At 67.3% G+C, this 57,008-nt stretch carries 48 protein-coding genes (1 of these 48 running past the window's edge); 21 read left to right on the forward strand and 27 right to left on the reverse strand.

Annotated features, from left to right (window positions below; translation table 11 throughout):
- Positions 1–131 precede the first annotated feature (131 nt).
- Positions 132–1,013: a LysR substrate-binding domain-containing protein gene (locus AC27VL_RS15360; protein WP_191078128.1), complete on the reverse strand. Its 882-nt coding sequence runs from the start codon at positions 1,011–1,013 to the stop codon at positions 132–134.
- 94 nt (positions 1,014–1,107) lie between these two features.
- Here AC27VL_RS15360 and AC27VL_RS15365 point away from each other — a divergent pair, with 94 nt between their 5' ends.
- Both AC27VL_RS15365 and AC27VL_RS15370 read left to right on the forward strand, forming a co-directional pair.
- Positions 1,108–1,809: an ankyrin repeat domain-containing protein gene (locus AC27VL_RS15365; protein WP_488767212.1), complete on the forward strand. Its 702-nt coding sequence runs from the start codon at positions 1,108–1,110 to the stop codon at positions 1,807–1,809.
- A 49-nt stretch (positions 1,810–1,858) separates the two neighbouring features.
- A complete protein-coding gene (locus tag AC27VL_RS15370) occupies positions 1,859–3,307 on the forward strand; it encodes an amidohydrolase family protein (protein ID WP_100552776.1) in 1,449 nt (482 codons plus the stop codon).
- Between the two features lie 32 nt (positions 3,308–3,339).
- On the opposite strand, the gene AC27VL_RS15375 is transcribed toward AC27VL_RS15370, so the two are convergent.
- The gene (locus AC27VL_RS15375; RefSeq protein WP_100552775.1) at positions 3,340–4,269 is read right to left on the reverse strand and encodes a LysR family transcriptional regulator; all 930 of its coding nucleotides are present in this window, start codon (positions 4,267–4,269) and stop codon (positions 3,340–3,342) included.
- Positions 4,270–4,323: 54 nt separating this feature from the next.
- Between AC27VL_RS15375 and AC27VL_RS15380 the strand changes: the two genes are divergently transcribed.
- Positions 4,324–5,559 (forward strand): MFS transporter, encoded by a 1,236-nt coding sequence (locus AC27VL_RS15380; protein ID WP_488767263.1) that lies wholly within the window; start codon positions 4,324–4,326, stop codon positions 5,557–5,559.
- Between the two features lie 548 nt (positions 5,560–6,107).
- On the opposite strand, the gene AC27VL_RS15385 is transcribed toward AC27VL_RS15380, so the two are convergent.
- Entirely contained in the window at positions 6,108–6,761 is a 654-nt protein-coding gene (locus tag AC27VL_RS15385) for a response regulator (RefSeq protein WP_488767214.1), read from the reverse strand.
- Positions 6,754–9,786: a sensor histidine kinase gene (locus AC27VL_RS15390; RefSeq protein ID WP_488767216.1), complete on the reverse strand. Its 3,033-nt coding sequence runs from the start codon at positions 9,784–9,786 to the stop codon at positions 6,754–6,756. The genes AC27VL_RS15385 and AC27VL_RS15390 overlap by 8 nt, the downstream gene beginning before the upstream one ends.
- Positions 9,787–9,882: 96 nt before the next feature.
- Between AC27VL_RS15390 and AC27VL_RS15395 the strand changes: the two genes are divergently transcribed.
- From AC27VL_RS15395 to AC27VL_RS15425, 7 genes are all read left to right on the forward strand, one after another.
- Positions 9,883–10,215, forward strand: a complete 333-nt coding sequence (locus AC27VL_RS15395) for a hypothetical protein (RefSeq protein ID WP_488767218.1) — start codon at positions 9,883–9,885, stop codon at positions 10,213–10,215.
- Between the two features lie 78 nt (positions 10,216–10,293).
- The gene (locus AC27VL_RS15400; RefSeq protein WP_180167334.1) at positions 10,294–10,710 is read left to right on the forward strand and encodes a helix-turn-helix domain-containing protein; all 417 of its coding nucleotides are present in this window, start codon (positions 10,294–10,296) and stop codon (positions 10,708–10,710) included.
- Complete coding sequence (locus AC27VL_RS15405) at positions 10,707–11,363, forward strand: hydrolase (RefSeq protein ID WP_488767220.1); 657 nt, start codon at positions 10,707–10,709, stop codon at positions 11,361–11,363. Before AC27VL_RS15400 ends, AC27VL_RS15405 begins: the two co-directional genes overlap by 4 nt.
- Positions 11,364–11,365: 2 nt before the next feature.
- Entirely contained in the window at positions 11,366–11,791 is a 426-nt protein-coding gene (locus AC27VL_RS15410; RefSeq protein ID WP_346580107.1) for a DoxX family membrane protein, read from the forward strand.
- 119 nt (positions 11,792–11,910) lie between these two features.
- The gene (locus AC27VL_RS15415; protein WP_488767265.1) at positions 11,911–13,758 is read left to right on the forward strand and encodes an amidohydrolase; all 1,848 of its coding nucleotides are present in this window, start codon (positions 11,911–11,913) and stop codon (positions 13,756–13,758) included.
- Positions 13,737–15,020, forward strand: a complete 1,284-nt coding sequence (locus AC27VL_RS15420; protein ID WP_488767222.1) for an alginate export family protein — start codon at positions 13,737–13,739, stop codon at positions 15,018–15,020. The genes AC27VL_RS15415 and AC27VL_RS15420 overlap by 22 nt, the downstream gene beginning before the upstream one ends.
- The gene (locus AC27VL_RS15425; RefSeq protein WP_488767224.1) at positions 15,014–16,660 is read left to right on the forward strand and encodes an MFS transporter; all 1,647 of its coding nucleotides are present in this window, start codon (positions 15,014–15,016) and stop codon (positions 16,658–16,660) included. The genes AC27VL_RS15420 and AC27VL_RS15425 overlap by 7 nt, the downstream gene beginning before the upstream one ends.
- Before the next feature lie 122 nt (positions 16,661–16,782).
- Here AC27VL_RS15425 and AC27VL_RS15430 read toward each other — a convergent pair whose 3' ends face one another.
- A complete protein-coding gene (locus AC27VL_RS15430; RefSeq protein WP_191077894.1) occupies positions 16,783–17,607 on the reverse strand; it encodes an alpha/beta fold hydrolase in 825 nt (274 codons plus the stop codon).
- A 192-nt stretch (positions 17,608–17,799) separates the two neighbouring features.
- Between AC27VL_RS15430 and AC27VL_RS15435 the strand changes: the two genes are divergently transcribed.
- Positions 17,800–18,189, forward strand: coding sequence for a hypothetical protein (locus tag AC27VL_RS15435; protein WP_488767226.1), 390 nt, complete (start codon positions 17,800–17,802; stop codon positions 18,187–18,189).
- A gap of 55 nt (positions 18,190–18,244) precedes the next feature.
- Here the strand turns inward: AC27VL_RS15435 and AC27VL_RS15440 are convergent, their stop codons facing one another.
- The 13 genes from AC27VL_RS15440 to AC27VL_RS15500 all read right to left on the reverse strand — a co-directional run bounded on the left by AC27VL_RS15440 (position 18,245) and on the right by AC27VL_RS15500 (position 30,827).
- Positions 18,245–18,949 carry a DUF2968 domain-containing protein gene (locus AC27VL_RS15440; RefSeq protein WP_191077896.1) on the reverse strand — a complete coding sequence of 235 codons (705 nt, stop codon included), beginning with the start codon at positions 18,947–18,949 and terminating at the stop codon, positions 18,245–18,247.
- Between the two features lie 100 nt (positions 18,950–19,049).
- Positions 19,050–21,200, reverse strand: coding sequence for a TadG family pilus assembly protein (locus AC27VL_RS15445; protein ID WP_100552760.1), 2,151 nt, complete (start codon positions 21,198–21,200; stop codon positions 19,050–19,052).
- 8 nt (positions 21,201–21,208) lie between these two features.
- Positions 21,209–21,670 (reverse strand): DUF3613 domain-containing protein, encoded by a 462-nt coding sequence (locus AC27VL_RS15450; RefSeq protein ID WP_100552759.1) that lies wholly within the window; start codon positions 21,668–21,670, stop codon positions 21,209–21,211.
- The gene (locus tag AC27VL_RS15455; RefSeq protein WP_488767229.1) at positions 21,667–22,548 is read right to left on the reverse strand and encodes a tetratricopeptide repeat protein; all 882 of its coding nucleotides are present in this window, start codon (positions 22,546–22,548) and stop codon (positions 21,667–21,669) included. The genes AC27VL_RS15450 and AC27VL_RS15455 overlap by 4 nt, the downstream gene beginning before the upstream one ends.
- Positions 22,549–22,553: 5 nt before the next feature.
- Positions 22,554–23,483, reverse strand: a complete 930-nt coding sequence (locus tag AC27VL_RS15460) for a type II secretion system F family protein (protein ID WP_100465653.1) — start codon at positions 23,481–23,483, stop codon at positions 22,554–22,556.
- Between the two features lie 28 nt (positions 23,484–23,511).
- On the reverse strand, positions 23,512–24,456 hold the full coding sequence (locus AC27VL_RS15465; RefSeq protein ID WP_191077899.1) for a type II secretion system F family protein: 945 nt from the start codon (positions 24,454–24,456) through the stop codon (positions 23,512–23,514).
- Positions 24,457–24,458: 2 nt separating this feature from the next.
- A complete protein-coding gene (locus AC27VL_RS15470; RefSeq protein ID WP_089235920.1) occupies positions 24,459–25,808 on the reverse strand; it encodes a TadA family conjugal transfer-associated ATPase in 1,350 nt (449 codons plus the stop codon).
- Entirely contained in the window at positions 25,793–27,049 is a 1,257-nt protein-coding gene (locus AC27VL_RS15475; protein ID WP_089235919.1) for a CpaE/TadZ family protein, read from the reverse strand. Before AC27VL_RS15475 ends, AC27VL_RS15470 begins: the two co-directional genes overlap by 16 nt.
- A gap of 28 nt (positions 27,050–27,077) precedes the next feature.
- Complete coding sequence (locus AC27VL_RS15480; RefSeq protein WP_191077901.1) at positions 27,078–28,436, reverse strand: type II and III secretion system protein family protein; 1,359 nt, start codon at positions 28,434–28,436, stop codon at positions 27,078–27,080.
- 18 nt (positions 28,437–28,454) lie between these two features.
- The gene (gene cpaB, locus AC27VL_RS15485; protein ID WP_191077902.1) at positions 28,455–29,504 is read right to left on the reverse strand and encodes a Flp pilus assembly protein CpaB; all 1,050 of its coding nucleotides are present in this window, start codon (positions 29,502–29,504) and stop codon (positions 28,455–28,457) included.
- 24 nt (positions 29,505–29,528) lie between these two features.
- On the reverse strand, positions 29,529–30,002 hold the full coding sequence (locus tag AC27VL_RS15490; protein ID WP_089235916.1) for a TadE/TadG family type IV pilus assembly protein: 474 nt from the start codon (positions 30,000–30,002) through the stop codon (positions 29,529–29,531).
- Complete coding sequence (locus AC27VL_RS15495; RefSeq protein ID WP_089235915.1) at positions 29,999–30,544, reverse strand: A24 family peptidase; 546 nt, start codon at positions 30,542–30,544, stop codon at positions 29,999–30,001. Before AC27VL_RS15495 ends, AC27VL_RS15490 begins: the two co-directional genes overlap by 4 nt.
- Before the next feature lie 100 nt (positions 30,545–30,644).
- On the reverse strand, positions 30,645–30,827 hold the full coding sequence (locus tag AC27VL_RS15500; protein WP_025878547.1) for a Flp family type IVb pilin: 183 nt from the start codon (positions 30,825–30,827) through the stop codon (positions 30,645–30,647).
- A 691-nt stretch (positions 30,828–31,518) separates the two neighbouring features.
- On the opposite strand from AC27VL_RS15500, the gene AC27VL_RS15505 reads away from it, so the two are divergent.
- From AC27VL_RS15505 to AC27VL_RS15520, 4 genes are all read left to right on the forward strand, one after another.
- Positions 31,519–32,499, forward strand: a complete 981-nt coding sequence (locus AC27VL_RS15505) for an AraC family transcriptional regulator (protein ID WP_100552753.1) — start codon at positions 31,519–31,521, stop codon at positions 32,497–32,499.
- Positions 32,500–33,221: 722 nt separating this feature from the next.
- On the forward strand, positions 33,222–37,793 hold the full coding sequence (locus AC27VL_RS15510) for a YadA-like family protein (RefSeq protein ID WP_488767235.1): 4,572 nt from the start codon (positions 33,222–33,224) through the stop codon (positions 37,791–37,793).
- A gap of 61 nt (positions 37,794–37,854) precedes the next feature.
- On the forward strand, positions 37,855–38,691 hold the full coding sequence (locus tag AC27VL_RS15515; protein ID WP_488767237.1) for an outer membrane protein assembly factor BamE: 837 nt from the start codon (positions 37,855–37,857) through the stop codon (positions 38,689–38,691).
- A 121-nt stretch (positions 38,692–38,812) separates the two neighbouring features.
- Entirely contained in the window at positions 38,813–39,103 is a 291-nt protein-coding gene (locus AC27VL_RS15520; RefSeq protein ID WP_170929478.1) for a DUF6959 family protein, read from the forward strand.
- A gap of 84 nt (positions 39,104–39,187) precedes the next feature.
- On the opposite strand, the gene AC27VL_RS15525 is transcribed toward AC27VL_RS15520, so the two are convergent.
- The gene (locus tag AC27VL_RS15525) at positions 39,188–40,015 is read right to left on the reverse strand and encodes a class I SAM-dependent methyltransferase (protein WP_488767239.1); all 828 of its coding nucleotides are present in this window, start codon (positions 40,013–40,015) and stop codon (positions 39,188–39,190) included.
- A gap of 64 nt (positions 40,016–40,079) precedes the next feature.
- Here AC27VL_RS15525 and AC27VL_RS15530 point away from each other — a divergent pair, with 64 nt between their 5' ends.
- Positions 40,080–40,484, forward strand: a complete 405-nt coding sequence (locus tag AC27VL_RS15530; protein WP_488767241.1) for a MerR family transcriptional regulator — start codon at positions 40,080–40,082, stop codon at positions 40,482–40,484.
- Positions 40,485–40,527: 43 nt separating this feature from the next.
- On the opposite strand, the gene AC27VL_RS15535 is transcribed toward AC27VL_RS15530, so the two are convergent.
- From AC27VL_RS15535 to AC27VL_RS15545, 3 genes are all read right to left on the reverse strand, one after another.
- Positions 40,528–41,244, reverse strand: a complete 717-nt coding sequence (locus AC27VL_RS15535) for an MgtC/SapB family protein (protein WP_205404385.1) — start codon at positions 41,242–41,244, stop codon at positions 40,528–40,530.
- 293 nt (positions 41,245–41,537) lie between these two features.
- Positions 41,538–43,304, reverse strand: coding sequence for a chloride channel protein (locus tag AC27VL_RS15540; RefSeq protein WP_488767243.1), 1,767 nt, complete (start codon positions 43,302–43,304; stop codon positions 41,538–41,540).
- Between the two features lie 63 nt (positions 43,305–43,367).
- A complete protein-coding gene (locus tag AC27VL_RS15545) occupies positions 43,368–45,449 on the reverse strand; it encodes a TonB-dependent receptor family protein (RefSeq protein WP_488767245.1) in 2,082 nt (693 codons plus the stop codon).
- Positions 45,450–45,580: 131 nt separating this feature from the next.
- On the opposite strand from AC27VL_RS15545, the gene AC27VL_RS15550 reads away from it, so the two are divergent.
- Positions 45,581–46,501: a M14 family metallopeptidase gene (locus tag AC27VL_RS15550; protein ID WP_488767247.1), complete on the forward strand. Its 921-nt coding sequence runs from the start codon at positions 45,581–45,583 to the stop codon at positions 46,499–46,501.
- A 177-nt stretch (positions 46,502–46,678) separates the two neighbouring features.
- On the opposite strand, the gene AC27VL_RS15555 is transcribed toward AC27VL_RS15550, so the two are convergent.
- A complete protein-coding gene (locus AC27VL_RS15555; protein ID WP_033831329.1) occupies positions 46,679–47,530 on the reverse strand; it encodes a LysR family transcriptional regulator in 852 nt (283 codons plus the stop codon).
- A gap of 161 nt (positions 47,531–47,691) precedes the next feature.
- Here AC27VL_RS15555 and AC27VL_RS15560 point away from each other — a divergent pair, with 161 nt between their 5' ends.
- Positions 47,692–48,045: an SMR family transporter gene (locus AC27VL_RS15560; protein WP_488767249.1), complete on the forward strand. Its 354-nt coding sequence runs from the start codon at positions 47,692–47,694 to the stop codon at positions 48,043–48,045.
- Positions 48,045–48,368 carry a DMT family transporter gene (locus tag AC27VL_RS15565; protein WP_108268048.1) on the forward strand — a complete coding sequence of 108 codons (324 nt, stop codon included), beginning with the start codon at positions 48,045–48,047 and terminating at the stop codon, positions 48,366–48,368. Before AC27VL_RS15560 ends, AC27VL_RS15565 begins: the two co-directional genes overlap by 1 nt.
- 103 nt (positions 48,369–48,471) lie before the next feature.
- Here AC27VL_RS15565 and AC27VL_RS15570 read toward each other — a convergent pair whose 3' ends face one another.
- The 3 genes from AC27VL_RS15570 to AC27VL_RS15580 form a co-directional block, all read right to left on the reverse strand.
- A complete protein-coding gene (locus AC27VL_RS15570) occupies positions 48,472–51,432 on the reverse strand; it encodes a TonB-dependent receptor (protein WP_488767251.1) in 2,961 nt (986 codons plus the stop codon).
- Positions 51,433–51,498: 66 nt separating this feature from the next.
- Positions 51,499–52,446, reverse strand: a complete 948-nt coding sequence (locus AC27VL_RS15575; protein WP_488767252.1) for a FecR family protein — start codon at positions 52,444–52,446, stop codon at positions 51,499–51,501.
- A complete protein-coding gene (locus AC27VL_RS15580; protein WP_100552741.1) occupies positions 52,443–52,961 on the reverse strand; it encodes a sigma-70 family RNA polymerase sigma factor in 519 nt (172 codons plus the stop codon). The genes AC27VL_RS15575 and AC27VL_RS15580 overlap by 4 nt, the downstream gene beginning before the upstream one ends.
- Positions 52,962–53,097: 136 nt before the next feature.
- Here AC27VL_RS15580 and AC27VL_RS15585 point away from each other — a divergent pair, with 136 nt between their 5' ends.
- Positions 53,098–53,478 (forward strand): VOC family protein, encoded by a 381-nt coding sequence (locus AC27VL_RS15585; protein ID WP_100552740.1) that lies wholly within the window; start codon positions 53,098–53,100, stop codon positions 53,476–53,478.
- Between the two features lie 152 nt (positions 53,479–53,630).
- Complete coding sequence (gene betT, locus AC27VL_RS15590; protein WP_099818721.1) at positions 53,631–55,610, forward strand: choline BCCT transporter BetT; 1,980 nt, start codon at positions 53,631–53,633, stop codon at positions 55,608–55,610.
- Between the two features lie 101 nt (positions 55,611–55,711).
- Here the strand turns inward: betT and AC27VL_RS15595 are convergent, their stop codons facing one another.
- Positions 55,712–57,008 carry the 3' end of a TonB-dependent receptor gene (locus AC27VL_RS15595; RefSeq protein ID WP_488767255.1) on the reverse strand. The gene runs 1,325 nt beyond the window's last position, so 1,297 of the gene's 2,622 nt are visible here — the last part of the coding sequence; its start codon lies off the right edge, out of view; the stop codon is at positions 55,712–55,714.

The raw sequence follows: 57,008 nt of genomic DNA on the forward strand, positions 1-57,008 counted from the left end.
GCGGCCCCTGCCACCGGACCCACCCCGCCATCCCTCAGGAAGCCTGCTGTTGCTGTTGATGTTGCTTCGGCTGTTGAGGTTGCCGGCCAGCGGCCGGCACTACCAATGGGTGCAGGGCGTAGCCCTGCCGACTATTCCGGCTCGCGTTGCACCTGCCGCCAGAGTTCAGCGGCCAGTGCACGCACCGCGTCATCGGCATCGGCGCGATGCAGCAGGCCGATCTCGTAGTTGTCGACCACGGGCAGGTCGCGCTCGCCATCGATGATGCGGTGTTCGCGGTTGACCGCGCGACGTGGCAGCAGGCTGATGCCGATGCCGTCCGCCACCGCACCCTGGATGCCGCTCAACGAGGAACTGGTGAACGCGATGCGCCAGCGCAGGCCCAGCGCTTCGACGGCCTGGATCATCTCGTCGCGGTACAGCCCGCGTGGCGGGAAGGTGACCAGTGGCAGCGGGTCCTGCTGCAGGCTGCTGCTGCGCAGACTGTCGATCCAGTGCATCGGTTCGCGCCGGCAATGCACGGCCTGGCGGGTGTTGCGACGCTGCTTGACCAGCACCAGGTCCAGCTCGCCATGGTCGAAGCCGTGGGCCAGATCACGGCTGAGGCCGCTGCTGATTTCCAGCTTGACCTGCGGGTGGCGGCGGCTGAAGGCGGCGAGCATGCGCGTGGTCTGAGCGTTGACGAAGTCCTCCGGCACACCGATGCGCACCGCGGTCTCCACGGTGGCGCCGGCCAATGCCTGTGCCAGCTCCTCGTTCAGATCCAGCATCCGTCGGGCGTAACCCAGCAGGGTGTGCCCGGCATCGGTGGGGTGCACGTCGCGGTGGCCGCGCTCGAGCAGGCGATGCCCGGCCAGTTCCTCCAGCCGCCTCACCTTCTGGCTGACCGTGGACTGGGTCGAATGCAGGCGGGTGGCCGCGGTGGTGAAGCTGCCACAGTCGGCGACCATCACCAGGGCCCGCAGCAGGTCCAGTTCGAACACTGTTCTATTCGATTTGGCACTGTCTTGCATTTGAACATTTCACTTCTGGATACCCGTGCCGACTTCTACCATGCAGGGCAGGGGCCGGCAATGGCCGGCGCCATCGCGCATGAGGAGAGTCACGATGCACCACCCTCGCTCCCGGCAGCGTCGTTCGGCAGTGGCTCGCATGCTGTTGCTGTGCCTGCTGGCCATGGTGATCCCGGCGTGCACGGCGACTTCCCGAAGCGACGCCGATACGCAGCTGCGCGATGCCGCCAGCCGCGGCGATGTCGAGGCCGTGCGCGAGGCGCTGGACGCGGGTGCCGATCTGGAGGCGCGTGACGGCCAGGGCTGCACGGCCCTGCTGCTGGCCACCCACGGCAACAACGTGGACGCGGCGCGCGAGCTGATCGAGGCCGGCGCCGACGTCAATGCCAAGGACGCGATGCAGGACAGCGCGTACCTGTACGCTGGCGCACGCGGGCTGGACGAGATCCTGGCCCTGACCCTCGCGCACGGTGCAGACCTGCGCAGCACCAACCGCTATGGCGGTACCGCGCTGATTCCTGCTGCCGAACGCGGTCATGTCGCTACCGTGCGTACGCTGCTGCGCGCCGGCGTGGCCGTGGACCATGTCAATCGCCTGCACTGGACTGCACTGCTGGAGGCGATCCTGCTCGGCGATGGCGGCCCGCGCCACGTGCAGATCGTGCAACTGCTGCTGGACGCCGGTGCCAACCCCGAGCTTGCCGATGGCGACGGCGTAACGCCGCTGGCGCATGCCAGGCAACGCGGCTACACCAACATCGAAACCCTGCTGCGCCAGCACGGCGCGACGCGCTGACAACCGCCCCTTCCACCCGCACGCTGCCGTGCCCACCAGGATGCTCTCCATGTTGCGTTCCCGTCCGTTGTCCCTTGCAATCCTTCTTGCCGTTGCGCCGCTGTCGGCGTCTGCCGCCGAACGCGCCGATCTGCTGATCCGCAACGCCACGGTGGTCGATGTCGAGCACGCACGCAGCATGCCCGGGCAGAGCGTGGTCATCCGTGGCGAGGACATCGTCGCGGTCGGTCCCGATGCGCAGGTGCGCAGCCAGTGGAGTACCAGCCGCCAGATCGACGCCAAGGGCAAGTACCTGATTCCGGGCTTGTGGGACATGCACGTGCACTTCGGTGGCGGCCCGGCGCTGGTGGAAGAGAACAAGGCGCTGCTGCCGCTGTACATCGCCCACGGCATCACCACGATCCGTGACTGCTCCGGGGATCTTCCGCAGCAGGTACTGCAGTGGCGCGGTGAAATCGCCAACGGCACGCTGTTCGGCCCGCGCCTGCTGACGTCCGGTGCGAAGATCGAAGGCATCAAGCCGGTCTGGAAAGGCACGATCGAGGTGGGCAGCAAGGCCGACGCGGACAAGGCGATCGAGCGCCTGCAGCACGACAAGGTCGACTTCGTGAAGATCACCGACAGCACGCTGACCCCGGAACTGTTCCTGTACTCGGCCAGCGCCGCGCGCAAGGCGGGTTTCAAGGCCTCAGGCCATATTCCGATGGCGTTGACGGTGGAACAGGCAGTGGATGCAGGCCTGGCCTCGATCGAACACCTGGACTATGCCTTCAAGGCTGGCAGCAAGGATGAAGCGCAGATCGCCGCAGATTTCGGCGCCGGGCGCATCGACCGCGCCGAGGCCAACCGCCGGCTCGACGCCAGCTTCGATCGCGAAACCGCGCTGCATGCCTATCGTGATTTCGCCAAGCGCGGCGTATTCGTGACGCCCACGCTCAACGGCGGCCGTATCCTCGACTTCCTCGACCAGGACGACCACGCCAACGACCCATATCTGGCTTACATCGGCCCGGGCCTGCGTGCGACCTATACCTGGCGCGTGGGGCGCGCTGCAAAGGCGACGCCCGCGCAGATCGAAGCGCGCCATGCGCAGTACCACCAGGTGGCCGCAGTGCTGCCGCTGCTGCAGGAAGCGGGGGTGACGATCATCGCCGGTACCGATGCGGGCTTCCTCAACTCGTTCAACTATCCGGGTATCGGCCTGCACCAGGAGCTGCAGCTGTTCGTGAAGGAAGGTCTGAGTGCACCGCAGGCGCTGTCGGCCGCGACCCGCTCCGGCCCGGCCTGGTTTGGCCAGATGCAGCGCTATGGCGGTGTTGCCACGGGCAAAGCCGCCGATCTGGTACTGCTGACCGCCAATCCGTTGCAGGACATCGCCGCCACCGAAAAGATCGACAGCGTGATCCTGCGCGGCGATGTGTACGATCGCGCGGCGCTGGACAGGATGCTGGCCGACACCAAGGCCAAGGTCGCTGGCTGGAATGCCGCGGCGAAGTAGAACCACGCCCGCGGTGATGTGGCCGGCAGCGCCTAGCGCGGTGCCGGCCGCATGCCATGCAGTTGCGGCAGCGCGGCTTTCATCGCGTCGATGAAGGCGCGCAGGCGCAGGGGTTGCTGTCGCGCCGCAGGGAACACCAGGTGCACCGGCAGCGGCGGTGCCTGCCAGTCCGGCAGCAGCTGCACCAGCCGTCCTTCGGCCAGATCGTCGGCCACCAGCCAAGCCGAAACCACCGCCGCGCCCAAGCCAGCACGTGCAGCCTGCTGCACCACGAACAGGTTGTCGCTGAGCAGGCGTGGCGTGATCGACAGCGTGTGTGCGCGGCCTTGCGCGTCGTGCAGCAACAGACGTTCGCGGTAGTAGGTGACCAGCGAGATCCACGGCAATGCCTGCGCCTGTTCGGGCGTGGTGATCGAACCCGCGTCGGCCAGCGAGGGTGCGGCCACCACGATGCGCGGTACTTCGGCCAGCGGCAGGGCGACCATGCGTGGTTCGTCGACCGTGCCGACCCGCACCGCGCAGTCGATGCCTTCGGCGATGAAGTCCGGGCGGCGGTCCTCAAGGATCCACTCCAGGCTCAACTGCGGATGCTGGGCCAGGAAATCGAGCATGGTCGGCAGCAGCTGTGCCTGGCCGAATGCATGCGGCACCATCACCCGCAGGCGTCCGCTGAGCATCTGGGCCTGGCCGTGCAGCTCGGCCTGCAGCGCTTCCCATTCGTCCACCACCCGCTGCGCATGGCGTTGGCAGCGCTGGCCGTCCTCGGTCAGCAGCAGGCCGTGGGTGGACCGTTGCAGCAGGCGCAGACCCAGTTGCCGCTCCAGGGCTTGAAGCCGACGGCTGACGGTGGGCTGGGTGGTACCCAGTTGCAGGGCAGCAGCAGAAAGGCTGCCGCTGTCCACGATGCGCAGGAAAGTGCGCAGCAGGTCCAGGCGGTCACCACCCAAGGCAAGGTCGTTCATGCGCGTGACGTATGACAAGTATGTAGGTGAGCCTACTACAGACGTGCAGCGAATATAGGCACTCTACGCCCCACTTCTCTCCCGGATGCCCCCATGTCCACTCCCTCGCTCTCAACCATCACCGCTGCGCCCAGCGCTGCGCCCACCCCATCATTGGTGCTGGCCATGGCCGCCGGCGCGGGCTTCTCGGTGGCCTCGCTCTACTACAGCCAGCCGATGCTGGGCCTGATCGCCCAGGATCTGGGGGCCGGTGAGCGCGCCGTGGGCCTGGTGCCGACCCTGACCCAGCTGGGCTATGCGCTGGGCATCCTGCTGCTGGCTCCGCTGGGCGACCGCTTCGACCGGCGCAACCTGATCCTGCTGAAGTCGGTGCTGCTGGCGTTGGCGCTGGGGGCGGCGGCCTTGGCCGGCCAGTTGCCTGGGCTGCTTGTTGCCAGCCTGCTGGTGGGGCTGATGGCCACGCTGGCGCAGGACATCGTGCCGGCCGCTGCGGTGCTGGCGCCGGATGCGCAGCGTGGGCAGGTGGTGGGCAGGGTAATGACCGGCCTGCTGCTGGGCATCCTGCTGTCGCGCGTGGTCAGCGGCGTGGTGGCCGAAGCCTGGGGCTGGCGCGTGCAGTTCGGCCTGGCGGCGCTCTCGGTGCTGGCGATGGGCGCGGTGATGGCACGGGCACTGCCGCACTTCGCCGCGACCAGCACGCTGCGCTACCCCGCGCTGTTGGGCTCGTTGCTGGCGCTCTGGCGCGAGCAGCCGCAGTTGCGTCGCGCCGTCGCCAGCCAGTCGCTGCTGGCGGTGGGCTTCAGTGCGTTCTGGTCGACGCTGGCGCTGATGCTGCACGCACGGCTGGGTCTGGGCAGCGCCGCTGCGGGTGCGTTCGGTATTGCCGGTGCTGCGGGTGCATTGGCTGCGCCCGTTGCTGGCCGCTTCGCCGATCGCTTGGGCAGCCCTGCGGTAGCGCGGTTGGCGATCGCCGTCGCGCTGGCAGGCTTTGCCCTGTTGCTGGCCGAGTCATGGCTGCCGGCCGCCGCGCTGCTGCCGTTGCTGGTGGTCAGCGCGTTGCTGTTCGATTTCGGTTTCCAGTCGGCGCTGGTGGCGCACCAGACCCTGGTCTACGGTCTGGTGCCGCCGGCACGCAGTCGCCTCAACGCGTTGCTGTTCACCGGCATGTTCGTCGGCATGGCAGGCGGCGGCGCATTGGGCAGCCTGGCGTTGGCGCAGTGGGGATGGCAGGGCGTGGCGTGGCTGGCGACGATCTGTGCTGGTGGCAGCCTGCTGATCCGCCTGCGTTGAGGGGGTGTTCGGCAGGGCTGCGCCCTGCACCTGCATAGGCCACTGCGCAAGCAACAGCAACAGCGTGCGTGCATTCCGTGGGAGGGCGGGGCGGTGTCGGATTGCGAGGACGCCGCAAGTACGTCCCTGTAGGCTTGGCAGCCGCATCCATGCGGCTGACACCCCGCAATCCGACACCGCCCCACCTTCGACAGTTTTCTGGTGTCTGATGGACCCATCCCGTGCTGGATGAATCTCCATCGAAATCTAATATTTCGACAATTGAACGAAGAGCACCCACGCATGGCGTGGATCTACGTGTCGACCAAGGTCGACACCTACCAAGAGCAGGTCATGTCATCCGGGCAGATCGCGGAGATCTGTCGAAGGCGGGGTGGGTCCGGTTGCGGGGGTGTCCGCGGTATGGATGCCGCGGCCAAGCCCCCAAGGATGGGTTTACGGCGTCCCCCGCAACCGGACCCACCCCGCCATCCCACGGGTAGCCCGCCTTTGACGTTGACGTTGACGTTGCTTCGGCGGGTGCCGGGCGCAGCCCGGCCGAACCCCCCTCAATCCTGACCGGTGTCATCCAGGCTGATGATTCCGCGGCGCAGCGCCTGGGTTACCGCGTGGGTGCGGTCGCCGACGCCCAGCTTGTCCATCAGGCTCTTCATGTGCGCCTTCACCGTCTGCTCGGAAATCTGCATGCGTTCGCCGATGCGCTTGTTCGACAAACCGCCAGCCACGTGGCGCAGCACTTCGGTTTCGCGCGGCGACAACCGGTCTTCCACGACATGTGCGGCGATGCTGGCCGCCACCTCTGCCGGTATCGGTGCGCGACGGCCGCTGGCCACCGTGCGGATGGTGTCCACCAGTTCGTGGCGCAGAGTGTCCTTCAACAGATAGGCGCTGGCTCCAGCCTGCAATGCACGCACCGCACGCACATCGCCACGATAGGTCGTCAGCACGATGATGCGTGCACGTGGATCAAGCGCGCGGATCCGCGCGATCGCTTCCACGCCGTCCATGCGTGGCATCTGCAGGTCCATCAGCACCACATCCGGTTGCAGCTGCTGGTAGCGGGCAAGCGCCTCTTCGCCATCGGCGGCTTCGCCGAGCAGGCGCAGGTCCGTGTGCGTGCTCAGCAATGCCGCCAAGCCATCGCGCAGCAGGGGATGGTCATCGACCACCAGTACGCCGATGGGAGGAAGGGATTCAGTCATGGGTGGGTCTGCTCCAGGGCCAGCGCCAGCGCGATGGACGGCGGTGATACAGGCGACGGGCCGGCACGGACAGCGCCACTTCGGTGCCCAGGCCCGGTCGGGTCCACAACTGCAGTTCCGCGCCCAGCCGCTGTGCGCGCTCGCGCATGCCCTGCATGCCCCAATGACCGCGGCCGGCATCCTCGTCGGCAATGCCGACACCATCATCGCGTACGTGCAGCAGGAAGCAGCGCGTGCCGTAGGACAGCTCCACTTCGATGGCACTGGCCTGCGCATGCCGCAACGCGTTGCGGATGGCCTCGCGTCCGATCAGGAACACTTCTTCGGCGGCATCGGTCTGCAGGGGCGGGGGGCTGCCTTCCACGGTCAGGCGCAGCGGGTTGGTGCCTTGGCCGGCGTATTCGGCGTGCACATCGGCCAGCGCCGAGGCGAGGTCGCGACCGGCGAACGGTCCGTCACGCAGTGCGTTGACCCGTTCCCGGCCTTCGGCAAGATTCTGCTCGGCCAACTGCATCGCCGCCTCCAGCTGGGTGCGCACCGGTTCAGGCGTCTGCGCGGACTGGCTGATGGCGTGCAGCCGCAGGATGAGCCCTTGGCTGCCCTGCAGCAGGGTGTCGTGCAGGTCGCGTGCGATGCGTTCGCGCTCGCCGTTGCGCTCCTGCAGGCGGGCGCGGAACAGCATCGCGAGCTGCCCGCTGCGGATGCGGATGGCCAGCATCAGCACGGCCAGCACCAGCACCACGCACAACAACTTGAACCAGACGCTCTGCAGGAACGTGGGCGCGATCCGGAAGTTGCGGATGGCTGGCGTGCGGCTCCAGATGCCGTCCTCGTTGGCAGCCTCCACCTCGAAATGGTAATGACCCGGCGCCAGATTGGTGTAGTAAGCGCGCGTGCTGCCACCGGCGTCCTGCCAGCCGTCGTCCACGCCGGACAGGCGGTAGCGATAGCGGTTGCGCTCGGGCCGCGCCAGCGACAGCGCGACATAGTCGATCTGCAGCTGGGAGGTTCCGGCCGGCAGGCGCAAGCCCTCCTGCAACGGCGTCTGGGTGGTGCCATACAGCACGTCGCCGATGCGCACCCCGGGCGCCATGCTGTTGATGTGCGGCTGCAGGGTATCCAGCCACGCCAGGCCCTGGTTGGTGGCCAGCCACAGCAGGCCGTCGGCGGCCAGTACGGCGGTCGGGATGGGGCCGCTTTGCAGGGCAATGCCGGGCATGCCATCGACGGCATCGAACAGGCGCGGGGCAACGGGCTGGCCGTCGCGCAGTGCGCTGCGCAGGGTAGCGACTTCGAGCCGCACCAGGCCGCGGCTGCCGTTGAGCCAGAGTCGCCCTTGGGCATCGGCGACCATGCCGGTGATGCCTTCGAGGATGCCGGTGGTGTTGGTGCGTACGGGCAGGAAGCGGCCGTTGCCGAGGCGCGCGGCCAGGCCCGCCTCACCGGCAACCAGCAGTAGATCGTCATGTTGCAGCAGCGCGGTTATCGGGCCGACTGACAGCCCCTGTGCCGCGCCGAACGTGGCGATCGATGCGGTATCCAGACGGCGCAGCGTGCCGTCGGAATAGCCAAGCAGCAGCGCGTCGTCGCTGGCACGCGCCAGCGACGAGCAGGCCTGCTCGGGCAGCCGCGTCTCGCGTCGCCAGCGGTCATCCGCGTACTGCAGCACCGCCTGCTCACCGGCGCAGACCCAGGCCTGGTCATCGTCGGCAAACAGCAGGGCATGCAGGGGCTGGCCGGTGAACGGTGCGGGCAAGGGAATGCGCGTGGTGTGGCCGCCCACCGTGCGCGCGAGGTTGATCCAGTCGAACTGCCAGACCGGCGTGGGCGCCCGCTGCGCTGCGGCCTGCAACTGCACCGCGCTACCGGCCAGCAGCGGGCGCTGCAGGTCGAACAGCTTGAGGTCTTCGCCATAGCCGTACACGCGGCCATCGCTGCCGCGTACCAGCGAGCGGTAAGGATCGCTGGGGCCGACGGCCAGCGTCTGCACGCTGCGGGCGCGGAAGCGGTTGAGGCCGAGGTTGGTGCCGACCCAGAGGTTGCCTTCGCGGTCAGCGATGACCGGCACCGCCGAGGTCGCGGTGAGGCCCTGCGGTGTGTCGAAGCGCTCGATGCGCACGGCCTGCTGGCCATCGAAGGTGACGCGGGCGACGCCACCGTGCGGGCTCATCGTGGCCCAGAGTGCGCCATCGGCGGTGAACTGCAGCCGCGCGGCTACCAGGTCCGGCATGCGCCGCGCTTCGCGCTCGCTGGGGGGCAGCAGCCCCTGCGCGTTGGCCAGTGGTGAAGTGCCGCGGATGCGGTCGGCCAGCCAGATCTCGCCCTGCGGGCTTTCCACCAGGGTTGCCATCTGCGAGACGGCGATGCCGGTGTTTTCAAATGCGGTCTTTCCCGCCGCGCGCTTCCAGATGTGCAGGTCGGCCAGCACCCAGAAGGTGCCGTGGCTGTCCTGCAGCAGCCATTGCACACGACGTCGTGGCACGCCTTCATCGGCGGCTGGAGCCTGCCAGCGTTGCCCGTCGAACCAGCGCAGGCCACCATTGACTGCCGCCCACAGGCGTCCGTTGTGGTCATGCGCGAAGCGCGGGACCACGCCCACCGGCACGCCCTGCGCTCGCCCGAAACTGCGCAGCCGCTGAGGCGAGAACTGGCTGATGCCGGCCTGGAAATAACCGATCCACAGGCCGTCGCCCTCGCCATCGAGGCCGAGCGTGACCATGTTGGTGGAGGGGAATCGGGTGCCAGCCGGTGCCGCCTGGCGCTCGAAACGGCGACCGTCGAAGCGGTACAGGCCCGAGCCGGTCGCCAGCCACAGCATGCCCTCACGATCCTGGGCGATGTCCCAGATATCGCCGGGCGCCCCTTGGCCCACCCGCCACGCGGTGTGCTGGTAGCTGGGCATGCCGTCGCTGATCACTGGGTGCTGTGCAGCGAGCACGGGCAGGGCGATCCACAACAGCAGGCACGACAGCAGCGCCGGCAGGCGACGCGGGAGAGGGAAGATGTGGCCACGCATGGCGCTCATTCTGGCAGGTGCGGGGCAGGCGCAAGTGACCCGAATGGGGTGGGCGTGATGCAGCCGGGTCGGCTATCACGCCGACATGGAAGATGGAGCCCGGCGATGCAGCGCTTGTATGTGATGTTTCCCGATCGCGGTCCGGGCCTGGGATTGTTGTGGCTGAGAATGTGCGTGGCCAGCGCGCTGTTGCTGCCAGGTACCGCTGCAGGTGGGTCGTGGTGGCTGTGCCTGGCGGCAACGGGTTTGCTGTTGCCCGGCCTGCTGACGCCGCTGGCGGTTGCGCTGGCGGTGCTGGGGCTCTACTGGCAGGGCGCGGCGTTGCCATGGTCGCTGCTGCCGCTGGCACTGTTGCTGCTGGGGCCGGGCGCCTATTCGCTGGACGCGCGGCTGTTCGGTCGGCGACGCCTGCGACGGCTGCCTCCCCCGATCGGGTGAGTGTTGACCTCGACCGTTGGGGGTAGGGCGCCGACGGGCGGCGCCGCACCATGGGCCACCCCCGCTGCGCGCCCGAGCATGGCTACCGTCCTTTCGCCCGCCCAGCCCACGCCCATGCTGGCGCCCCAGCAGTCGGCCGCCCTGCAGCGTGCGCTGCGCTACATCGATGAGCACCTGTCGCAGCCGCTGCGGGTCACCGAACTGGCCGAGGTCGCCTGCGTGAGCCGTTTCCATCTGGTGCGCCTGTTCCGCAGTGGCACCGGTGCCAGCCCGCTGCGTTACGTGCGTCGACGGCGCATTGAACGCGCGCGGCAGCTGCTGCCGACCCATGGGCAGTCGATGACCTGCCTGGCCCAGCATCTGGGCTTTTTCGACCAGAGCCATTTCGTCCGCAGCTTCCGCGCCGAGACCGGCTGCAGTCCCGGCCAGTATCTGGCCGGCGATGCGGCGCTCGCACGTCCCCTTGTTGTTTCTTCCACTGGAGTCCACCCATGAGCCTCGCCACCGCCACCCCCGCCAAGGCACTGCTGTCACCCACCGACCACGCCCTGATCCTGATCGACTACCAGTCGCAGATGGCGTTCGCCACCCACACCATCGACATCTCCGCACTGCGCAACAACGTGTCGTTGATCAGCAAGGGCGCAAAGGGCTTCAACGTGCCGGTGCTGCTGACCACGGTGGCCGAGAAGTCGTTCTCCGGCCCGATGTTCCCGGAGCTGCCGGCGATCTTCCCGGGCCAGACGGTGTTCGATCGCACCTCGATGAACACCTGGGAAGACCAGCCGGTGATCGATGAGGTGAACCGCATCGGCAAGCGTCGGCTGGTGCTGGCCGGGCTGTGGACCAGCGTCTGCATCGTCGGACCGACGCTGTCGGCGCTGGAGCAGGGGTTCGAGGTCTATGTGATCACCGATGCCTGCGGCGATGTGAGCGAAGAGGCGCACGAACGCGCGTTCACCCGCATGGTGCAGGCCGGTGCGGTGCCGATCACCAGCGTGCAGTACCTGCTGGAACTGCAGCGCGACTGGGCGCGCGGTGAAACCTACGACCTGACCACCGGCATCGCCCGCGACCATGCGGGCGGCTATGGCGTCGGCATCCAGTACGCCAAGACCATGTTCGGCGCGCAGGAAGGCGGGCACTGAGCGTGCGCGACGGCCATGGCCTCGACCTGGCCTTGCTGATCCTGCGGGCGGCGGCGGGAGGATTCCTGCTGCCGCACGCGCTGGGCAAACTGTTCGGCTGGTTCAACGGGCCTGGCCTGGCGGGTTTTGCCGGCGAACTGCGTGGCTTCGGCCTGCCTGCAGCGGCCCCGTTGCCACTGCTGCTGGCGCTGCTGCAGGTAGCGTCCGGCACCGCGGTGATGCTGGGCTGGCAGGCCCGGATCGCCGCGCTCGTGGCTGCCGCGTTCATCGCCTTCACCGCACTGCTGGCGCTGCCCAAAGGGTGGTTTTGGATGCGCGGCGGTGCCGAGTATCCGTTGTTGTGGACGCTGGCATTGCTGGCCATCGCCCTTGCCGGGCCCGGTGCATGGGCGGTGGATGGCCTGGTTCTTTCTGGAGACATCGCATGAGCAACGACCCTCTCGATCCTGGCCGCCGCAACGTGGTATTGGCCACCGGTGCCGCGCTGGCGCTGGGACTGGCTGGCGGCACCGCCGCGGCCATCGAATCCCCTTCCAAGGAGCGCCGCATGAGCACGCTGGTCATCCGCAACGCACGCATCACCACCCTCGATCCGCAGCAACCGCATGCGCAGGCATTGGCCGTGCAGGAAGGTCGTATCGTCGCTGTCGGCAGCGATGAACAGATCATGCGCGACTGGGGCAGCGAAGCCACCCTCATCGATGCGCAGGGACGGCGCCTGGTGCCGGGTCTCAATGACAGCCATACGCACCTGATCCGTGGCGGCTTGAACTACAACCTGGAACTGCGCTGGGACGGCCTGCGCTCGCTGGCCGATGCGATGGCCATGCTGAAGGCGCAGGTTGACCGCACGCCCGCACCGCAGTGGGTACGTGTGGTCGGTGGATTCACCGCTACCCAGTTCACCGAGAAGCGCCTGCCGACCCTGCAGGAACTGAACGACATCGCCCCGGATACGCCGGTGTTCCTGCTGCACCTGTACGACCGCGCGCTGCTCAACCGCGCCGCGCTGCGTGCCTGCGGCTATACCAGGGAAACGCCGGATCCGCCCGGTGGGCAGATCGTGCGCGATTCGCTGGGCAACCCGACGGGCCTGCTGCTGGCCAAGCCGAACGCACTGATCCTGTATGCGACCCTGGCCAAGGGGCCGAAGCTGCCGATCGAATACCAGGCCAATTCCACCCGCCATTTCATGCGCGAGTTGAACCGCCTGGGCATCACCTCGGTGATCGACGCGGGAGGTGGCTTCCAGAACTATCCCGAGGACTACCAGGTCATCGAGCAGCTGCACCGCGACCAGCAGCTGACCGTGCGCATCGCCTACAACCTGTTCACCCAGAACAAGGGCAGTGAGGTCAGCGATTTCCGCGGCTGGAGCGAGATGCTGCAGCCGCGCCAGGGCGATGACCTGCTGCGCCACAACGGTGCCGGCGAGATGCTGGTGTTCTCGGCAGCCGATTTCGAACTGTTCAACGAGCCGCGCCCGGAGCTGCCGCCGGAGCTGGAGCCGGAACTGCACGACGTGGTCAAGCTGCTGGTGGAGAAGCGTTGGCCGTTCCGCATCCACGCGACCTACGACGAGAGCATCAGCCGCATCCTCGATGTCTACGAACAGGTCAACCGCGAGGTGCCGTTCGATGGCCTGCACTGGTTCATCGACCACGCCGAGACCATCACCCCGCGCAACATCGAGCGTATCCGCGCCCTGAACGGCGGCATCGCCGTGCAGCACCGCATGGCCTACCAGGGCGAGGCGTTCGTGCAGCGCTATGGCGTGCAGGCGGCGCGGCACACGCCACCGGTGAAGCGGATGCTGGCCGAGGGCGTGCCGGTCGGCGCCGGTACCGACGCCACCCGCGTGGCCAGCTACAACCCCTGGGTGGCACTGTCGTGGCTGGTGACCGGGCGCACCGTCGGTGGTCTGGCCCTGTACGGCGATGAGAACCTGCTGGAGCGCGAGCAGGCCCTGCGCCTGTGGACGCAGGGAAGTGCCTGGTTCTCCGGCGACGAAGCGGTGAAGGGCACGCTGAAGGCAGGCCAGCTGGCCGACTTCATCCTGTTGTCGGCCGATTTCTTCCGTGTCGATGAGCAGCAGATCGCCGACATCACCAGCCTGTTGACCGTGGTGGGGGGCCGTATCGTGCATGCCGATGGCGACTACGCCGGGTTGGCGCCGCAGCTGCCTCCAGCAATGCCGGACTGGTCGCCGGTGAACCGCTTCGGCGGCTACCACGTCGGCGGCGCCGCCACTGGCCTGGCGGCGGCCCATCATCACCATCACGGCGCCGCCTGCAGCACCCATGGTGGGCATGGACATGCGGCCCGCCATGCCGCGCCAACCGATGACCTGACCGCGTTCTGGGGCGCGATGGGATGTTCGTGCTTCGCGTTCTGACCCTGGCTTCACTGGCGTTGCCGTCGTTGGCACTTGCCTGCGACGGTGGCGCCTGTGCCGCGGTTGGCGATGGCCAGTTGCAGTGGGATGCATCGCTGCGCCTGCGTGGCATGTACTACGACCCGAGCCGGTTCGGCGTTGGTGGCGGCGAGGATGGCTACGGCCTGCTGCGTGCGCTGGCATCGGCCACCTTCGCCCGCGATGACTGGCAGGCGAAGCTGCAGCTGGGTGCGCATGCCGAGCGCGGGAAGGCCGGCGGTCCAGGTCGTACCGATCGCGGTGCGTTGGACGTACAGCAGGCGTACTGGCGCTGGACTGGCGCTGGCATGCACGTGCAGCTGGGCAGGCAGGAAGCGGGCTATGGCAGCTCGCGCCTGCTGTCGGTGCGCGATGGGCCGAACATCCGCTTGGCGTTTGATGGTGCACGGGTAGGTTGGCAGGGCCGGCTGGGCGCGCTGGACCTGATGGCGCTGCGCCCAGTGGAGAACCGCGCGGGTGCGTTCGATGACCGCGGTGAGCGCGGTGCACACCTGATCGGCGTGTATGCGACGACGGCGAAGGGCGCAGGGGGTAGTCAATGGGACCTGTACCTGCTGGACTATCGCCGCGAGGGCGCGCGCTTCGCCGCAGGCAGCGGTACCGAGCGGCGGCAGACCCTGGGCGCGCGCTGGTTCGGCCAGTCCGGTGCGCTGGACTGGAATACCGAACTGGTGGTGCAGGGCGGTGAGCTGCAGGCCGTGACCGGCGATCTGGACATCCGCGCGTGGACCCTGGCCACCGATACCGGCTGGCGCTGGGCCGGGCTGCCGCTGCAACCGCGCCTGGGGCTTAAGGCCGATATCGCCAGCGGCGATGCAGATCCGCGAGATGGCCGGCTCGGTACGTTCAATGCACTGTTTCCCAAGTCCGCCTATTTCAGCGAAGCCAGCCTGTTGGCACCGGCCAACCTGATGGATCTGCAACCGACACTGTCGCTGCGCCTGCATGACGCGGTGACCACCGAGCTGGGTGTACAGCTGGCCTGGAAGCAGCGGCGCGCCGATGCGGTCTACACCACGCCGGCACCGTTGGCTGCGCTGCCCGGCAGTACCGGTGGCGCACGCCGCATCGGCACCCAGTACAAATCCGAAACCCGCTGGCAGGTCAATGACCGCTGGCAATGGCAGCTGCAGCTGGCCTGGGTCGATGCGGGCCCTGCACTGAAGCAGGCCGGTGGCCAGGACACGCTGTTCGCCTCAATCGTTGGAGCATGGCAATGGTGAACGCATCCGCGTCACAACACTCCCCACAGGCCGATGGCGCCTGGTCGCCGCTGAAGATCCGCATGTTCCGTTCGATCTGGCTGGCGATCCTGGCCAGCAACATCGGTACCTGGGTCAACGACGTCGCCGCCGCCTGGGTGATGGCCGAACGCACCGGTTCGGCGTTGATGGTGGCACTGGTGCAGTCGGCCACCACCGTGCCGATCGTGCTGCTGGCGCTGGCTGCCGGCACCCTGGCCGACATCGTCGATCGCCGGAAGTACCTGCTGTTCACCCAGGGCTGGATGCTGCTGGTGGCGGCAGTGACGGCGGTGCTTGCGGCGATGGATCTGCTGACGCCACAACTGCTGGTGCTGCTGACTTTCTGCATGGGCTGCGGCGCGGCGATGGCAATGCCGGCGCAGGCCGCGATCGTCTCCGAGCTGGTGCCGCAACCGATGCTGGCTTCGGCAGTGGCACTCAATTCCATCGGCATCAACATCGCCCGTTCGATCGGTCCAGCCATCGGTGGCGTGATCGTGGCCCAGCTGGGTGCGGTATGGGCCTTCGGGTTCAATGCCATCACCTTTGCGGCAATGCTGTTCGTGGTGTGGGGCTGGAAGCGCGATCCGAAGGCGTCCAGCCTGCCCCCGGAAGGTTTCGGTGCTGGCCTGAAGGCAGGCCTGCGCTATGCCAGCCGTGCCGGGCGGCTGCAGGCAGTACTGATCAAATCGGCCGGTTTCTTCTTCTTTGCCGCAGCGATGAACGCGATGCTGCCGGTGGTGGTGCGCGGGCAGATGCACGGCGGGGCGGGGCAGTACGGCGTGCTGCTGGGCTGCATCGGCATTGGCGCGGTGGGCGGTGCACTGCTGCTGCCGAAGCTGCGGGCCAAGCTCGACCGCGACCTGCTGGTGCTGCTGGCCACCCTGTTGCTGGCTGCAAGCCTGGCCGGCCTGGCGCTGACCCGCAGTTGGTACGTGTTGCCGCTGGTGATGCTGGTCAATGGCTTTGCCTGGATCACCGTGCTGTCTTCGTTGCAGATCGCAGCACAGACGGCGGTGCCGGCCTGGGTGAGAGCACGGGCGCTTGCGCTGTACATCATGGTGTTCTCGGCCGGCATGGCGGCCGGTGGCCTGAGCTGGGGCGCGCTGGCGCAGCGCACATCGCCGGAGCTGGCATTGCTGGTGGCCGCAGCAGGCGCGGTCATCGGCGGCCTGCTGGTATGGCGCGTGCGCATAGCCGGTGCCGAAGATCTGAACCTGAGCCCGGCCGGCCACTGGCCAGCGCCGGAGCTGTCGGTACCGGTGTCGAATGATCGTGGGCCGGTGCTGGTGACCATCGAATATCGCATCGATGCCGCCGATCGTGCCGCGTTCCAGGCGCAGATGCGCACGCTGGGGACGATCCGTCGACGTGATGGCGCCGTGGTCTGGGGCGTGGTCGAGGATGTGGCGACCCCAGGCATCCATCTGGAATACTTCGTGGCGGCGTCGTGGTTGGAGCACCTGCGCCAGCACGAGCGCATCACCGCCGACGACAAGGCGATCCAGGAGGCGCTGCGCGCGCTGCACCGCGGTGAGCGTGCCCCGGTAGTGCGTCATTTCGTCGGCGGCCATGATCCGCTGCCGGCGGCGGCGCCACATCACCACAGCGACATCTGATGGCCCGTGGTAGAGCCGGCCGCTGGCCGGCTGAACGCGGCTTCGAGCGGGGTTGATGCGGTTGCCCGCCAGCGGTCGGCACTACTGCGGCAGCGGCGGCGCCGGAGCGCCGCCGCGATACCTCATCTGCGTGCGAACGCCAGCAGGTCGGCGTTGAACTGATCTGCATGGGTAAGGGTGAGGCCGTGCGGCGCACCGGCATACACCTTCAGTTCGGCGTCCTTGATGATCTGCGAAGACAGCTTGGCCGAGGCGTCGAACGGCACGATCTGGTCGTCATCGCCGTGCACCACCAGCGCCGGCACGTCGATCTTCTTCAGATCTTCGGTGTAGTCCACTTCCGAGAACTCGTGGATGCAGTCGTACTGGCCCTTCACGCCGCCCAGCATGCCCTGCAGCCAGAACGAATCACGCATGCCTTCGGTGACGCTGTTGCCATCACGGTTGGCGCCGAAGAACGGCGTGGCCAGGTCCTTGAAGAACTGCGAACGGTCGCCACCGGTGCCCTTGCGGATGCCGTCGAAGACCTCCAGTGGGGTGCCGGCCGGATTGCTGGCGGTCTTCAGCATCAACGGCGGCACCGCGCCGACCAGCACCACCTTGGCCACGCGCGTGCTGCCGTGGCGGCCGATGTAGTGGGCCACTTCGCCACCGCCGGTGGAATGGCCGACCAGGATCGCGTCCTTAACGTCCAGCGCATCCAGAACGGCAGCGAGGTCGTCGGCGTAGGTGTCCATGTTGTTGCCGTCCCAGGTCTGGCTGGAGCGGCCATGGCTGCGACGATCGTGGGCGATCACCCTGTAGCCGTTCTGGCCCATGAACAGCATCTGCGGGTCCCAGGCGTCGGACGACAGCGGCCAGCCATGGGCGAATACGACAGGCTGGCCGGTGCCCCAGTCCTTGTAGAAGATGCGGGCGCCATCATTGACGGTCACGAAATTGCTCATTGCTGGTTCCTTGGCGGAAGGGAGGGAAGACGCCTGCGGGTTCGCCGGCGCCTGCGGCAGTACAGCGCACGATGTGCCGTGTGCATTGCACGGCTGTGGCGGATTGACGGGTTCGTTGCGCTGACGCGACTCGCTCTGGCGGCAGGCCCGTACTGCTGGCAACCATGGCCATCGGACGCGCGAGGGCCAGTCATGAAGATGCCGAGATGCGGAGTGTTGCCTGGACTGCTGTTGGCCGCTGTCGGGGCGGCGCAGACCAACGTCTACAAATGCACCGATGGTGACCACCCGGTCTACCAGCAGACGCCCTGCCAGGGGCGGGCGGAGTGGCGCTGGGAAGTGCCAGATGTGGAGTCGAGGGCGCGTGGGCCGCTACCTTCGGCCGTGCAGCCTGCCCGCAGCAGAACCACGCGTACGCCACGACGTGGGCGCGCGCAGGCCGCGCTGATATCGATCACGGCCGACCCACGCGGCTGCGAGCAAGCGCGCCAGCAGCAGGTGAAGACGCTGGCCAAGCCACGCAGGCTCGACTACCTGCAGCGCAGGCAGCTGGATGACGCGGTACGCGAGGCCTGTCGTTGAGCACAACGAAAAACGGCACCCGAAGGTGCCGTTCTGGTCTGCAGCCGGGTAAGCCTCAGCGGCCGTCGCTGGCGGCGGCCGGCGACGCTGCTGCATCCGGCTTGGGCAGGCTCAGCTCCGGGTTGCCCTGTTCGGCCTGCAGGATCTGGATCCGGCGCTGCAGCGCATCGAGCTGGCTGTTGGTGCTCTGCACGTCGGTGCTCAGGCTGACCGCTTGCTGCTGGGCCTGCTGCAGCGCTGCGCTGACCTGCGCCGACTGCGCCTGCTGCTGTTCCATTTCCTGCTGCAGGGTGCGCAGGCGTTCTTCGTTGTAGGCCACCAGGCGCTCGGTGTAGCGCTTGCCGGCTTCCAGCCGGGTGGTGTCGATGTAGACCTGCGCCAGCTGTTCGGACTGCTGCGCGAAGGTGCGGTAGACACGCTCGGCGTTGTCGACGGCATCGGTCTTGATCACCCGCCAGAAGTTCTTCTCCTGGAACAGGGCCACGTAGTAGGTCAGGGTATTGGCGTTGAACAGCAGGCTGGCGCCGTAGTTGCCGTTGTAGGTGGTACGCAGCTCGGTGAGCTGCTGCGCATCCATCAACTGCTTGAGTTCGTCGACGGTGTTGCGTACCACCGGTGCGGCCTTGGCCGGCTCGACGGTGGCAGTGCGATCGCCACGTGCGGCCAGCGCCGACGGCGCCACCACGATCATGGCCACGGCCAGCAGTGCTGCGCCGCGCGGATACCGGGCGAAGACGGTGCCCCCTGAAGTTTCTCGCATGTCTAGACCATCCACGGATGTAGTGTGGGTTGAGTTGAAAGTGGTTCCCCGCCGCGAGTCTAGCATGGGCACGGGCGCCGCCAACCCGCGCCCGCGCGGGTCAGAAGACCAGCTGCGCCGAGCTGCACTGGATCGACTGCATGCTGACATCGGTGCGGCCCAGTTCCAGCCCGAGCAGGCTGGCCAGGGTATTGGTCAGCAGGGTGCCGACGCTGTTGAGCACCGGCTTGAGTGCCGCCAGCACCGGATTCAGCAGCGCGCACAGCAGGCCGCTGCAGGTCACGTTGTTGCCCGGGGTGGTCACGCCGCCGCCGTTCTGGCCGTCGAGGAATCCTGCCGGGGCGGTCTGGATATAGGACGCCAGGTTGGTGCGAACGCAACCGTTGTAGTCGATCAGGTTGCCCAGCAGGCTGTCGCAGCGGTTGATCAGCAGGCCGCCAACCAGCGAGCCAAGCAGGCCGTCGAGCAACCCAAGGCCCTGGCCGGTCACGGTGGTGCGGTAGCCCGTCCACACCGAGCCATCTTCCCAGCAGGTGGTCAGGCCAAGCAGGCACGGCTTGGGTACACCTTTGGGGACTGTCCAGTTGCCCAACGGTGCGAGGTTGCGTGACGGATCGCCATCGCGCAGCAACGGAATCACCTGGTCCACGTTGTAGCGCCCGCCGCTGGGGAAGGCGGCCTGCAGATAACGGTCGGCCAATGCCTTGGCGGTGTCATTGGCGTTCATGCCCTGCTTGGGCGAACTGAGCATGCCTGACAGCACGCGCAGCAGTTCGTTGACCAGATCGGACACGGCGGTGCCGACGGCCAACGGGTTGATCCGGGTCGAGCCGGTCTGGCCGGCCGCCAGGGTCAGGCTCTGCGTGCTGGTCAGCGCCGGCAGGGTGATCTTGTCGTTGATCAAGGGCTGCCCCAGCAGCTTCAACAGCTGCTCGTTCTGCAGGGTCGCGTCACAGACGTTGCTTTTGGAGAAACGATCGGCTGCGTTGACCTTGCCGACGCAGGCGCGCAGCACCGAGGAATCGACCTGGACGGTGGCCGTCGGTGGCGTCGCCCCGCACTGGATGCTGGTCAATGTTCCCATCGCATTGGCCACATCCACGTGCAGTGGCAGATGCAGGCGGGTGCCGAGCAGGTTCAACAGCGGACCGATCGCGAACAGGCGGTCGCTGTCGACGTCCACCATCAGCCGCACCTGCGCGTTGTACGCACGTGCGCCGACACCTCCGATGGCGATCGACGGCGGCTCCACCACGCCGGCCTTGATGTCGATGCCCAGCAGGTTCAAGCCCTGCACCTGCACGCCATTGCCATCGTTGGCGATGGAGATCGCGGCGGTGACAAGATCCAGCACATTGACCCGTGATTCCAGCGCGCTGCCGATGGTGCCGTCCGGTGAGATCACCTGCGCGAACAGGCCGCCGCCGCCGTTCTGGCTGCCCAGCAGAATATTGAGCTGGTTGATGTCCAGCCGGGTGCCGACCAGGTTGGACAGCGCCTGCAGCTGTACGCCGACGGCGGTCTCGCGGCCGACCACCGTGGCGGTGGCATTGACCAGCTGCGCCAGCGAGATGCGGTTGATCGACAGCAGCCGGTTGAAGTCGGCCACGCTGAGGTCAGCGGTGACCGGGATGCCCAGTGCAGCCAGCAGCCCGGATGGGGTGATGGTCGCTTGGGCCAAGCCATCGTAGGACAACACTGTCGCGTTGGTGACGTCCAGGCCGACCAGGCGAAGGGTCGCCATCAAGGGGGAGTTGCCATTGGTGCGCAGCAGCTGCGAACCCACCGCGAACACCGCGGTGGGTTCCGAGCGCTTGGCCACCGCCTGCACGCGCAGGGTGGGCAACGTGCGGTTCTGGCCGAAGAACGGCAGCACGCCGCGTTCTGCAACGACGCGCACCGCATTGCGTGGATTGCTGGCGTCCACGCTCGGGCTGAAGTGGTCAGCCGTTCCGCGGGTGGCATTCCAGTTGCCGCACTGGATCTGCACCTGGCCGCGGAAGCGGTTCTGCGAGAGTGCGCTCTGCCGGGCCGCACTGTTGTCGGCATTGCTGGCGTTGCACAGGTCGAGCCGTTGTGCGCCTGCCAACGCGGCCAGATCGACCACCTTCTGTGCATCGCGCTTGGCCCAGAACAGGAAGCCGATCTCGATCAGGCCGAGCATTGCCAGCAGCGCGATCATCACCAGCATCATGGTGACCGACATACCGCCGCGCGGGCGACTGAAGCTGATGTGGCGTGCTCGGTTCATGGCAGACCTCAGCGTCCGGATCGGGAGGATCCTGCGGACTTGGCGACGTCGGTTTCGAAGAATTGCGGGATGTCGTACTGGAAGCTCTTCAGGTAACGCGCGTAGCTGGATGTGGCCTGGTCGCCGAGGATCGGCAGGCGGGCGCCGGCTACCTCGCCGGAGGCCTGCAGGCGGAACAGGCTGCGGGTGGTGTCGCCGATCTGCGAGGTGTTGGGCCGCAACTGCGTGCCGCCGAAATCGGGTGCAGCTGCAGCTGCAGGGGCTGGCGGAGGCGGTGGAGCCTGTTCCTGCGATACGTCCACGGTGGCCAACGGCTCGCTGTGCAGAGGCGCGGCGGTCGGCGCGGGCGCAGCGCCGCCCAGCATCTGCCCGGTCAACGGTTGCTGCGGCGTCTGCGCCTGCACAACCGCAGCGAAAGACAAGCCGGCAAGCATCGGCAACAGGCAGCGGATCAGCGGCGTCGAGGTCATGGCGTGTTCCCGTTGGGATGGTCGGTGGTGCCGAAGCGTTCCAGCATCGAGGGTGGCAGTCGTGACGGGTCGCGTTGGTCCCGGCCATCGCGGCGGGGTTCGGCGGCCAGGCGCGGGCCTGCGGCGGGTGGGCTGGCGGTTACCGAAGCGACCGGTCGCGTCGCTGCCGCCGCAGCACTGGCGGCTGCCTGCCGTTGCTGCAGCCGCGTACGGATCTGCAATGCCTGCTGCTCGACGCTGCGGCGCGTTTCCTCGCTGAAGCTGGCCTGCTGGGCCAGTCGTTCGACGGTGGCCGTGTCGCCACGCAGCAGCGCCCACAAGGCCAGGTTGGCGGTGGCTTTGGCGTTGCCCGGCGACAGTTCCAGCGCCTTGGCCAGCGGCTCGCGCGCCTGTTCGAAGCGACCGGCGCGCAGCCGTGCATAGCCGAGGTCGCCCAGGTAATCGGTGTTCAGGGGATTCAGCTGGGTGGCACGTGCGAGTGCCTGCTCGCCGCCGTCGTCATCATCACGGAGGGCGGCGATCAGGCCGATGCCATGCGCGGCGGCCGCGGCCTGTGGGCCGTTGCCGAGTTCGCGGTACAACGCCAGCGCCGCATCGATCTGGCCGGTCTGGCGCAGCGCATCAGCCTGCAGCAGGCGCAGTGCCGGGGTATCGCCGTAGCGCTGGCGGAAGGCATCCACGTGCGCCAGCGAGGCGTACCAGGCGCCCTGCAGCTGCATGCGCTGGATCAGCTCCAGATAGGCGTTGCGACTGTCCTGCGGGGCCGGCGTCGGCTCGGCCAGGCTCGGCGCACGCAGGTACTTCGGCGTGGTGGAGCTGCAGCCGGCAGCGGCGGCAACCAAGGCAAGCAACAGGCAGGCGGGGCGCAGGACAGGCATGAAGGTCATCCCATTTTCGACAAGGTAGTGGCCAGCGCGACCAGCGCCGGTCCGGCCAGCACCAGCATCAGTGCCGGCAGCAGCGTCAGCATCATCACCACGGTCATCTTCACCGAGAGCTTGCCGACCTTTTCCTTCAACGCGTTGCGGCGCTGCTCGCGCAGGCGGATGCTGAACTGGCGCAGCGGTTCCTGCACGGCACCGCCATGGGCATGCACCTGCAGGATCAACTGCACGAGGCTGGACAGGTCGTCGTCGCCGTATACATCGCTCAGCCGCCGCAGCGACTGCGCGCGCGTGCGTCCGTGGGTGTAGGACACATTCGCTTCCTGGATTTCCCCGCCCAGTACCGGCAACGCGTCGCGCAGCTTGTCGCCCAGTGTCTGCAGGCTCTGATCCATGCTGAAGCCCACGCCCTGCAGCAGCCGCAGTAGGTCGATCAACAGCGGTAGTTCATTGTTCACGGCACGCCGCCGCCGCTTGACCCACGCACTGAGCGCGAACTTCGGCAGCAGCAGGCCGGCAGCGAGCGCGCCGATCACCACCATGATCCTGGACAACCCCGTGGCATCGCTGATCGCCAACGCAATACCCAGCACCAGCACCGCCAGCAGCAGGCGCAGGCCCAGGTAGATGGCGGTGCCGCGGCGGGTGTTCCAGCCAGCCAGGTCCAACAGCAGGCGATCTTCACCGGCCAGCAGGGCCGTTTCCAGGCGGCCGCCGCTCAGCCCACGACCGAACTGCTCCAGCCAGCCGAGCGAATCCTTGCGCGCATCGGCACCGCCCTCATCGCTTTCGCGTGGACGCAGCGCCGTTTTCAATGTTGCCGCGCTGCGGTCCTCGCGATGGCCGCGCACCCAGCTGCCAAGCCCCAGCAGGGCCACACCGGCAGCCAGCACCAGCAGGGCGGCCACGAACCAGATGCTGGCGCTCATTGGATGCCTCCTGTGTGGACGGGGATGTTCATAGCGATTTGGCCAGGCGGTACAGCAGGAAGGCGCCGGTCAGTTCCATGCACAGGGCGATCAACAGGATCTTGTGGCCCAGCGGATCGTGCAGCACCGGCTGGAAGAACTCGGGGCTGGAGATCGCCATCAACACCGCGCTGGCCGGTGGCAGCAGGCCCAGTACCCAGGCCGACATGCGGGTTTCAGACGTGGTCGCGGCCAGCTCCTGCTGGGCCTGTTCCAGGTCACGCATGAAGTCGCCCATGCGCTGCAGGATCTGGTCGGCACGGCCACCGATGCGCACGCTCACGCCCATCACCACCGCCAGTACCTTCAGCACGTCCATGCGGTAGGGCTGTGCAGCGAGGTTGAGCGCGCGGTCCAGGTCCATGCCGCCACGGGCATAGCGCACGGTGGTGTCGAGCAGGCCACGCAGTGGTGCGTTGGTCTGCATCGAGGCGACCTGGAAGGCGGCCTGCAGGCTGTTGCCGAGTGCGGTCAGGCGTACCAGGTTGTCGAGGAAGTCCGGAAGCTGGTGCAGCAGCTGCGCCTGCAGCTTGCCGGTGCGGCGAATCAGCCACAGCCAGCAGCCCAGCAGGTACAGCAGCAGGGTGAGCGGGAACATCCAGGCAGTACCCAGGCGCAGCACCGCGAATGCGGACAGGGCGATGCCCGGCAGCAGCATCAGCAGTGGCAGCTTCCAGCCCGGCGTCAGGCCGGCACGTTGCAGCTGTCCGTCCCAGGGCAGGGTACGGCGACCCGGCGCAGGCAGCGGTGCCTGCCGTGCCGCGTCGTTGGCGGTGCTGGCGCCAGGGCCGGTGCCGCGCGCCAGCTGCTGCTCGGCATGCTGCAGGGACGCCTGGCGCTGTTCGCGGGTGCTGGCGGTGCCCCACAACCACACGGCCAGCGCCAGCAGCACCGACACGATGCTCAGCACACCCAGCAGCAGGCCGGTACTCATGCTCAGAAGTCTCCGTAGAGGGATTCGCGCAGCAACTGCCGGAACGGCTCCAGCTTGTGCGAATGCGGTTGGAAGCCGAGGCCGATCCAACGGTCGGTTTCCTTGCCGCTGCCATCGATCTGCACTTCGTGGCGGAACATCTCCTGGGTGGTGATCAGGTTGTCGCTGACACCGGTGATTTCGGTGATCGACACCAGCACGCGGCGGCCGCTGCCCAGGCGCGAGATCTGCACGATGAAGTCGATGGCACTGGCGATCTGACGCCGCAGGCTGTCCTCGCTGCCCTGGAAGCCGGCGAAACCGGCCAGCATCTCGATGCGGTACAGGCAGTCGCGCGGCGAGTTGGCGTGGATGGTGGCCATCGATCCGTCATGGCCGGTGTTCATCGCCTGCAGCATCTCCAGCACCTCGGCGCCACGCACCTCGCCGACCACGATGCGGTCGGGACGCATACGCAGGCTGTTGCGTACCAGGTCGCGGATGCTGACCGCGCCCTGGCCCTCGGCGCCACCGATGCGGCTCTCCAGGCGCACCACATGCGGGTGGTTGAGCGAGAGCTCTGCGGTGTCTTCCACGGTGATGACGCGTTCGTTGGCCGGCACATAGCTGGCCAGCGCATTGAGCAGCGAGGTCTTGCCCGAGCTGGTGCCGCCGGAGACCAGGATGTTGCAGCGGCCCAGCACCATCGCCTTCAGCAGCGCCTGCATCGGTGCATCGAAGGTGCCCTTGGCCAGCAGCTCGTCGGGGGTGAAGGGGTCCTTGCGGAACTTGCGGATGGACACCATCGGCCCGTCCACCGCCAACGGCGAGATGATCGCGTTGAGGCGACCGCCATTGGGCAGGCGCGCATCGACCATCGGATTGGAATCATCCAGGCGGCGGCCGAGCGGGGCGATGATGCGGCGCAGGATGCGCAGCAGGTGCGTGTCGTCGGTGAAGCGCTGTGGCGCGCGTTTGAGCTGCCCGCCCTGGGACACATGCACATCCTTGAAGCCATTGATCAGGATGTCTTCGATGGTGGGGTCATGCAGCAGGTCATCGAGCGGGCCGAACCCGGTCAGCTCCTTGACCAGGCCTTCGGCCACCACCTGCATTTCTTCTTCGTTGATGGGGATGCGCCATTCCTGGATGAAACTGACCGTCTGCACCTCCACCCAGCGGGCGATGGTGTCAGGGGCCCAGGAATCGATGTCGATGCGCTCGTCTTCGATGCTGTTGAGCAGGTGCTCGTGCGCGGCCGACAGCACCTTCTGGTACTGCTCGGTCTGTGCGAACGGCAGGCTGCCCGGTGCATGTTCCGGCACCGAGTTGCGGGCGACAACGTGCGGGAACGGGGTCACTTTGTCTTCCATTGCGATCCACCCAGGGCAAGGGCAAGTCTTTCCCGCAGGCCATGCGCCTGGACCGGGCAGGCAGCCGGATCCAGGCGTTGCACCAGCGGGGCGAGGGCACGCAGGTACGGGTCGCGCGGCGCATCCTGCAGCAGCAGATGACCATGGCTGGCAGCCGTGCGTACCCGTGGCCGCTCGGGCAGGGTGGCCAGCAGCGGCAGCTCGAAGCGGCGCGCGATCTGTTCGGGGCTCATGCCACTGTTGTCGTCGTGGCGGTTGATCAGCAGCTGCAGCCGCTTCTCGCGATCGCGCTGGCCGGAAAGGTGCTTCAGGGCGTGGTCCAGCGACACCAGCGTGGCGATCGATGCATCGGCCACCAGCCAGATTTCATCAGCCTGGTCCAGCAGCAGCGGTGGCAACTGCCGTAGCGGACAGCCGCCGGCATCGCACAGCACGCTGGCGAACACGCTGCGCAGGCGCTGCAGCAGCGCGCCAGGGTCGGACGGCGGCAGCGCGTCGCTGCCACTGGCGCGATCAAGCAGGACCAGGCCGCTGGGATGCCGGGCCATCGCGGTGCGCGCCAGGGTGGCATCGATGCGGCTGGCATTGCGCAGCGCATCTTCGTAGTGGAAGCGGCTGTCCAGGTTGAGGTACAGGGCGAGGTCGCCGGCCGGCTGCGCCAGCTCCATCAGCAGCCCGTCCTGCACCGCTGCATCGCCCTGGGCCAGGGTATGGGTCTGTTGTGCGAGCACCGACAGATGTGCAGCCAGGGTGCTGGTGCCGACGCCGGCGCGTACGCCCAGCAGCACGATCAGCCGCGCCTTGTGCGCCTGCTGTGCGCTTGCGGCGGGCCGCGGTGACAGGGCGCGACGCAGGGCGGCTTCGATGCCGGTGTTGTCACTGTCCAGGTCCAGCACATCGCGCAGGCCGGCGCGCAGCGCCATCACCACGCCTTCAACCTGGCCGGCGCTGGTGGCGCCCACCGCCACCAGGGTCAATTCCGGTTGGGTCTGCTGCAGCTGCTGCGCCAGCACCGTTGATGCGGACGCATGCTCCGGGCGGAAGTCGAGCAGCACCAGGTTCTGCGGGCCACGCTGCAGGTCCTGTGCCGAGGTCGGTTCGCCGCTGTCCTGCCAATGCAATGCCGTGGCCGGCGGCAGCTTGGCAGCCAGGCGCGGCAGCAGTTCGCGGTCGATCCCGTACAGGACCAGGTTCATCGGTGGTCCTTGCGGGTGCAGCGGCAGGGCAGTGGCGTAGGGCATGGGCGTGGTACCGGGGACGTCATGTGGGTCAGCGCGAGAAACCGGGCACCGGGTCGCGGCTGATCGGGCCAAGCAGCCACGCGCCCCATTCGGGCATGTTCGGCTTGGCCTCGCGATCGCCGGGCAGCGGCAGTTCGGTATTGCGGGCAATCGGCTGTACCAACCGCGGCGTGACGATGATCACCAGTTCCTTGTCCTGGCGCTTGTAGTCGAAGTTGCGGAAGAACGTACCGATGATCGGCAGGTCACCGAGCAGGGGAATCTTGTTGACCGTCGACGCCACGGTGGAACTGACCAGGCCGCCGATGACGAAGCTCTCGCCATCGCCAAGCTCGACAGTGGTATCTGCGCGGCGGGTGGTGATCGAAGGGATCTGCACGCCGTTCAGCGCGATCGAATTGGTGTAGTCCAGGTCGCTGGCTTCCGGCGCGACCTTCAACGCAATGCGGTTCGGTGAGAGCACGGTGGGGGTGACGGTCAGGCCGATGCCGAACGGCTTGTAGGTGACCGTGGTCGTGCCGAGCCCCTGCGGCTCCAGGATCGGCAGTTCGCCACCGGCCAGGAAGCTGGCGCTCTGCCCGGACAACGCAACGAGGGTCGGCTCGGCCAGCACGCGCGCCATGCCGTTGGCCTGCAGCAGGTCGACGTCCGCGTTCCACAGGCCCTTGGTCGAACCAAACACCAGCCGGAACGCCGAGGAGATCGGCGATTCGCTTTCGTTGCTGGACTCGCCTTCCTTCATGCCCGGGAGGATGCCGGTGTTGCCTGGCAGCTGCCCACCCGGTCGGGCGAATCCATAGGCGAAGCCGCCGTTGCGGTTCTGGAAGTTGATGCCGATCTGCTTCAGCGCCGTCTTGTTGAATTCGACCACCTTGACCTCGACCTGCACCACGCCGCCGCTGCTGATGGTGGAGGCGTCGGCCAGGGTGCCGTCCTTGCCCAGCGCCATCACTGCGGTCTTCTGCTCCTGCATGTGCGCCAGCACGCTGTCGCTGCTTCCCTGCAGGAGCCCTTGATGGTCCTGTTGGGTGAACACCAGCCCGCTGGAACCGGTATCGGCAGCGCCTTGCACGGCACTCTGCACGCGCACCTGCACACGCTGCGGTTCGCTCTGCTTGCGGTGCCACAGCAGCAGGGTGGTGGTGCCCGGTGCTTTGCCGACCAGCAGTGCCTGGCGCGCGCCGCGCAGCATCACGATGTCAGCCACGCCGGGGTCGGCGATGGCAACCCGTTCCAGGTCGGCCGGCAGCGTCCATGGCCGTTGTTCGCGGGTCTGCAGCAGCAGATCGTCGGCAGCCACGCTCGCACCCGGTGCCAGCAGCACCAGCAGCAGGGCCAGCCAGCGCTGGCGGACAGTGGGGCGTAGGCAGTAGCGACGTTCAGTCATGTGTGCTCTCGGCATGGGTCAAAGGGAGCCACGGGGGGCGGCGGTGTCGCCGCGGATGATTTCGATGCCCGCCGGTCGCGGTGTCGAGCGACGCTGCACCGGTGCGCGCGTCGGCGTTTCGTGGGCGTTGCGCTGCACGCTGCTGCTGCGGCCAGCCAGTGCGTCGCCATCCAGGCCGGCATAGGCGTTGTTCTCCGGTCGCTGCAAAGCCTGCTGCTGTTCGTTGTCCAGGCCAAGCACCGGGTCCAGCACGCCGCGCGCCTGCGGGAACAGCGCCAGGTCCGGCAGACCGGTATCGGCGGGATTGCGCAGGGCGAGGAACAGCTTGCCCTGCTGCGCGCCGAGCAGCAGGCGGTTGGCGTCGGCCACCGGTACCGCCAGCACCGCGGTGCGTGCCGGCTGCGTGGCATCGCTGCCGCTTCCGTTGCTGTGAGTGCTGCTGGAACCATTGGTGATATCGGCCGCGCGTGAGTCGTTGTGCGCCGTGGCCGGTGCCTCGCCCTGGCTGCTCGTGTGCGCTGCCGCGATGTCCTGCTGGCCGTAGCTGAGCACGCGCAGGCGTGACAGCAGCAACCGCGTCTGTGCGATGTCCTGCTGGCCGTTGTAGCTGGTAGCGGCGCTGCGCAGGTTGAGGAACACGTCGACGAAATCGCCGGGCAGGATGCGGTTGCCTGCCGCGACCAGCTCATCGACCGGCACCGCCAGTGCCCGTTCACCCGGCCGCAGCTGCAGCGAGAAGCCCTGCGCGAGCAGGCTGGCGCCAATCGCGCTGCCCTCGCTGATGTCCTGTACCGGCACCTTGCCGACCACCGCTGCCAGGTCGGCCACCGCCCCCGGCACTTCTGCGGTGCGTTGTGTCAGCCGCACGCCATTGGCGCTGATCGGCTCGCCGGCGGGTAGCCGCGCGGTGGCTTCAACGACACTGAAGGTCTGCGCATCGGCCTTTACGATCGTGCTCGGATTGTCCGCCGAGGCCGCCGGCTTGCGGCCGATCACGAAGGCGACCACGGCGAGCAGCACCGCGAGTGCAATCAGGGCGATGGCGGCGATGCGGGTCAACTTGAGCATGAAGAACGTCTCCTGTACCGATCGTCAGTTGCTGCCAAGGTCCAGCTGGGCGACCGCGACGCTGCGAATGGGGGCGCCCATCACCCAGCCATAGAGCGTGGCGGTGCCGGGCAGGAAGGGGTGGGCGTTATAGTCGTAGCTCACGGTCACGGTCATGCATTGCACCGTCGCCAGGCCGGCGCAGGGCGCCTGCGGCGAGACCACGATGGCACCGGCGCCGCCAGCGCTGCAGTCGGGGTTCTGCCTGGAAAACTGCAACAGCCATTGCATGGAGCGGCGGGCCGCCAGGCAGGCTGCGGTGCGCCGCTCGCCGGCGCTGCCATAGCGCAGCGAAGCGCGCGCGCCCTCGGCCGAGGCCGTGGCCAGGGTCTGCTGCGCGGCCATGATCAGCACGCCGGAAAAGGTGAACAGCAATAGCGGCACCAGGCCGAGAAGCAGCATCAATGCGAATTCGATGCTGGCCACGCCGCGTTGGCGGCGACGTGCGAACGCTTTCATGCCACGCCTCCATAAGTGGTTGCCAATACCCAGCCAATCGCAGCGAAGGCCAGATAGGCCGCGTAAGGAATGCCCTGGCGCCCCGCGCGCGCAGCGTGCAGTTCGCGCAGTGCAGGGTGCCCATTCCAGTGCGTGCTGGCGCGATTTACCTGCATCTGCAGGCGCAGCGGCAGGTGACCGGCCAACTGCCGTCCGACGATCACCAGCATGGCGTGGGCGCCTGCGGCCAGGCTGGCAAGCACCCATACCGGCAGCAATGCCTTCCAGCCCAGCAGCAGGCCGAGCACGGCGAAGAACTTCACATCGCCGGCGCCCATCCAGCGCACCGCGTAGAACGGCAGCAGAGCCAGCAGGCCAAGTGCCGCGCCCAGCAGGTGTGGCGCCCAGGTCGTGCGCGTTGCATTGAACTGGTTGGCGATGATCAGTGGCACGGCGATCGCGCACGCGGCCAGCAGCCAGGTGTTGGGCACGCGGCGGGCGTACAGATCGCTGATCGCGATCCGCAGGCACACTCCCATGGCCAGCAATCCCAGCAGTGTCATCGCACACCCTCTTCGTCCGTCATTGGACAGTTGCAGACCCCTTCATCGGCCACCGCGGTCGCTATCGAAGCGACCGCAGGTGCTGCACCCCGCGCGACGGCTAGGTGGTGGTGGCGTCGGTGGCGATGGCCTGCAGGCGGGTGAACAACGTGGTGAAGAATGCGGTGATCTGGGTTCTGCCCACCACGATCAGGATGCCGGCGATCACGGCGGCCAGCAGCCCGTACTCGAGCGCGGTCACGCCATCTTCTTCTTTCAGGAACTTGCGGATCGATGCGTTCATGACGGTTGTCTCCCTCTACCTGTCAGTTGCTGCAGGAAACCTGCATGGGCGGTGGCCCGGCTCCGCCGGGACCGTCCGTAGGCCTCTGCCATCCTGGCGGAGGAGGCACGGCGGGCAATCCCGCTGTGCTCAAGCAGGGTGATCATTCCCGGGCAGGGCAGCGGCCGCGCAACCGCGACCGCACGGCACCAGGCCGGTGGTCGAAACGGTATGTCGTACGTGCATGGTCATGCTGTCCCCCTGGGTGTGGCCGCTATCTGCGTGCCCGATCACCGTGTATTCGACTTTGCCTGAATGGCGGTTCCCTGCAACCGGAACCTATATGCAAATTCGGCAGATTCGTTGAATTCCTGAATATTCCGATCACGATCTGTGACGTAAATCCGTTCCTGCGCAAAACGATTCATGCTCGTGCAGATAATGTGAGGTCGATCTGCGCGCATGCGAAAACCATGCCACTCGCACACACAATTTCTTCACGCAGCCGATAATCCGTCAGCCTTGAAACATCCTGTTTACGGCCGCGGATTATCGGGCATACTCGCATTCAAGGTTTTGCATTTTCATGGATGGACGCGCGTGCTACGCAGCGACCATCACGGCAACGGACGATGCTCTTGGAAACGGCGTGCGCCCTGTCAGGCAGTGGGGGCGGGGTCGTGCAGCAGACCAAACGGGGGACGACACTGTCATGGTCGATGGTGGGGTGGAAGACAACGACGACGGCGATCTCAGGTCGATCGACCTGGCCACGCTGAGCGGCGTGCTCCGCGTGTGTGATGTGGAGCTGTTGCTGCTTGATGGCAATGGTCCGCGCGCGGCATTCGCTTCGCGCGTTCACGAGGAAGCCCTGTTCTGCAGTATCACCTGCGGCTTCCATTGTCGCGGCCGATTCATGCTGCCCCCCGACTGGGCGATGCTCGGTTACCTGCACACCACCGACGATGCACTGAGCTGGTGCCATGGCGTGCCGCTGACGCCGGGAATGGCTTTGGCCGTGATGCCCGAAGGCATCAGTGAGTTCACGCTCAGCCCCGGCACGCAGATGACGCTGATGCTGGTGCCGGTCGCGCGCGTGCAGCGCAAGCTGACCGAATTGAGCCTGCGCAGCACGCCACCGGCGGGGCAGGCACTTTCGTTGTTCAACCTCGGCGATGATGCAATGCCTCTGGTACGCCATTACCAGCAGCTGCATGCACAGCTGGGGCAGGGCGGTGCGCTGCAGCCGGAAGAAACCGAGCGCCTGCTGCATGAGCATATCCAGGCGCTGCTCGGTGCAGGCCCAGCCGACCGGCCCAGCTGCAGTCGCGCCCGCCGCACGCATTACCTGATCGCGCAGCGGGCGGAGAACTTCATGCGCCTCAACCTGCGGCGCAATATCTACATGAATGAAATCTGCGACGCCGCCGGCGTCAGCGAACGCGGCCTGCGCTATGCGTTCGAGGATCTGTTCGGCACCTCGCCCAATCGCTACCTGTCGATGCTGCGGCTGTGCGCGGCCTGCCGCAGCCTGTCAATGGCCGATTCCAACCGGCGCTCGGTCAAGGCCATCGCCCTCAGTTGCGGGCTGTGGGATCTGTCGCGCTTTGCCGACAACTATCGGAAAGTCTTTGGCGAACTGCCGCGCGACACCCTGATGCGCGCGCCCGCACAGCTCGGCCAACCGGCCTGAGGGTATCGGCCGGGCTGCCGCCCGGCACCCGCCAAATCCTAAAGCCAACGCCTAAAGCCAAAGCAACAGCCGGCTCTGGGTCTTCTGTGGGCTGGCGGGGCGGTGTGGGCTTGCAGGACACGCCGTAAACCCATCCATGGGGGCTCGATGGCGCCATCCATGGCGCCAACGGTCCTGCAAGCCCACACCGCCCCACCCCTGACAGTTTCCCGAGGGCGGTGGGATTGGCCATCGCGCATTCGAAAGCGTGAGTGAATCTTCGATTCTGATTGATTATTTCGATCTAAATGAAAAATGGTGATCCGACTTTCCCCTCAGCCGGGCATGGCCCGGCTCTACTGCAACGCGTGCAGGAAACTGTCGAAGGCGGGGTGGGTCCGGTTGCGGGGGCGTGAGCGCCATGGATGGCGCGACCGAGCTTACATGGACGTACTTGCAGCGTCCCCCGCAGCCGGACCCACCCCGCCATCCCCCAGGAACCCAGCTTTTGCCGTTGCTGTTGCCTTTGACGTGGCCTCTGCGGGTGCCGGGCGCAGCCCGGCCAGCCCTCCCTGCCGGTTTTGCATATGCGGCTGCCGAATCCGGCCGTGGATTTGCCGGAATGCGCGATTGCCCTGCCGGAATGAAGTGCTCAGCCCTCGCTGAAAGGCGCGAAATGTCAGTCACCTGCCTAACGGCAAGTCCACTGACATTCAAGTTGTCCGCCTACGGGGGAAATGCTCATGAACCGCATCTACCGGCGTGTATGGAACCGCCAGCTCAATGCTCTGGTTGTGGCCTCGGAACTGGCCACCGGCGATAGCGGTGGTACCGCACCGCGCGACCGCCGTGCCAGCCTTCTGGTGCCCAGCACCCTGGCCCTGGCACTGCTGTGCGTGCTGGCCAGCGGGCCTGCGGCGGCAACAGAGTCCAGCCAATCGCTGCGCGATCTGCAGGCATTGGCAGCCAAGTACACCCAGCCGATGCCGGTGAAGGTCGATGCCGAAGTGGCGCTGGCAGCGGCCGCACGACAGGCCCAGGCAAACCCGGCGATCAGTGCGAACGCACGCGTCGGCCTGCAGCTGAGCACGACCTCGCTGCCGGTGGTGCGCGACGTCCTGCCGGCCACCGTGCAGGTCAAGCTGGCCGCCGGCGCCACGCCGCGCCAGGTGACCGCACCGGCGCTCGGCGCCGACGTGCGCGCCAACATCGGCGTCGGCAACGTCGCCGCCACCCGTGTCGATGCCGCGGTCGCCGCGAACGTCGCACCGGCCGCGCAGGCACCCTTGGGCCTGTCTGCCAATGCGGCAGCAAAGGCCAACGTCGGCATCGCCGGTACGCCGGTTGCCAGCGTCGATGCCGGTACCCAGGTTGCCGCCGCAGCAAGTGCAACGCCGTCCGGATTGAAAGCGGCCGTCGATGGCAAGGTCGATTCGCATCTGGTCGTGGCCGGCAACCACATCGAAGGACAAGGCCAGGCCGGTGCCACCGCCGCGGTCACACTGCCGGCCAAGGAAGAGCTGCCGGGCGACACCGATGACCGCGCGATCACCGCCGCGTTCGATGCCGGCGTGGCGGGCAAGGTGCGCGTGCAGGGCAAGGACGGCGAAGAACTCGTCGCTGATCGCAATCTCAAGCTGGCCGGCACCGCAACCGTCGCCGCACAGAACAGCGCGCTCGGCCTGGGCGGCCTGCTCAACGGCGTCGGTACTGCGCTGAATGGTGTTGGCAATGCTGTGGGCAGCCTGCTCAACGGCGATCTGTCCGGTACCGTCAACAGCCTCGGCGGGGCCGTCGGCGGCCTGGTCGGCAATACCCTGGGCAGCCTCGGCCTGACCTCGCCGTCGGCCATTCCGCCGACCAGCCCGAAGGCGCCGGCCGCCGCCGACCCGAATGCGGGCCTGGTGATCGGCACCGGTGGCCTGGTGGGTGGTGTCACCGAACTGCTCGGCCCGACCACCGCCAGCCTGTTCGGCGGCACCGGCTACCTGTCCAACGGCAACCTCAAGCTCAGCACCGCCAATGTCATGCAGACCTATTCCACGGTCAGCGTGCTCGGCCTGCCGGTGGTCAATGCCACGCCGGTCGGCACTACGCTCAATGGACTGGGCGGCGCGGTCACCGGTGGCAGCTCGCACCTGACCCTGATCGGTGGCGTCACCTCCGACAGCTACATCTACAACATCAACAACGGCAATCCCGGCGGCCTGCTGGGCCTGCTGCTGCCCAAGGATTCGCCGGCCTGGGCGGCCAAGTGCCTGGACATCGGCCTGGCCGACATCTCCTGCTGGGCGGTCAACGCCGCGCAGGACTACCAGGTGCTGATGGGCGATGGCGCTTATGCCAACGGTTCGAAAGAAGTGGTGATCGGCGCCAATGCCCGCCATGAGCTGCCGAAAGTCGATGCCAGCGTGGCCTTCCCCGGTGCGGGCGCCAATGATCCGACCGATCCGACCGGCGTTCCCACCGCCGACTACGCGGCGCGCATGGGGCACTCGGTGGTGGTCGGTGACAGCGCCAGCGGCACCGCCAACGGGCAAACCCTGCTCGGCGCGGAGAGCACCTCCAACCAGGCCAATTCGGTGGCACTGGGTTACCGCTCGGCCGCACTTCGTGGCGCCCAGGCCAGCTACAGCGCCTACGGCCTGACCGCAGCACAGGTGTCGGCCGGTGAAGTGTCGGTAGGCACCGCCGGTGGTGGCGAGCGGCAGATCACCAACCTCGCGGCCGGCAGCGCCAACACAGATGCGGTCAACGTGGCCCAGCTGAAGGGCGCCATCAGCCAGATCGATGCGGTTGGCGCAGCGGCGGTCACCTATGACCTGGATGGTGCAGGCGACCCCAACTACCGCCGTGTCACCCTCGGCAATGGCACCGGCACCACCACCATCGGCAACCTGGCCGCCGGCGCGGTCAACGCCACCAGCAGCGAGGCGGTCAACGGTGCGCAGCTGTTCGCCAGCAACGACACCATGGCGAAGTTCTTTGGCGGACGCGCAGCATTCGATCCGCTCACCAGCACGTTCACCGCACCGCTGTTCGAGATCAGCACCATCTCCACCGGTGGCGCCGTGGCCTCGGGGCTGTATGACAACGTCACCGACGCCTTCGATGCGGTGGACGGCTCGCTGGTCAACCTCAACACGCAGATCAACGACATCCGCAACACCGGCACCAAGTACCTGCGGGTGAATTCGACCGGTGCTGAAGCTGTGGCCAGCGGCGCCGAATCGATCGCCGTCGGTGCCGGCGCCAGCGCAACTGCAGCCAACGCCATCGCCGTCGGCGCCGGTAGCCTGGCCGATCGTGCCAACAGCGTGTCGATCGGTGCCGCAGGCGCCGAACGCCAGGTCACCAACGTCGCCGCCGGTACCGCCACCACCGACGCGGTCAACCTGGGCCAGTTGCAGGCCTCGGAAGAGGGCGCGCTGCGCTACGACGTCAACGGCGACGGCAGCGTCAACTACGGCAGCGCCACGCTCGGCCAGTCCGGCACGGCCACCACGCTGCGCAACCTCGGCCCGGGCCAGATCAGCGCGGCCAGCAGCGAAGCGATCAACGGTGCGCAGCTGTTCGCGGCCAACCAGACCGTGGCCACCCACCTCGGCGGCGGCGCTGCGGTGGATGCCAATGGCGTGGTGACCGCACCGACCTACACGCTCAACAACGTCGCCGCCAATGGCACCGTCAGCCAGGGCAGTTACAACGACGTCGGCACGGCCTTCGATGCGGTCAGCAATTCGCTGGCCAACGTTGCAGACCAGACCGATGACCTGGACAAGCGCGCCGTGAAGTACGACGTGGATGGGAGTGGCAACGTGGTCGATACCGTGACCCTCAGTGGTACCGGCGGTGCACCGGTGAAAGTCACCAACGTGGCTGCCGGCAGCATCCTGGCGGGCAGCAGCGATGCCATCACCGGCGACCAGCTGTTCAGCACCCACCAGACCGTGGCCAGCTACTTCGGTGGCAGCACCGTGTACAACGGCAGCACCGGCCTGTGGACCGCGCCGACCTTCAACATCTCCACCATCGCCACCGATGGCACCATCACCGGCAACGACTACAGCAACGTCACCGCAGCGTTCTCCGCAGTGGATGGCTCGCTGCGGGTGCTCAACCAGCGCATCAGCAACGGTGGCGGCAGCCCGTACCTGGCGGTCAACTCCACTGCCGCAGCGGCGACGGCCACCGGTGCCGAAGCACTGGCTGTCGGCCCGCAGGCCAGTGCAGCGGGCGCGGGCAGCGTGGCGGTCGGCAACGGCGCCAATGCCAGCGCAGGCAACAGTGTTGCGCTGGGTGCAGGCTCGGTGGCCAGCGTCGGCGCGCAGACCGGCTATACCGGAGCCTACGGCCAGACCGGTGCCAGCAACTCGTCCGGTGAAGTGGCGGTGGGCAGCAGCGGCGGCGAGCGCAAGGTCACCCACGTGGCCGATGGCTCCGACGACCACGACGCGACCAACGTCGGCCAGCTGAAGAATGGCGTGAACTACGCCATCGATCAGTCCAAGTCCTACACCGACCAGAAGATCCAGAACATCACCAACGTCGCCGGCAGCTTCCGCGCCAACAACAGCAACAACCTGGCCGATCCGTCCGCCAGCGGTGCCAACTCCGCCGCAGGCGGTGCCGGCTCCACCGCTGCCGGGGCGAACTCGACCGCCCTGGGCAACGGTTCGCAGGCACAGGCCGACAACTCGGTGGCGCTGGGTGCAGGCTCGGTCGCCAACCGCGCCAACACGGTGTCGGTGGGGGCAGCCGGTGCCGAACGCCAGGTGGTCAACGTGGCCGATGGCTCGCAGGCAACGGATGCGGTCAACGTGCGTCAGCTGCAGGCTTCGCAGCAGGGCACGATCCGCTACGACACCACCACCAACGGCGCCACCAACTACAACAGCGTGACCCTGGGCAGCACCAGCAGTGGCCCGACCACGGTGCGCAACGTCGCCGCCGGCACCGCCGGTACCGACGCAGTCAATGTCGACCAGCTGAAGTCGGGCATGGCGCAGACGCTGGACTGGTCCAAGGCCTACACCGATGAGCGCATGGGCGGCTTCGAACGCGACCTGCGCAAGACCGACAACCGCGCCTCGGCCGGTATCGCCTCGGCGATGGCAACCGCGTCGCTGCCGCAGCCCAGCGAAGCCGGCCGCAACATGGCCTCGATCGCTGCCGGCAGCTACAACGGCGAATCCGGCGTGGCCCTGGGCATCTCCGGTGTTTCCGAGGGCGGCCGCTGGATCTACAAGTTCAGTGGTTCCACCAACAGCCGTGGCGAGGCCGGTGTGGCCGTCGGTGCCGGCATCCAGTGGTGATCGCCCGCGCCGGGTCGCATTCGCGGCCCGGCGCGGAGCGCAACGTCTACAGGGGAATGACATGAAACCGCATCGCATCGCTCGCAGTGGCCGCGTCGCCGCCACGCTGGGCCTGATCCTGGCCGCAGGGCTGCTGGTTGCCTGCCGCAGCCACGCACCGGCCGCCGACGGTCCTGCCGGCAGCACTGCCGTCACCTTCCCGGAGGCCAGCAAGGCCTCGCTGAAGGAAGGCATCTATCCCGATATCGCCGACCTGCGCCGGTTCGCGCCGGGCATGAGCAAGCGCCAGCTGTACACGCTGCTCGGCACCCCGCATTTCAACGAAGGCATGTGGGGCGTGCGCGAATGGAACTACCTGTTCAACTTCCGCACCGCACAGGGCGCCGAATACTTCACCTGCCAGTTCCAGGTGCGCTTCGACAACAAGGGCATCGCCCAGGGCGGCTACTGGAAGCCTGAATCGTGCGCTGCCGTACTGGACCCGCCGCGTCCGCCTGCACCGCCACCGCCGGCGCCCTTGCCGGAGCAGCCGCTGCGACTGGCTGCCGATGCGCTGTTCGGTTTCGACAGTGCGGTGCTCAGTGCCACCGGCCAGCAGGCAGTGCAGGGCGTGCTGGCGCAGGTGCGTGAGGCCAGCCAGGTGCAGTCGATCCAGGTGGTCGGCTACACCGACCGCATCGGCAGCGCTGCCTACAACCAGACACTGTCGCAGCGACGTGCCGAGGCGGTGCGCATGGCGCTGGTACAGGGCGGCGTATCAGCGGCGAGCATCAGTGCCGAAGGTCGGGGCGCGGCGGAACCGCTGGTGCAGTGCGACCAACGCAACCGGCGCGAACTGATCGCCTGCCTGGCGCCCAACCGCCGGGTGCAGATCGCCGGCGTGGCCCGAGCGCATTGAATCCCCGTGCCGGGGTCCGCCCCGGCATCCCGAGTCCCCCCTGTTCTGCCGGCAGGACGTGGAAACGTCTCCCCCGTTTTCCACGCCTGCCGGTGGGCAGGTTTCTTCCCTGGTGCACCTGATGAATGCCCAATTCCTGCCCTTGTCCATGAAGACGGAAGCCACTCTCAGCGTGTACGGCCAGCTCGGCAACCATGCGGTCGTGCGCATTCCCGGGCGCCGGCTGCCGGGCCTGATCCTGCAGGCCGACACCGTTGCCGGCTTCCTCACCCAGCTGCAGGAGGCGCAGGCCTGCCTGCGCAGCGGCCGCGCGCAGCGCGCCGACGCCGAGCTGGACATGCTGGTCGATATGCTCGAGCAGTGGTACGCGCTCATCGAATCGCGGCTGGCCGATGCAGGCGAGGCGCTGTAGAGAAGAGGGGACGGAGGGGATCAAGTCGTTTCCCGCACAGCCGGGGCATGAACGAATTGATCCCCTCCGTCCCCCTTTCTGTTGCTAGGCGCGGGCGCGGATCATCCAGCAGGCGGTCTCCACCCGCACGCGATCCCCTTCGATGAACGGTGCGAACGCGGCCAGCGCCTGCTGCAGCAGCGCATCGGCGGGTTCGGCCGGCAGCGCACGCAGGGCCAGGCCCACGGGCCCAAGCTGGCCGACGTAGCTGGCCAGCGCGTCACGGGTGAGGAAACAGGTCAGGTCCAGCGGCGACACGTCCACGTCCTGCCATCCGGCACTCTGCAGCAGCCGACGCACCCGCTCGCCATCGGCGAAGGCGAACTGTCCTGGTGCACCCGGTGCTCGCGCTGGCAGCACCAACTGGTCTGCAAGGGCGCGTTCGGCGGCGGTCATGAACGGATTGTCCTGCGCGCTGCGCCAGGCGATGAAACGCAGGCCTGCGCCGGCTCGGGCGGCACGGTGCAGGTTGGCGAAGGCGGCCTGCGTGTCCTCGAAGAACATCACCCCGAACCGCGACTGGATCCAGTCGTAGCGCGCTGCTGCGAAGTCATGGCGCTGCGCGTCGGCAACGATGAAGTCGATGTCGCGCCCGATCGCGGCGGCACGCTGGCGGGCGAGGGTGAGCATCGGTGCGGAGATGTCGACGCCGGTGCAACGCGCATCGGGACGCGCCGTGGCGGCGGTCAGCGTGCTGGCGCCGGTGCCACAACCGATGTCCAGCAGTTCCGTGACGGTAGCCGGCAGTTCGTCGCGCAGGGCATCGGCCATCGGTTGGAACAGGCTGTCCAGCAGGGCCTGCTGCGCGACCCAGTTCTCGCCAGCGGGGCCGTTCCAGAGCGTGTTCTGATCGAGCGGGAGTGAATCGGCCATGGGCTTGCCTTGCGCGGGGAGTACGACCATGGTGGCGCTTGAAGCCCACTTGAGGTCAAGCACGATGCGGGAACTGGATATCGGTGAGGTGGTGCGCCGCAGCGGTGTACCGGCCTCGACCCTGCGCTACTACGAACAGCTGGGCCTGTTGCAGGTGCTGGGGCGGCGCGGCCTGCGCCGGCAGTACCACGAACAGGTGCTGGAACGGCTGGCGCTGATCGGCCTGGGGCAATCAGCAGGTCTGTCGCTGCAGCAGATCGGCGCGGCGATGCCGCAGGGGGCAGGGCTCGCATTGGACCGCACGGCATTGCTGGCCCAGGCCGATGCGCTGCAACGGCAGATCCGCGAGCTGCAGCGGGTGCAGGATCGGCTGCGGCGAGCTGCGGACTGTCCACACGCCGAGGATGCGCGGCGCTGCGCCTCGTTCCGCAGACTGCTGCGTGCGCAGCAGCGCCTGGCGCGTGCATGAGCAGTAGAGCAACCCCATGCGTGGATGAACTGCCGACACGCGTTCAATCGCGGGTGCTGACTTCCCAGGTGGCGTGCAGCACGCCCGGCACCTGCTCCATCCGCGCCAGCACCACGTCCAGCTCGTCGGCGCTGACCGCCGTGCTGACCAGGACTGCGATCACGTCGGTAGGCGCATCGGTGTGCTCGACCAGCTGTACGTCGCCAACGGGGTACTGCGCTGCTTCCAGTGCATCGACCAGGCGCTCGCGCACGCGCGGCACCGCGTCGGCATCCACGCTCAGGCGCACTTCGTAGGTCGCCTCGCTGGCGGCTTCGTTGATCGGGATGCGGTTGATTGCGTTCACCAGTGGCCGCAGCAGGGTGTTGCCGGCGATGATCAGTACGGTCAGCAGCACGCCTTCGGCCAGCATGTCCGCACCGGTACAGCTGCCCACCGCAGCCGAGCACCACAGCGTCGCGGCGGTGTTCAGGCCGCGCACGTTCATGCCTTCTTTCATGATCACGCCGGCGCCGAGGAAGCCGACGCCCGAGACCACGTACGAGATCACCCGCACGGCCTCGGCGCTGCCGGCGATACGCATGCCCAGATCAACGAAGGCGGCGGCGCCGACGGCTACCAGCACGTTGGTACGCAGGCCGGCGGTGCGCTGCCGGTATTGGCGTTCGGCCCCGATCAGGGTGCCGAGCACGAACGCCGCCAGCAGGCTGACCACGGTGTCGGCGAAGGGGCCGGACTGGAAGGTTTCGATGAAGCGCATGGCCGCAGTCTACCTCCCGCAGGTGACAGTAGATCCACGCCACGCGTGGATGGGTGGGGGGGGCCGGGAACATCATCCACGCATGGCGTGGATCTACCAGTCGACGCGCAGTGGGGGCCAGGCCGTGCAGTAGATCCACGCCATGCGTGGATGGGTTGGGGCGCCGGGACATCATCCACGCATGGCGTGGATCTACTCGTCGACGCGCATTGGGGGCCAGGCCGTGCAGTAGATCCACGCCATGCGTGGATGGGTGGGGGGTGCCGGGGACATCATCCACGCATGGCGTGGATCTACTCGTCGACGCGCTCGCCCATCATTTCGCGCTGGCGCTTGTCCAGCTCCTCCGCATAGCGCTTGCGCACGAATGCTTCAGATACCACGCCCAGTACCTGGCCATCGTCGGCCACCACCGCCAGCTCGTCGGCCTGGGTCTGGTCGAACCGCTGCATCACGCTCACCACATCCGCGCTGGTGGCAAGCGCTACGTCGCGGTTCTCGGCGAACGTACCCACCACGTCCTCGGGCTTTACGCCGTCGCCGAACAGGCGCGGGATCTGCACGATGCCGGCGTAGTGGCCTTCACTGTCGATCAGGATCACCCGGCTGCCCGAGCCCAGCGGGAAGCGCTGGCGGAAGGCGGCGGCATCGAGGTCGGCCGGGGCAGTGGCTACGCCTTTGCGCATCATCCGCCCGGCATTGAGGTTGTGCACCCAGCCGATGTCACGCGCGCTCTTGATGGTTTCCCCGCGCAGATGCATGCGCCAGGTCGAGAAGGAATAGCCGAACCATTGCCGCACCAGGGTGCTGGACACCAGCACGGCGCTCATCACCACGCTGGTCAGCAGGAAATCGTGGGTGCCTTCCAGCACCAGCATGGCCATGGTCATCGGCGCGCCAACCACCGCCGCGGCCAGTGCGGCCATGCCCGCCAGCGCCGCCGACGTGGCGTCGACCACCGGCACGCCGGTGGCCATCGCCAGCAGCCCGGCAAACAGCGTGCCGACCAGGGTGCCCATGAACAGCGACGCGAAGAACAGGCCGCCGCGGAAGCCAAAACCCAGCGAGATGCCCGAGGCCAGGCATTTGAGGGTCAGCAGTCCGCCGATCCAGATCAGCGGCAGATGGGTGGTCAGGTCCAGGTGCAGTGCGCCATGGCCGGACGACAGCACCTGCGGGCTGGCCAGCGCCAGCGGAATCAGCAGCAAGCCGCCCACCACAGGGCGCCCCCACAGCGGCAATGGGCTGCGCTTGACCGTGCCCTCGATGGAGGCGATCAGGCGCATCACCACGATGCCGACCATGGCACAGCAGCAGCCGAGCAGGCCGTAGATCGCATAGTCGGCAGCGCGCACGTCGATGGTGGATGCCGCCGGCAGCAGATAGGCTTCCACGCCGGCCTGGTCGGCAACGAAGGCGCCGGCCAGCGCGGCCACCGCAACCGGTGCCAGTGCCGCCGGCGTATAGGCACCGATGACGATCTCGAAGGCGTAGAACGCCCCGGCCAGCGGAGCGCCGAAGGCCGCGGCGATGGCACCGGCCGCACCGGCCCCGACCAGGATGCGCACGTCGTTGCGGCGCAGGCGCATCACCCGTCCCAGCTGCGAGCCGCTGCCGGCACCCATCTGCGTGTACGACGCTTCCAGTCCGACCGACGCGCCGCAGCCGTTGGAGACCAGGGTCTGGGTCAACACGATCAGGTTGTCACGCATCGACATGCGGCCGCCGTGCAGCGCATTGGCTTCCACGGCGTCCAGCAAGGGGCGCTTGAGGCGCGTTGCAGCAAGGCTGACCAGGCCCACCACCAGGCCGCCCAGCGGCAGTACCAGCAGCGCGGTCCAGCTCAGTGCGGGCAGCGAGCTCAGACGCATGCCCTCGTCCAGCCCATACAGCGCCGTCTGCAGGGTGCGTGCCAGCCCAGCCTGCAACAGGGTCAGGCCACCGGCGATCAGCCCGACCAGCAGGGCCAGGGCGATGAACCACAGGTCGCTTCCGCGCAGGCGCAGGCGCAGGCCCTGGAAGGCCAGATGCAGGCGCGATGGCGAAGCGGCGGACGACATGGTGGCGGCATGATACGCCGCCACCGTGAGCGCCACCGTCACCGCATCAGGCGGTTACCGCACTCAGAAGCGGTAGCGGCCCTGCACGTAGAAGGTGCGCGGTGCGGCCACCATGCGCCCGGCGTTGCCATCCACGTTGCGGGTGTACCAGCGCTTGTCGGCCAGGTTGTTCACGCCCACCGCAATCTCGCTGTCGGCCAGCCAAGGCAGCTGCCAGGCGGCCTGCGCGTTCCATAGGCGTACGCCCGGCACGCGGCCTACGCGCGCATCGGCGGTTTCGTTCCAGGTGTTGGCGGCATCGGAGAACTGGCCGCTCTGGTGGGTGCTGGACACGTTGAAGGTCCAGCCGGCCAGCGCATAACGGGCGCCGATGCTGTCGGTATCCCGCGAATAGAACGGCACATCCAGGCCACGATTGTCGCCGGACTGCTGGATGGCCTTGGTCCAGGTGTAGTTCGCGTACAGCTCCAGCCCGGCCAGCGCGCTGCTCTCGGCGAAGCGGTATTCGATCGCGCTTTCCACACCCTTGTGGTCGGTGGCGCCGATGTTCTGGAAGGTGGGCGGGGTGATGCCCGGAATCTGCAGGATCTGGTTGTCGAAGCGCATCTTGAACACGGTCACTTCCGCACGCAGCGCGCCATCCTGCCAGCGCGCACCCAGTTCGGTGGTCCTGGCGATTTCCGGGTTCAGCGGATTGGTCGCGCTCTGCGAGTTGAGCTGGATGTTCTGCACTGGCCCGAACGAGGTGGTGTAGTTGCCGAACACGGTCAGCTGCGGGGTCAGCAGGTAGGCGACGTTGAGCGAGGGCAGGGCCTTGTCGTTGCGGCTGCTGAAGGTTGCGCCGCCACCGGCCTGCCGGCGGTCCATGTCTATCCACTCCATGCGCACGCCGGGGGTGATCCGCCACTGGCCGATGGCGATGCGGTCATCAACGTAGAACGAGTGCGCATCGGTAGCGTTGTCGAAGCGGGTGGTGGCACTTTCCACGCCGGTGCGGCGCACCACCGTGTAGCTGCGGTCGTTGCCGCGCTCGCGCAGGAAGCGGTAGCCGGCGGTGATGTCGTGCACGCTGCTGCCCCAGTGCAGGCGCTGGGTGTAGCGCGGTTCAATGCCGAGCACGCGGTAGTCGCGTGGCTGCACGGTGATCTGCGTGTTGGCGGCGTTGATCAGGGAGCTGGCGCGGTTGCTTTCGTTGTAATACGCAAGCACCTCGAACTCGCTGTTCTCCGACAGCGTGTTGGTGTAGCCCAGGTCGATGCCGGTGCGATGGCCCTTCCAGAAGTCGGTCGGCCGGGTGTTCTGGAACGGATCGGTCTCGTACTGGGCGCGGGTCAGGCCACCCGGAGTCAGCGAGCGCACGTCGTAGTACGAGAGTTTGGCGCGCAGTTCCTGCTGTGCATCGATGGCATAGGCGAACTTCAGTGCCAGGTCGTCGAAACGGTCATCGCTGCCCTGGCGCCAGCCGCGGCCGTCCTGCCCGGAATACAGCAGGGCGGCACCCAGGCCGTTGTCGGCGGTGCCGCCGAGGAACCCGTTGTACTGGGTGCTGTCGCCGCCGCCGTGGTCGTAGGCGCTGTAGCGCACGCCGGCCTCGCCGTGCAGGCCGGCCGCGGTCGGAATCGCACGGGTGCTGAAGTTGATGATGCCGCCGACATTCTGCGGCCCGTAGCGCACCGCACCGCCGCCACGCACCACGTCGATCGACTCGATGTTGGCCAGGCTGGCCGGGGCGAACGACAGCTGCGGCTGCCCGTACGGCGCAACCGCCAGCGGCACGCCGTCCAGCAGTACGGTCGAGCGCGGCGAGTAGCGGCCGGTCAGGCCACGCACGCCGATGTTGAGCGACACCGAGCTGCCGGCGGTGCCGGAGTTGTCGGTCACCTGCACGCCGGGAATGCGGCGCATGGCATCGCCCAGGCTGGCGGCGCCGCTGGCCTCGATGCGCTGGCGATCAACCACGGTACGTGCGCCGGCGAAGCTCTTGACGCTGTCGTGCAGGCCGGTGCCCAGCCAGCTGCCCGATACCTGGATGCTGTCGAGCGTGGTGGCGCTGTCCTGCGCGAAGGCGCTGGCAGCGGGGATCAGGCACAGGGCGAGGGCGGCGGCCAGGGGCAGGCGGGCCGGTTGCAGGGCAGGGATGGGCATCGTTGCGGGCAGTGGAAGAGCGTAAATGAGAATTATTGCTGATTCCATTCGCCATTGGAATCGGCACACGGTTCAGCGCTTTGACCCGGTGGTAAAGTGATCAATTGCCTCCTGACCCGCTGAGATCTGCCATGTCCACTGCTGCTTTCTACCCCGTCGGAACCCCTGGCCAGCCGTGGGGCGTGGCGGAACGGGAGCAGTGGCGTGCGCGCCAGCAGCGGCTGCGCCGTTACGACGAGGAAGTGCTGCCGCGCATCGATGCACTGGCCGAGCGCTTCGACAAGGTGGCTTACGGCCAGCTCGACTATGCAGGCGAGACCTATACCCTGTTCGCCCTGCGCAGCCGCGACTGGAATCCGGCACTGCCGGCCGCGCTGGTGACCGGCGGTGTGCACGGCTACGAGACCAGTGGCGTGCTGGGCGCGCTGGAATTCCTCGAAAAGCATGCCGCCAGCTATGCCGGCAAGGCCAATCTGCTGGTCGCGCCGTGCGTGAATCCGTGGGGCTTCGAGCGCATCAACCGTTGGAACTTCGATGCGCTCGACCCGAACCGCAACTTCCGCGCTGACGGCCCGGCCCGCGAATCGACGGCGCTGATCGAACTGATCGCACCGTTGAAGGGCCAGTTCGTGCTGCACATCGACCTGCACGAAACCACCGACAGCGACGAGAGCGAGTTCCGTCCCGCACTTGCCGCGCGCGATGGCAAGCCGTTCGAACCGGGCCTGATTCCCGATGGCTTCTACCTGGTGGACGACAGCGAGAATCCGCAGCCGGCGTTCCAGCAGGCCGTGGTCGCCGAAGTGGAGAAGGTCACCCATATCGCACCGGCCGACGACAAGGGCGAGATCATCGGTTCGCCGGTGGTCGCGCATGGCGTGATCGAGTACGCGCTGGTGCCGCTGGGCCTGTGCGCCGGCATCACCGGGGCGAAGTACACCACCACCACCGAGGTCTACCCGGACAGCCCGCGGGCGACGCCGCAGCAGTGCAACGACGCGCAGGTGGCAGCGGTGTGCTCGGCGCTGGATTACGCGCTCGCCAACCCGTGATCTGCTGACATCCTGTGCATCCACGCCATGCGTGGATGCGGCAATTCAGCGTGCAGTAGATCCACGCCATGCGTGGATGCGGCAATTCAGCGTGCAGTAGATCCACGCCATGCGTGGATGCGGCAATTCAGCGTGCAGTAGATCCACGCCATGCGTGGATGGGGTCCCGTTGATGCATCACCCCAATGCCTCGGCCCACCACAACGCCGCCGGCCCCGGCGGCGTATCGCGCCGCCACACCAGGTCACTGTGGATGCGGCGCGGCCAGCCAGGCACGCGCAGCTCCAGCAGGCGGCCACGGTCGTAGCGCTGCACCAGCGCACGCGGAAGCTCGGCCCAGCCGATGCCGTCCTCGGCCATCTCCATCACCATCAGGTAGTCCGACGCAGTCCATGCCGGCCCGCTGATCGGCGGCGCGTGGTCGACCTGCGCGCTCAGCCGCACCTGCCGGTGCCGGGCCAGCTGCGCCGCCGCGCGCACGCCGGCCTGCGCCAGTGGATGGTCGCTGGCCACATACACCGCCAGTTCGCTGTGGTGGGCCAGGGGCTGGGCCACCAGCGCATCGGGGTACTGCGCCTGGCGCGGCAGCAGTCCCAGCCCGGCGCGCCCAGCATCCACCAGTTCCAGCACGTCCCGCCCTTCGGCATCCAGCCATTCCAGTTCGATCTCGGGAAACGCTTCGGCAAACCGCTGCAGCACACGTTGCGCCGGATCGAGCTGGTAGACATCGGAGAACACCACGGTCAGGCGTGGCTCCACGGGTGCGGCCAGACGTACGCTCAGCTGCTGCAGGCGTGCGTCGGCGGCAAGGATTTCCTGCGCGTGGCCCAGCACCTGCCGACCGGCGTCGGTCAGCTGCGGGTAGCGGCCGCTGCGATCGAACAGGACCATGCCCAGGTCGGCTTCCAGGTGGGCGATGGCGGTACTGACCGTGGACTGGGTCTTGCGCAGCCGGCGCGCGGCCGCCGAGAACGAGCCCAGCGCGGCGGCCTCGACGAAGGCCTGCAGGGATTCAGGGGAATAGGGCATTGATCCATCGCTCCTGTCGATGGAATCCATTTTGATACCACCGTAAAAGGCGATGATACTGGCCGCCGTCGCCCCTGTCTGCGGGGCGTTCCGGATCATCCACGCACGGCGTGGATCTATTGAAGACGGGGGCGCGGTCCCCGTCCCGCAAGGAGCTTCACATGTCCCGTACTGTTCCCGCCCGTGGCGCCTTCGTCGCCTGGGCCTGCCTGACCCTGGCGATCGTCGCCGAAGTGGTCGGCACGTCCTTCATGGCCCATGCCGCCCGCGATGGCGGCTGGACCGGCTACCTGATCATGGCTGGCGCACTTGCGCTGTCCTATTACTTCCTGGCGTTGTCGGTACGCCGCATCGCCGTCGGCGTGGCCTATGCGGTGTGGGAAGGTCTCGGCCTGACCCTGCTGACCGTGGTCGGCATCAGCGTGTTCGGTGAGAGCCTGTCGCTGCAGCAGCTGGCCGGTCTGGTGCTGGCGGTGGTCGGCATCGTCTGTGTCACTCTCGGGGAGGCGCACTGATGAACATGATGGCCCTGTTTTTCGTGATCTGCTCTGCGCTGATCGATGTGGCCGCCAACATGATGGTGGCCAAGTCCGATGGCTTCCGTCGCTGGCGCTGGGGTGTCGGCGCCATCGTGCTGGTCTGGATCGCCTTCGCCCTGTTGGGCCAGGCCGTGCGCTACATGGACCTGGCCACCGCCTATGCGATGTGGGGCGCGATCGGCGTGATCGGTACCGCTACCTGCGGCCGCCTGTTGTTTGGCAACCGCCTGCGCCCGATTGGTTGGGTTGGCATTGGCCTGGTCACTGTGGCGGTGCTGCTGCTCAGTACCGCGAAGTAGCGCGTCGCTGTGCCAACCAAGGTTGGCACCTACCAGAGCGTGATCCGCCGCATGCAGGCGCCCCGGGGATGGATTCCCCGGGGCGTTGCTGTTTCTGCTGTACTCAGAAGCGTGCAGTGAAACTCAGCCGCGTGGTCCGTCCCGGCCCGGGCATCAGGCTCATCGCCAGCGTGTCCATGTAGTAGGTGTTGCGCAGGTTGTTGACCGCCAGTTCCACTTCCGTGCGTGGGGTGAACTGCCAGCGTGCATAGAAGTCGTAGATCGCGGTTGGCAGGTAGATGTTCTGCAGGCCGGTCGAGCCGGTGGTGTTCCACGGCTTGTCCAGCTCGTGGGTGGGGCCGCTGTTGTAGATGCGGCGGATGCCGGTATCCAGTCGCCGGTCGAACAATCGGAAGCCCAGCGTGCTGTGGATCGAGTACTTCGGCGGGTTCTGCGCATTGACGAAGGACGTACCGAAGCCGCCGTCCACACAGTCCGGCGTGGTGTCCAGCTTGCTCCACTTCGCATAGGGATCTTCGCGCAGGCGCTTGGCCGTGGCCGCATCACAGGTGCGTGCGCGCTGGTAGTAGCTGGCCGAGAGGTCAAGGTAGGCAATGCCGGCGTCATAGCCGGACTGCAGCTCGTAGCCGGAGATCGTGTAGTTGTCGACGTTGTCGACATAGAACGCCCAGTTGCTGGAATCGAAGCGGCGGGTGATCGCGTTGTCGATATCGTTCTTGAACCAGGCGACCTTGAATGCCAGGCGGTCACCGTCACGCCACAGGTCATGCTTGAGCAGGCTGAAACCAATGTCCCAGGAACGGTTCTTCTCCGGCTTCAGGCCGTTGATCGGTGCCGACGTGCTGTTGCCCAGGGTCGATTCGAACAGGCTGGGCATCTTCCAGCCCTGCGCGTACTTCACGTAGAAGAAGGCGTCCGCATCCAGGTTGAAGCGGGCTTCGGCGTAGGGCGCAAAGCCATGGCCGGAACGACGGATTGCCGGCTGGTAACCCCAGGCGGTGGGAATCTTCTTGGTGTAGAAGCCGTTGGCACCGCGCGGATCGCGCTGGAAACCGTCGAAGTCATAGGTCTGCCCCAGGGTGCTGTCGCCGTACGGCGTGGCACGCAGCGACTCGAGGGTGTAGGCGCCCTGTGCATCCGGATACCACTCCTTGTACCAGCCCGGCAGCAGCTGCCCGTCCTTGCTCAGCCGCGCGAACGTGTAGCGCAGGTCGCGTGACTGGCTGACGTAAGCCACGCGGTTGCGGTCCTGCGTGCGGTAATCGGTGAAGCGCCCGCCGGCGGTCAACGACAGCCAGTCCCACGGCTGCCATTGCAGCGATGCGACGGCGCTGGCCTCGCGCCGCGTGCCCGAGCGCAGGTAGCGGTTGTTGTTGAAGTCCACCGGCAGCACCGGCGAGTTCGGTGCGGTGTCTTCATGCTGGAAGGCGGCGCCGTAGCGCAGCGTCCATTCGCCCAGGCCGTTGCTGAAGCGGGTGGTGTTGCTGCTGTCCACGCCCCAACGCTGGCTCTTCACGTCCGACTGCAGGCCCGGGCCATAGGTCTCTCCCAGCGTGTCGGGCATGCTGTCGCCGGGGTAGTCCTTGAACAGTGGCGTATTGGCCACGTTGCTGTTGAACATGCGGCTGGTGGCAGTGGTGAACCACAGCGTGCTGCTCAGGTCCAGCCACGGATGCGCCTCGGGCCGGTAGCGGTGGCGCAGCGAGGTGGCGTTGACGCGCATGCGTCCGGGCTCGAACTGGAACATGGTGTTGGCCTTGTCCACGTAGGTCACCCACTCGTTGGACTCGCCGACACGGCCGATGGCCGAGGGCATGATTTCACCGAAGCGGGAATCGAAGAAGCGATGGCTCAGTTCCAGCCGCTGGTCCGCGTTGGGCGTCCAGACGAACTTGAGCAGTAGCGACTCGTTGTCGGTGTGGGTGTTCAGTACTTCATCGCCGGGGTGGTAGATCGATGACACCGGCTGGCTGGTCATGCCGGTGCCGCCGCTGGACAGGTGCTGGTCGTCGTAGCGGTCTGCACTGTTGCGGCCGGCGAAGTAATTGCCCTGGCGCCGCCGTGCATAGGCCGCCACGAACTGCCAGTCCTCGCCACGCTGGGCGAAGGCCACGCTGCCGTTCCAGTCGCGCGGATCGCGCAGGCTGTTGCGGTTGTCGTTGCCGCGTGCGACCTGCTTGAACACGTGGGTGCGGTCGATGCTGTTGTCGGCCACGCCGGCGCGCACGCGCAGGCCCCAGGGCTGGTCCTCGTCCAGGATGTCGTCGGCCGTGAGCGTTTCCATGTACACCACGCCACCGATGGCACTGGCCGCGTTCGCGGCCAGGCTCGGGCCCTTCTCGATGCTGATCGCACTGACCAGGTCCGGGTCCAGATAGCTGCGCTGCTGCACGCCGGCGTAGCCACGATAGACATCGATGGCCTGCTGGCCGCCATCGATGATCACCGGCACCCGGTTCTGGCCCTGCAGGCCGCGGATGTTGACGTCCAGTGCGCCACCGTTGCGCACATCGCCGGTATGCACACCGACCGCACCAGCCAGTACATCGCCGATCGACTGACCGCGGAAACGCTCCAGCTGCTGGCGATCCAGATGCACGCGCGAGCCGCTGTCACGGTAGACCGCATCGGCATCGGCCAGGCCCCACGGTGAAGCGCCTTCGCTGGCCTCACCGCCAACACGCAGGGTGCCTATCTGGCGAGCACCATCATTGTCGCGCGCCGGCGCGTGGCGCAGCACGACACCATCGGCATCGCGCTGGAAGGTGAGCCCGGTGCCGGCCAGCAGCTGCGACAGTGCCGCATCCACCGACTCCGCGCGCTGCACGCCGGGGCTGAGCAGGCCACGGGTCAGGCGCGCATCGACGGCAACGTTGAGGCCAGATTGCTGGCCGAAGGCGGTGAGGGCCTGGTCGAGCGGACCGGCAGCGATGCGCCACTGGCTGACTGTTGCGGCGGCGTTCTGTGCATGTGCACTGGCTGGCAGGACGACAGGCACGGTGATGGCCAGGCACAGTGCCAGTGTCAGTGGGCGAGGGGAGGGAAGGGGGCGGGGCGACGTCATGGGGCGGTGTTCCGCAATGGGTTCTCCTGTACTGCCCGGTGAGCGGCAGAAAAGGGAACCACGCGATCAGGCTGGGCGCAGCACGGTCCACCAGGGCCAGCGTTGCTCGATGCGGATCGGCAGGGCGCGCGCCAGCAACGGCAGTGCCTGCAGGCTGTCCAGCCGCGGCAGCACCGCAGTCACCTTCAGCGCCGCCACGCGCGGGTCGCAGCCCAGGTAACCGCGGTGATGGCGTGCCAGTTCATCGACCACCCGCAGCAATGGCGTGTCGGTGACCTGCAGGCGGCCGTCGGTCCAGTCACCGCGCAACGGATCGGCAGCCACGGGCTGCAGTGCACCCAATGCACCAATGCGCGCCCCGCTACCGGCAACCACGTCCAGCGCCGTGCCCAGCAGGGGCAGACAACGGACCGCACCTTCGAACACATCCAGCCGACTGTCCGGTCCGCAGCGGCCGACCGCAAAACGCGTCCCCATCGGCTGCAGGCGGGCGCCGGCGGTGTGTACGGTCAATGGCAGATGGGCGTAGGCCGGCGCATGCCCTGTCTGCAGCAGCAGTTCGCCCTGCAGCAGGTACAGGGCACGACGGCCTTCGGCGACATCGACGACGACTTCGCTGTCGGCGTTGAGCCACAGCTGGCTGCCGTCGCGCAGGGTCCACGCACCGGTATGTCCTGCCGCGGTGCGCAGCGGCAGTCGTTGCCGCTGCGATTGCAGGCCCTGCAGACCGAGCAGCGAGAGCGCTCCCAGCCCCAACGCGCTGCCGATGCCGCGCAGGGCGCGACGACGACGACGGCCCGCTGCATCCAGGGCCTGCGCGGCTGCATGCGGCGCCAGCGGAGCAAACGAGGTCCAGATGGATTCGACCCGCTGCCATGCACGGGCGTGTTCGGCATGCTCGCGCAGCCACGCTTCCCAGCGGCATTGATCGTCGCCACTCCAGGCGCCCTGCTGGCGCAACGCGAACCACTCGGCGGCCTGTTCAAGCGCCGGAGAGGCGATACCTTGGCTCATGCCGGGAGGTCGCCGCTGAGCTGCAGGCAATGCAGCATGGCCTGCGCCATGTACTTCTTGACCATCCGTTCGGAGACGCCCAGCTGCTGGCCGATCTGCGCATAGCCCATGCCGGAGAGTCGCGCCATGAGGAAGGCGCGCCGCGGCCGCTCGGGCAGGCCCTGCAGCATGTCGGCGATGGCATGCAGCAGCTGCAGCGCCTGGGTGCGTTCTTCGGCGGAGGGATGCACCGGCTCCGGTTGTGCTGCCAGTGCCGCCAGATAGGCCCGCTCCAGATCGGCGCGCTGCCAGTGGTTGACCAGCAGCGCGTGGGCGATGGTGGTCAGGTAGGCGCGTGGCAGGCGCAGCTCGGCAGGGTCCACCCGGCGGCTGAGCAGGCGTACGAAGGTGTCCTGGGTCAGGTCGGCCGCGCACTCGGCATTGTGGGTGCGCCGCCGCAGCCAGCCCAGCAGCCAGCCGTGGTGTTCGCGGTAGAACCCCGCCAGCACGGAGCTGGAGGTGGCGGGCACGGCCATCGGATTCAATCGTCAATGAGAATGATTCCCATTATAGTCGCGTGAAGACGCCCGCGACAAACCCGCGGCGGCCGGCGCCGTTGCCGTCGTCGATGCGGTGGCCGACACTTGGGCTTTCCCGCAACGGAGTGCCCGCATGTTCAGTCACGTCACCGTCGGAACCAACGACATGGAGATCTCCCGTCGCTTCTACGATGCGTTGTTCACCGCCGTCGGCGCCCGCACAGGCGTGTTCGATGACGAGGGCAAGCTGGTCTACATCAAGGATGGGCGCATGTTCATGGTCATTCCGCCCATCGATGGACAGGCGGCATGCCACGCCAACGGTGGCACCATCGGCTTTGCGCTGGCAGACCCACAGGCGGTGCATGCCTGGCAGGAAGCGGGCGTGGCCCATGGCGGTACTGCGGTGGAAGACCCGGCTGGCGTGCGGCAGAAGGCAGGGCGCCAGTTGTACCTGGCCTACCTGCGTGATCCGGACGGCAACAAGCTGTGCGCCGTGCATGTGATGCAGTAAGGCCGGAGCGGCGCGCGCGCCGTGCAGGCGCGCGAGTAACACGGATGGGGGCAGGATCGTGCCTGCGCGGTGCTACGACTTCATCCTGTGTCCACTGCTGTTCATCCAGAATCCGCCGGCTTACTTTCTGATCGATCCGGAGATGGCTGCCCATGGAAGCACTGGAGCCTCAACATCAGCCGGTGCGAACCCTGCGGCCCGTCTTCGCCTTCGCGGCGATCGTTGTCGTTGCCTTCGCACTGTTCGTCAGCCTGTTCCCGCTCGGCGCCGGTCGCCTGCTGGTCAAGGCGCAGGACTGGGCCGCGCTCAATGTCGGCTGGTACTACCTGCTGGCGATGACCCTGTACCTGGTGTTCGTGGTCGGCGTGGCGTTGTCCAAGTACGGTGGCATCAAGCTCGGCGCCGACCATGACGAACCGGAGTTCAGCTACCTCTCCTGGGCCGGCATGCTGTTCGCTGCAGGCATCAGCATCACCCTGTTCTTCTTCTGCGTTTCCGAACCGCTGACCCACTACCTGCAGCCGCCACAGGGCGATGGCGCAGCGGGTGAGGCCGGTGCACGCCAGGCCATGCAGCTGCTGTTCCTGCACTGGGGCCTGCATGGCTGGGGCGTGTTCGCGCTGGCGGCGATGGCGATGGCCTATTTCGCCTACCGGCACAACCTGCCATTGGCCTTGCGCTCGGCGCTGTATCCCCTGATCGGCAAGCGCATCAACGGCCCGATCGGTTACACCGTCGACGCCTTGGGTATCGTCGCCACGGTGTTCGGCATCGGTGCGGACATGGGCTTCGGCGTGCTGCATCTCAACGCCGGCCTGTCGCACCTGTTCAATGTGCCGCACTCCAACCTGGTGCAGATCCTGCTGGTGGTGGCGATGATGGGCGCGGCCGTCGCAGTGGCGGTGTCCGGGGTGGAGAAGGGCGTGCGCTGGATGGCCAACATCAACATGCTGCTGGCGATCGCGCTGGTGCTGTTCATGCTGTGCGCCGGCCCCACCCAGTACCTGCTCAGTACGCTGATGCAGAACCTGGGCGATTACCTGGGCAGCGTGGTAGGCAAGAGTTTCGACGTGTACGCCTATGGTGGCCGTCCGGAATGGCTGGGCGGCTGGACGGTGTTCTACTGGGCCTGGTGGATCGGCTGGGCGCCGTTCGTCGGCCTGTTCATCGCGCGCATCTCGCGCGGCCGCACCATCCGCGAATTCGTGTTCGGCGTGCTGCTGATTCCGCTGGGTTTCACCCTGGCGTGGCTGTCGATCTTCGGCAACAGCGCGCTGGACCAGGTGCTGCACCATGGCCAGCAGCAGTTGGCGCAGCTGGCGGTGGATGATCCACCGACGGTGCTGTATGCGTTGCTGGATGGCTACCCGTGGAGCAAGGCGGTGATCGGGGTGACCGTGCTGGTCAGCTTCATCTTCTTCGTGACGTCGGCCGATTCCGGCGCGGTGGTGCTGTCCACGCTGTCCTCGCATGGTGGTGCGCCGGAGGACGATGGCCCGCGCTGGCTGCGCGTGTTCTGGGGCACGGTGATCGCGGTGCTGACCGCTGGCCTGCTGCTGGCGGGCAGCATCGATGCGCTGAAATCCGCGGTGGTGCTGGCATCGTTGCCGTTCTCGGCGGTGCTGCTGTTGATGATGTGGGGCCTGACCCGTGCCTTCAGTGACGAGTCGCACCGCAAGCGCGCGCAGCAGTTCAGGCCATCGCCGTTGATCGGCGATGATCGCCACCACCAGGGCTGGCGCCAGCGCCTGACCCAGGCCATGAACTTCCCGGTACGCGACCAGGTGTACCGCTTCATGGATGACACGGTGAAGCCGGCGATGGAGGCGGTGGCCGAGCAGCTGGGTGAGCAGGGCTGGGACGTGCAGACGCGCTTCGAAGCGGGCGACATGGAGCTGTCAGTCAACCACGGTGAGCAGCAGGACTTCCTGTACCGGGTGATCCTCAGTGGCTACCTGACCCCGTCCTTCGCCGCGCAGCAGCTGCGCAACCAGCGCTACTACCGCGCCGAAGTACATCTGTACGAAGGCAGCCAGGACTACGACCTGGTCGGCTACAACCGCAAGCAGATCATCAACGACATCATCAGCCAGTACGAACGGCACCTGCAGTTCCTGCACCTGAGCCGTTGATGTGGTGGGTGCGGACCGTTGGTCCGCACACTCCTGTAGAGCCGAGCCCACGCTCGGCTCCGACGGAAGAGCCGAGCGTGGGCTCGGCTCTACAGCGGCAATCAGAACCGGTAGCGCGCGCCCAGCGAAACGAACTGACCGCGCAGGTTGTACTGGCTGATGTCGAAGCCGCTGGAGCCGCCGGCCGGATCGAACGGCGGGTCCTTGTCGGTCAGGTTCAGCACCGACAGTGACAGCGTGGTCTTCGGAATGCCCTCGTAGGCCACGTACAGGTCCAGCTGATGGTATGGCTTGACCTTGTCGCGCAGGCCCGGATTGCTGGTGGCGGTGGCCACGCGCTGGTCATAGCCGCTCACGTACTGCAGGCTCAGCGTGCTGCTCCAGTCACCCACCGCCCAGTTCAACGACGTGGTGCCGCGCGTGCGTGGCAGCGCGCCATGGCGGTTGTTGCCGGCGCCGTCATAGGGCGCCTGTCCAGCCACCAGCGGCTGCTTGAAGCTGAGCAGGTGGGTCCAGCTGCCAGCCACGGTGAAGTTGCCCCAGCCATCGGTGCGGAAAGTACGGTTCGCTTCCAGGTCGATGCCCGAGGTGGTCAGCTCGCCCTGGTTCGCGTACTGGTTGGTGATGATCTGGATGCGGCCCTGTGCATCGCGCTGCACGCGGCCGGGGAACAGGTCCGGGTTGTTGACGATGAACTGCGCGCTGTCCGGCTTGACCAGATTGTCCTGTTCGATGCGGTACCAGTCCAGGCCGATGCTGGAATCGGCATCCGGTGACCACACCGCGCCGACATTGAGGTTGCGCGAGCGTTCGGCCTTCAGGTCCGGATTGCCGGTGCGCAGGTTGGTCACGCCACGGCTGCCACCGGGCTGCAGCGGATCGAACGGATCGACCACCGAGCCGTAGCTGATGGTCTGCCCCGGTGCGATCTCCGGCAGTGAAGGTGCTCGGAAGCCACGCGAGAACGAGCCGCGCAGCAGCAGGCTGTCCAGCGGCTGCCAGCGCAGCGCGAACTTCGGCGAGAACGCCTTGCCGAAGTCATCGTAGTGGTCACCGCGACCGGCCACCTGCAGCTCCAGCGTGCGGTGCAGCGGCACGCTGAACTCGGCATAGGCGGCACTGACCTGGCGTTCGCCGTCGACGATGTTGATCGCCGGGCGCAGCTCGGTACCGGACAGAACCTGTGCACTGGTGCGCGCGTCCAGCGATTCCTTGCGGAATTCCGCGCCCCAGGCAAAGCCGATCGCACCGGCCGGCAGTTCCCACAACGAGGTCGATGCCTTGATGTTGAGCGAGTGCAGCTTGTACCAGCCCGGACGCTTGGTCTGCAGGCGCAGGTCGTCCAGTGCGCCCGGCGTGCTGGACGGATCGAGGAAGTTGTAGCTGCCATCGCGCAGG

The sequence above is a fragment of the Stenotrophomonas sp. 14P6.2.3 genome (assembly GCF_057799055.1).

Bases quoted from the DNA above. Each gene is read 5' to 3' on its own strand.
- cpaB (WP_191077902.1), bottom strand. From the start codon at position 29,504: ATGCTCAAGTTGACCCGCATCGCCGCCATCGCCCTGATTGCACTCGCG.
- AC27VL_RS15440 (WP_191077896.1), bottom strand. From the start codon at position 18,949: ATGCGAGAAACTTCAGGGGGCACCGTCTTCGCCCGGTATCCGCGCGGC.
- betT (WP_099818721.1), top strand. From the start codon at position 53,631: ATGGAAGCACTGGAGCCTCAACATCAGCCGGTGCGAACCCTGCGGCCC.
- AC27VL_RS15425 (WP_488767224.1), top strand. From the start codon at position 15,014: ATGGTGAACGCATCCGCGTCACAACACTCCCCACAGGCCGATGGCGCC.
- AC27VL_RS15515 (WP_488767237.1), top strand. From the start codon at position 37,855: ATGAAACCGCATCGCATCGCTCGCAGTGGCCGCGTCGCCGCCACGCTG.
- AC27VL_RS15460 (WP_100465653.1), bottom strand. From the start codon at position 23,483: ATGAGCGCCAGCATCTGGTTCGTGGCCGCCCTGCTGGTGCTGGCTGCC.
- AC27VL_RS15535 (WP_205404385.1), bottom strand. From the start codon at position 41,244: ATGCGCTTCATCGAAACCTTCCAGTCCGGCCCCTTCGCCGACACCGTG.
- AC27VL_RS15570 (WP_488767251.1), bottom strand. From the start codon at position 51,432: ATGACGTCGCCCCGCCCCCTTCCCTCCCCTCGCCCACTGACACTGGCA.
- AC27VL_RS15540 (WP_488767243.1), bottom strand. From the start codon at position 43,304: ATGTCGTCCGCCGCTTCGCCATCGCGCCTGCATCTGGCCTTCCAGGGC.
- AC27VL_RS15500 (WP_025878547.1), bottom strand. From the start codon at position 30,827: ATGAACGCATCGATCCGCAAGTTCCTGAAAGAAGAAGATGGCGTGACC.
- AC27VL_RS15510 (WP_488767235.1), top strand. From the start codon at position 33,222: ATGAACCGCATCTACCGGCGTGTATGGAACCGCCAGCTCAATGCTCTG.
- AC27VL_RS15475 (WP_089235919.1), bottom strand. From the start codon at position 27,049: ATGCCCTACGCCACTGCCCTGCCGCTGCACCCGCAAGGACCACCGATG.
- AC27VL_RS15430 (WP_191077894.1), bottom strand. From the start codon at position 17,607: ATGAGCAATTTCGTGACCGTCAATGATGGCGCCCGCATCTTCTACAAG.
- AC27VL_RS15385 (WP_488767214.1), bottom strand. From the start codon at position 6,761: ATGACTGAATCCCTTCCTCCCATCGGCGTACTGGTGGTCGATGACCAT.
- AC27VL_RS15565 (WP_108268048.1), top strand. From the start codon at position 48,045: ATGAACATGATGGCCCTGTTTTTCGTGATCTGCTCTGCGCTGATCGAT.
- AC27VL_RS15455 (WP_488767229.1), bottom strand. From the start codon at position 22,548: ATGCCTGTCCTGCGCCCCGCCTGCCTGTTGCTTGCCTTGGTTGCCGCC.
- AC27VL_RS15555 (WP_033831329.1), bottom strand. From the start codon at position 47,530: ATGCCCTATTCCCCTGAATCCCTGCAGGCCTTCGTCGAGGCCGCCGCG.
- AC27VL_RS15525 (WP_488767239.1), bottom strand. From the start codon at position 40,015: ATGGCCGATTCACTCCCGCTCGATCAGAACACGCTCTGGAACGGCCCC.
- AC27VL_RS15585 (WP_100552740.1), top strand. From the start codon at position 53,098: ATGTTCAGTCACGTCACCGTCGGAACCAACGACATGGAGATCTCCCGT.
- AC27VL_RS15575 (WP_488767252.1), bottom strand. From the start codon at position 52,446: ATGAGCCAAGGTATCGCCTCTCCGGCGCTTGAACAGGCCGCCGAGTGG.
- AC27VL_RS15405 (WP_488767220.1), top strand. From the start codon at position 10,707: ATGAGCCTCGCCACCGCCACCCCCGCCAAGGCACTGCTGTCACCCACC.
- AC27VL_RS15390 (WP_488767216.1), bottom strand. From the start codon at position 9,786: ATGAGCGCCATGCGTGGCCACATCTTCCCTCTCCCGCGTCGCCTGCCG.
- AC27VL_RS15470 (WP_089235920.1), bottom strand. From the start codon at position 25,808: ATGGAAGACAAAGTGACCCCGTTCCCGCACGTTGTCGCCCGCAACTCG.
- AC27VL_RS15415 (WP_488767265.1), top strand. From the start codon at position 11,911: ATGAGCACGCTGGTCATCCGCAACGCACGCATCACCACCCTCGATCCG.
- AC27VL_RS15465 (WP_191077899.1), bottom strand. From the start codon at position 24,456: ATGAGTACCGGCCTGCTGCTGGGTGTGCTGAGCATCGTGTCGGTGCTG.
- AC27VL_RS15435 (WP_488767226.1), top strand. From the start codon at position 17,800: ATGAAGATGCCGAGATGCGGAGTGTTGCCTGGACTGCTGTTGGCCGCT.
- AC27VL_RS15365 (WP_488767212.1), top strand. From the start codon at position 1,108: ATGCACCACCCTCGCTCCCGGCAGCGTCGTTCGGCAGTGGCTCGCATG.
- AC27VL_RS15395 (WP_488767218.1), top strand. From the start codon at position 9,883: ATGCAGCGCTTGTATGTGATGTTTCCCGATCGCGGTCCGGGCCTGGGA.
- AC27VL_RS15495 (WP_089235915.1), bottom strand. From the start codon at position 30,544: ATGACACTGCTGGGATTGCTGGCCATGGGAGTGTGCCTGCGGATCGCG.
- AC27VL_RS15520 (WP_170929478.1), top strand. From the start codon at position 38,813: ATGAATGCCCAATTCCTGCCCTTGTCCATGAAGACGGAAGCCACTCTC.
- AC27VL_RS15550 (WP_488767247.1), top strand. From the start codon at position 45,581: ATGTCCACTGCTGCTTTCTACCCCGTCGGAACCCCTGGCCAGCCGTGG.
- AC27VL_RS15450 (WP_100552759.1), bottom strand. From the start codon at position 21,670: ATGACCTCGACGCCGCTGATCCGCTGCCTGTTGCCGATGCTTGCCGGC.
- AC27VL_RS15375 (WP_100552775.1), bottom strand. From the start codon at position 4,269: ATGAACGACCTTGCCTTGGGTGGTGACCGCCTGGACCTGCTGCGCACT.
- AC27VL_RS15360 (WP_191078128.1), bottom strand. From the start codon at position 1,013: ATGCAAGACAGTGCCAAATCGAATAGAACAGTGTTCGAACTGGACCTG.
- AC27VL_RS15580 (WP_100552741.1), bottom strand. From the start codon at position 52,961: ATGGCCGTGCCCGCCACCTCCAGCTCCGTGCTGGCGGGGTTCTACCGC.
- AC27VL_RS15545 (WP_488767245.1), bottom strand. From the start codon at position 45,449: ATGCCCATCCCTGCCCTGCAACCGGCCCGCCTGCCCCTGGCCGCCGCC.
- AC27VL_RS15480 (WP_191077901.1), bottom strand. From the start codon at position 28,436: ATGACTGAACGTCGCTACTGCCTACGCCCCACTGTCCGCCAGCGCTGG.
- AC27VL_RS15445 (WP_100552760.1), bottom strand. From the start codon at position 21,200: ATGAACCGAGCACGCCACATCAGCTTCAGTCGCCCGCGCGGCGGTATG.
- AC27VL_RS15560 (WP_488767249.1), top strand. From the start codon at position 47,692: ATGTCCCGTACTGTTCCCGCCCGTGGCGCCTTCGTCGCCTGGGCCTGC.
- AC27VL_RS15370 (WP_100552776.1), top strand. From the start codon at position 1,859: ATGTTGCGTTCCCGTCCGTTGTCCCTTGCAATCCTTCTTGCCGTTGCG.
- AC27VL_RS15400 (WP_180167334.1), top strand. From the start codon at position 10,294: ATGGCTACCGTCCTTTCGCCCGCCCAGCCCACGCCCATGCTGGCGCCC.
- AC27VL_RS15490 (WP_089235916.1), bottom strand. From the start codon at position 30,002: ATGAAAGCGTTCGCACGTCGCCGCCAACGCGGCGTGGCCAGCATCGAA.
- AC27VL_RS15420 (WP_488767222.1), top strand. From the start codon at position 13,737: ATGTTCGTGCTTCGCGTTCTGACCCTGGCTTCACTGGCGTTGCCGTCG.
- AC27VL_RS15505 (WP_100552753.1), top strand. From the start codon at position 31,519: ATGGTCGATGGTGGGGTGGAAGACAACGACGACGGCGATCTCAGGTCG.
- AC27VL_RS15530 (WP_488767241.1), top strand. From the start codon at position 40,080: ATGCGGGAACTGGATATCGGTGAGGTGGTGCGCCGCAGCGGTGTACCG.